This window comes from Candidatus Palauibacter australiensis (assembly GCA_026705295.1).
Classification (GTDB): Bacteria; Gemmatimonadota; Gemmatimonadetes; order Palauibacterales; family Palauibacteraceae; genus Palauibacter; species Palauibacter australiensis.
Genome location: JAPPBA010000117.1, coordinates 1 through 43,161, shown reverse-complemented (window position 1 = coordinate 43,161; position 43,161 = coordinate 1). Strand labels below are relative to the sequence as shown.

General features: G+C 69.7%; 39 protein-coding genes and 1 tRNA gene. 4 read left to right on the top strand and 36 right to left on the bottom strand.

Annotation, left to right across the window (positions count from 1 at the left end; all coding sequences use genetic code 11):
- The 20 genes from OXN85_09250 to murA all read right to left on the bottom strand — a co-directional run.
- The coding region (locus tag OXN85_09250) for an FtsW/RodA/SpoVE family cell cycle protein (protein MCY3600145.1) at positions 1-902 on the bottom strand (902 nt) is incomplete at its 3' end.
- Positions 899-2,737, bottom strand: coding sequence for a penicillin-binding protein 2 (gene mrdA / locus OXN85_09245; GenBank protein ID MCY3600144.1), 1,839 nt, complete (start codon positions 2,735-2,737; stop codon positions 899-901). The genes OXN85_09250 and mrdA, both read right to left, overlap by 4 nt.
- Before the next feature lie 10 nt (positions 2,738-2,747).
- The gene (gene mreD / locus OXN85_09240; GenBank protein MCY3600143.1) at positions 2,748-3,209 is read right to left on the bottom strand and encodes a rod shape-determining protein MreD; all 462 of its coding nucleotides are present in this window, start codon (positions 3,207-3,209) and stop codon (positions 2,748-2,750) included.
- Positions 3,206-4,099 (bottom strand): hypothetical protein, encoded by an 894-nt coding sequence (locus tag OXN85_09235; GenBank protein ID MCY3600142.1) that lies wholly within the window; start codon positions 4,097-4,099, stop codon positions 3,206-3,208. The genes mreD and OXN85_09235 overlap by 4 nt, the downstream gene beginning before the upstream one ends.
- 27 nt (positions 4,100-4,126) lie before the next feature.
- Positions 4,127-5,161: a rod shape-determining protein gene (locus tag OXN85_09230; GenBank protein ID MCY3600141.1), complete on the bottom strand. Its 1,035-nt coding sequence runs from the start codon at positions 5,159-5,161 to the stop codon at positions 4,127-4,129.
- Positions 5,162-5,343: 182 nt separating this feature from the next.
- On the bottom strand, positions 5,344-6,459 hold the full coding sequence (gene ald / locus OXN85_09225; protein MCY3600140.1) for an alanine dehydrogenase: 1,116 nt from the start codon (positions 6,457-6,459) through the stop codon (positions 5,344-5,346).
- A gap of 23 nt (positions 6,460-6,482) precedes the next feature.
- Complete coding sequence (locus OXN85_09220; GenBank protein MCY3600139.1) at positions 6,483-7,733, bottom strand: pitrilysin family protein; 1,251 nt, start codon at positions 7,731-7,733, stop codon at positions 6,483-6,485.
- A 92-nt stretch (positions 7,734-7,825) separates the two neighbouring features.
- On the bottom strand, positions 7,826-9,916 hold the full coding sequence (locus tag OXN85_09215) for a polyribonucleotide nucleotidyltransferase (protein ID MCY3600138.1): 2,091 nt from the start codon (positions 9,914-9,916) through the stop codon (positions 7,826-7,828).
- A gap of 228 nt (positions 9,917-10,144) precedes the next feature.
- On the bottom strand, positions 10,145-10,408 hold the full coding sequence (rpsO, locus tag OXN85_09210) for a 30S ribosomal protein S15 (protein MCY3600137.1): 264 nt from the start codon (positions 10,406-10,408) through the stop codon (positions 10,145-10,147).
- A 163-nt stretch (positions 10,409-10,571) separates the two neighbouring features.
- The gene (locus tag OXN85_09205; GenBank protein MCY3600136.1) at positions 10,572-11,696 is read right to left on the bottom strand and encodes an ATP-binding cassette domain-containing protein; all 1,125 of its coding nucleotides are present in this window, start codon (positions 11,694-11,696) and stop codon (positions 10,572-10,574) included.
- A 17-nt stretch (positions 11,697-11,713) separates the two neighbouring features.
- Positions 11,714-12,835: a hypothetical protein gene (locus OXN85_09200; protein MCY3600135.1), complete on the bottom strand. Its 1,122-nt coding sequence runs from the start codon at positions 12,833-12,835 to the stop codon at positions 11,714-11,716.
- Positions 12,832-13,752 (bottom strand): bifunctional riboflavin kinase/FAD synthetase, encoded by a 921-nt coding sequence (locus tag OXN85_09195; GenBank protein MCY3600134.1) that lies wholly within the window; start codon positions 13,750-13,752, stop codon positions 12,832-12,834. Before OXN85_09195 ends, OXN85_09200 begins: the two co-directional genes overlap by 4 nt.
- A complete protein-coding gene (truB, locus tag OXN85_09190) occupies positions 13,749-14,663 on the bottom strand; it encodes a tRNA pseudouridine(55) synthase TruB (GenBank protein ID MCY3600133.1) in 915 nt (304 codons plus the stop codon). Before truB ends, OXN85_09195 begins: the two co-directional genes overlap by 4 nt.
- Positions 14,653-15,009, bottom strand: coding sequence for a 30S ribosome-binding factor RbfA (gene rbfA / locus OXN85_09185; protein MCY3600132.1), 357 nt, complete (start codon positions 15,007-15,009; stop codon positions 14,653-14,655). Before rbfA ends, truB begins: the two co-directional genes overlap by 11 nt.
- 28 nt (positions 15,010-15,037) lie before the next feature.
- Positions 15,038-15,322 (bottom strand): DUF503 domain-containing protein, encoded by a 285-nt coding sequence (locus OXN85_09180; protein MCY3600131.1) that lies wholly within the window; start codon positions 15,320-15,322, stop codon positions 15,038-15,040.
- A gap of 15 nt (positions 15,323-15,337) precedes the next feature.
- Positions 15,338-18,058, bottom strand: coding sequence for a translation initiation factor IF-2 (gene infB / locus OXN85_09175; protein ID MCY3600130.1), 2,721 nt, complete (start codon positions 18,056-18,058; stop codon positions 15,338-15,340).
- Between the two features lie 376 nt (positions 18,059-18,434).
- Entirely contained in the window at positions 18,435-19,865 is a 1,431-nt protein-coding gene (nusA, locus tag OXN85_09170; protein MCY3600129.1) for a transcription termination factor NusA, read from the bottom strand.
- 9 nt (positions 19,866-19,874) lie between these two features.
- The gene (locus tag OXN85_09165; protein MCY3600128.1) at positions 19,875-20,366 is read right to left on the bottom strand and encodes a ribosome maturation factor RimP; all 492 of its coding nucleotides are present in this window, start codon (positions 20,364-20,366) and stop codon (positions 19,875-19,877) included.
- 185 nt (positions 20,367-20,551) lie between these two features.
- Positions 20,552-21,313 (bottom strand): laccase domain-containing protein, encoded by a 762-nt coding sequence (locus OXN85_09160; GenBank protein MCY3600127.1) that lies wholly within the window; start codon positions 21,311-21,313, stop codon positions 20,552-20,554.
- Positions 21,310-22,599 carry a UDP-N-acetylglucosamine 1-carboxyvinyltransferase gene (gene murA, locus OXN85_09155; GenBank protein MCY3600126.1) on the bottom strand — a complete coding sequence of 430 codons (1,290 nt, stop codon included), beginning with the start codon at positions 22,597-22,599 and terminating at the stop codon, positions 21,310-21,312. The genes OXN85_09160 and murA overlap by 4 nt, the downstream gene beginning before the upstream one ends.
- A 220-nt stretch (positions 22,600-22,819) precedes the next feature.
- On the opposite strand from murA, the gene OXN85_09150 reads away from it, so the two are divergent.
- Positions 22,820-23,287 (top strand): hypothetical protein, encoded by a 468-nt coding sequence (locus OXN85_09150; GenBank protein ID MCY3600125.1) that lies wholly within the window; start codon positions 22,820-22,822, stop codon positions 23,285-23,287.
- A 34-nt stretch (positions 23,288-23,321) separates the two neighbouring features.
- Here OXN85_09150 and OXN85_09145 read toward each other — a convergent pair whose 3' ends face one another.
- From OXN85_09145 to OXN85_09130, 4 genes are read right to left on the bottom strand one after another with little or no spacing between them, the layout of a single operon-like run.
- Positions 23,322-25,631 carry a UvrD-helicase domain-containing protein gene (locus OXN85_09145; protein ID MCY3600124.1) on the bottom strand — a complete coding sequence of 770 codons (2,310 nt, stop codon included), beginning with the start codon at positions 25,629-25,631 and terminating at the stop codon, positions 23,322-23,324.
- Complete coding sequence (locus OXN85_09140; protein ID MCY3600123.1) at positions 25,628-26,857, bottom strand: HAMP domain-containing sensor histidine kinase; 1,230 nt, start codon at positions 26,855-26,857, stop codon at positions 25,628-25,630. The genes OXN85_09145 and OXN85_09140 overlap by 4 nt, the downstream gene beginning before the upstream one ends.
- Positions 26,854-28,176, bottom strand: coding sequence for a serine--tRNA ligase (gene serS / locus OXN85_09135; protein ID MCY3600122.1), 1,323 nt, complete (start codon positions 28,174-28,176; stop codon positions 26,854-26,856). The genes OXN85_09140 and serS overlap by 4 nt, the downstream gene beginning before the upstream one ends.
- A gap of 33 nt (positions 28,177-28,209) precedes the next feature.
- Positions 28,210-28,782 carry a hypothetical protein gene (locus OXN85_09130; protein MCY3600121.1) on the bottom strand — a complete coding sequence of 191 codons (573 nt, stop codon included), beginning with the start codon at positions 28,780-28,782 and terminating at the stop codon, positions 28,210-28,212.
- Positions 28,783-28,892: 110 nt separating this feature from the next.
- On the opposite strand from OXN85_09130, the gene OXN85_09125 reads away from it, so the two are divergent.
- From OXN85_09125 to OXN85_09115, 3 genes are read left to right on the top strand one after another with little or no spacing between them, the layout of a single operon-like run.
- Positions 28,893-30,023, top strand: a complete 1,131-nt coding sequence (locus OXN85_09125) for a sugar phosphate nucleotidyltransferase (GenBank protein MCY3600120.1) — start codon at positions 28,893-28,895, stop codon at positions 30,021-30,023.
- A complete protein-coding gene (locus OXN85_09120; GenBank protein MCY3600119.1) occupies positions 30,020-31,216 on the top strand; it encodes a putative sugar nucleotidyl transferase in 1,197 nt (398 codons plus the stop codon). Before OXN85_09125 ends, OXN85_09120 begins: the two co-directional genes overlap by 4 nt.
- On the top strand, positions 31,213-32,043 hold the full coding sequence (locus OXN85_09115; protein MCY3600118.1) for an MBL fold metallo-hydrolase: 831 nt from the start codon (positions 31,213-31,215) through the stop codon (positions 32,041-32,043). Before OXN85_09120 ends, OXN85_09115 begins: the two co-directional genes overlap by 4 nt.
- A 19-nt stretch (positions 32,044-32,062) precedes the next feature.
- On the opposite strand, the gene rseP is transcribed toward OXN85_09115, so the two are convergent.
- The 12 genes from rseP to OXN85_09055 form a co-directional block, all read right to left on the bottom strand.
- Positions 32,063-33,166 (bottom strand): RIP metalloprotease RseP, encoded by a 1,104-nt coding sequence (gene rseP, locus OXN85_09110; GenBank protein ID MCY3600117.1) that lies wholly within the window; start codon positions 33,164-33,166, stop codon positions 32,063-32,065.
- Positions 33,163-34,329 carry a 1-deoxy-D-xylulose-5-phosphate reductoisomerase gene (gene dxr, locus OXN85_09105; GenBank protein ID MCY3600116.1) on the bottom strand — a complete coding sequence of 389 codons (1,167 nt, stop codon included), beginning with the start codon at positions 34,327-34,329 and terminating at the stop codon, positions 33,163-33,165. Before dxr ends, rseP begins: the two co-directional genes overlap by 4 nt.
- A 40-nt stretch (positions 34,330-34,369) precedes the next feature.
- Positions 34,370-35,224: a phosphatidate cytidylyltransferase gene (locus OXN85_09100; GenBank protein MCY3600115.1), complete on the bottom strand. Its 855-nt coding sequence runs from the start codon at positions 35,222-35,224 to the stop codon at positions 34,370-34,372.
- Between the two features lie 16 nt (positions 35,225-35,240).
- On the bottom strand, positions 35,241-35,996 hold the full coding sequence (gene uppS / locus OXN85_09095; protein MCY3600114.1) for a polyprenyl diphosphate synthase: 756 nt from the start codon (positions 35,994-35,996) through the stop codon (positions 35,241-35,243).
- 49 nt (positions 35,997-36,045) lie between these two features.
- A complete protein-coding gene (gene thiI, locus OXN85_09090; protein MCY3600113.1) occupies positions 36,046-37,500 on the bottom strand; it encodes a tRNA 4-thiouridine(8) synthase ThiI in 1,455 nt (484 codons plus the stop codon).
- A gap of 39 nt (positions 37,501-37,539) precedes the next feature.
- Positions 37,540-37,613, bottom strand: a tRNA-Met gene (locus OXN85_09085).
- Between the two features lie 117 nt (positions 37,614-37,730).
- Complete coding sequence (locus tag OXN85_09080) at positions 37,731-38,078, bottom strand: septum formation initiator family protein (GenBank protein MCY3600112.1); 348 nt, start codon at positions 38,076-38,078, stop codon at positions 37,731-37,733.
- On the bottom strand, positions 38,075-39,364 hold the full coding sequence (gene eno / locus OXN85_09075) for a phosphopyruvate hydratase (GenBank protein MCY3600111.1): 1,290 nt from the start codon (positions 39,362-39,364) through the stop codon (positions 38,075-38,077). Before eno ends, OXN85_09080 begins: the two co-directional genes overlap by 4 nt.
- Positions 39,365-39,535: 171 nt before the next feature.
- Complete coding sequence (locus OXN85_09070) at positions 39,536-40,267, bottom strand: lysophospholipid acyltransferase family protein (GenBank protein MCY3600110.1); 732 nt, start codon at positions 40,265-40,267, stop codon at positions 39,536-39,538.
- Positions 40,264-41,277 (bottom strand): thiamine-phosphate kinase, encoded by a 1,014-nt coding sequence (thiL, locus tag OXN85_09065; GenBank protein ID MCY3600109.1) that lies wholly within the window; start codon positions 41,275-41,277, stop codon positions 40,264-40,266. Before thiL ends, OXN85_09070 begins: the two co-directional genes overlap by 4 nt.
- Positions 41,274-42,878, bottom strand: coding sequence for an NAD(P)H-hydrate dehydratase (locus OXN85_09060; protein ID MCY3600108.1), 1,605 nt, complete (start codon positions 42,876-42,878; stop codon positions 41,274-41,276). Before OXN85_09060 ends, thiL begins: the two co-directional genes overlap by 4 nt.
- Before the next feature lie 40 nt (positions 42,879-42,918).
- Positions 42,919-43,116: a hypothetical protein gene (locus OXN85_09055; GenBank protein MCY3600107.1), complete on the bottom strand. Its 198-nt coding sequence runs from the start codon at positions 43,114-43,116 to the stop codon at positions 42,919-42,921.
- Between the last annotated feature and the right edge of the window lie 45 nt (positions 43,117-43,161).

Sequence of the window (43,161 nt, the reverse complement as noted above, 5' to 3'; positions counted from 1 at the left end):
TGCTGCTCGGGGAGGAAGGCGAGCCGCTTCTGCGGCCCGTTGGCGAAGCCGGCGCCGATGAGTCCGCCGGAGCCGATGGCGACCTTCGACTGGATGAGGTGCCAGCCGGCGCCGAGGGGATCGATCTCGGGATCCAGGAAGACGAGGAGCCGGTTCCGCTGATAGTCGGCGAGCGAATCCCATATGCGGAGCGTGAGCGCGCCCGCGAAGACGTTTGCGAGGAGCACGCCCACCGCCTCGAGGATGAAGAGGCGGTGTACGTACAGGCAGGCCGCGACGACGAGGAACCCGAGGCCCCACGCGATCCAGTTGAAGCCGAGCAGGAGACTGAGGCCCGGCGACGCGAGCAGGAAAATCTTGGGCAACGGGACGCCGCTCCAGAACAGCGCGGCGAGGAAGAGCGCCCCGAAGATCATGGCGCTCCCGAGGTCCGGCTGCAGCAGCACGAGGACGAACGGGACGAGCGTGATGACGCCGGGTCTCCAGAGCTCCAGCAGCCGGTCGTACGGTCCGCGCGTGCCTCCCATCGCGCGCGCCAGCATGAGGATCGTCCCCAGCTTCGCGACTTCGGCCGGCTGCAGTCGCCCCGGGCCGAGTTCGAGCCAGCTCCCGTTCGGGCCCGTCCCGACGAAGAACACGAGGACGAGGAGGAGGACCGTGATCCCGTACACCCACGGCGCGAGCCACTCAAGGAAACGCAGCGAGAAGCGGGAGGTCACGGCCAGCGCGACCATCGCCACGCCGAACCAGTAGAGCTGGCGAACCCAGGTCCCGGTGGCCAGCGACTGCACGTCGACCTGCCCGGCCGAGTAGATCATCGCGATCCCGAGCCCGGTCATGAACAGCACCAGCCCGAGCAGCACGGGATCTCCCACTCCGGGGATCCGCAGGCGGTCGATCATCCGCCCGCCGGCACCGGAAGCGCTTCCAGCGGACGGACGCCGGGCGTTTCCTCCGGCGGCATACCGAGCGTTTCGAGGTGGCGGTCCACAATCCCGGACGCGAGAGGCACCGCCAGCGACGGGGCCCCGTCCGGGTGCCCGTGCTCCACGATCGCCGCGATCACGATGCGGGGGTCGTAGGCGGGCGCGAACCCCACGAACCAGGAATGGGGCTCGCCGTGCGGATTCTGGGCCGTGCCGGTCTTGCCGGCCAGCGTCCAGCGGGCCAGGCGGCTGCCGTACGCGGTGCCCCCGGGCTCATTCACGACACGCGCCAGTGCGTCGACGAGTTGGCGCCGCTGCACTTCGGGGAGATCGAACGCCCAGTCCGCGCGCTGCTGTGCCAGCGTCTCATCCCGCACGAGGTGAGGTTTGACGGGCGCCCTGCCCGTCGCCAGCGCCGCGTAGAACTGGGCCATCGCCAGCAACGTCTGCGCGTTTTCCCCCTGCCCGATCGAGAGGTTCCACACGACGGCTTCGGTCCATCCTCCGGGCCCAAACCGCTCGTCGTACCACTGTCGGGAGTCGGGGAAGAGGCCCGGTCTCTCGGACGGGAGGTCGATCCCCGTCGTGCGACCGAAGCCGAACTCGCCGACCCCCGCGAGGAGCGGGTCGAGACCGATCCGCTGCCCCGCCTGGTAGAACCAGACGTTGCACGAATGCTTGATCGCCTCGGAGAGGTTCAGGCGCCCGTGTCCCCGCGACAGCCAGCAGTGGAAGTAGCGCGTGTGGTACGCGAGCCTGCCGGTGCATGCGTGCGTGTGGTAGGTATCGATCGTGAGGTCGGCCGTCTTCATCCCGATGGAGGACATGACGAGCTTCCACGTCGATCCCGGCGGGTAGGAAGCGTTGGAAACCCGGTCCAGCAGCGGCTGGTCCGGATGTTCGCGAAGGGAATTCCACCGATCCAGGGGGATGCCGCCGATGAATGCGTTGGGGTCGAATGTGGGGTGGCTGTAGAGCAGGAGCACCTCTCCGGTCACCGGGTCCAGCGCCACGACGCCGCCCCGCATCCCTTCCGGAAACACCGAGTCCGCATACACCTGCAGGTCGAGATCAATGCCGAGATGCAGGTCGTCTCCGGGCACCGGAGCCTGCGCCTGCGCCACCCCGAGATCCCGCACGATCGTGCCCAGGGCGTTCACTTCCGTGTAGCGGATCCCGTGCCGCCCGGCGAGCCTGTGCTCGTACTGCTGCTCCAGCCCCGTCTTCCCGATCGACTGTCCGGATTCGTAGTCCGCATACTCGGATCGAGCGAGTTCCTCCGGGCTGATCTCCCCCACGTATCCGATCATGTGCGCGACGGCGGGTCCCGCCGGGTAGCGCCGGCGCGGCCTCTGATCCACGACGACGCGCCGAAACCGGGGCCGACGCTCCTCGATGAACGCGACCTGCTCGAAGTTCGCGTTCTCGCGCACGACCAGAGCCTCGCCGGGACGTTCGCGGTTGCGCGACAGCAGTGCGGCTCGGCGCTCGGGCGACAGGTCCAGCCGCTCCGCGAGGCGGTCGAGGCCAGCCGAGATGGAGTCGCGGGGCCCGGGAAGCATCGACACGTCGTACCCCGGCACGTTGTCCGCGATGGCCCGTCCATACCGGTCGTAGATGGTCCCGCGCGGGGCCGGCACGGTGATGGTCCTCAGCCGGTTCTCGCTCGAAAGGAACGTGTACAGCTCGGTGCTGAAGATCTGGAGATTGATGAACCCGGCGGCGACGATCGAGAGGCAGAAGAAGATCGCACCCGCCGCCCAGCGGCCTCGCTGTCTCCGGATCGAGCGGTGTTCGTTGTCGCCCTTCACATCCTCCCCTTCACCTCGTGGCTGCCGAAACCAGCCTCGCCGCCACCCAGCACACCGCCGTGGTCAAGGCGGCCGATCCGGCGCCGTGGACGAGCAGGGCGCCTGCCGACGAATCTCCGACGACGAAGACCGTGACCGCAAACCGCAGCACCCACGTCCCGAAAAAGACGAAGACCGGCGTCGCGTTGTCCGAGTCCGAATAGATCAGGCCTCGCACCCAGCCGACGAGCGCCCCCGTCAGTGAGAAGAGTAACATCGTGAGGCCCATCGGTCCCAGCGAGATCGACGCTTCCAGGAGACCGATCACGCACCCGAAGCCGGCGGCCCTTCCCCAGCGGAGCTGCAGCGAGCTCAGGATCAACCCGCCAGCCACGAGGTCGGGCGCGATCGGCCATCGGCTCCAAAGTGGATGCAGGGCAAAGTGCAGGACCAGCAGGAGTGCGGCGACGAACCACCTCCCCGCCGGACTCATCGAGGGACCGAAGCCGTATCCGCCGCCGCAGGCGCGGGTTCCACCGGCGCGGACGCCGTGTCCGCCTCGACGTTTGCCGGCAACGCCGGCCGATTCCACACGAAAACGTCCCTGACCTCCTCCGGCCGCACGGCGGGCTCGACAACGTAGCGCTTCATCCAGCCCGCCTCCGGCTCGTCGGGCTCGCGGATGCGCCCCACTGGCACGCCCGGCGGATAGACGCCGGCGATCCCCGTCGTAACCAGCAGAGTCCCGACCGGTATGTCCGCCTGGAAGGGCGCGCCCTCAAGGAGGAGCACGGGTTGCCCTCCGTCCGCGCGCAGCGGCCGCACGAACCCTGACACGCCTTCCCCGTCGGCAAGAACGCTGACCCTGAAGTCGGGATGGCTCCAGAATTCGCCCCTTCCCCCTCGCCCGTGAGGGGCTCTCACGACACCGACCAGGCCGATGCCGGTGAAGACACCGACCGGAAACTCGCGGCCCCGAAAATCGGGTCCCGACAACACGAACAGGTCCGGATTGCCGACGTTGGGGCGTCCGGGATAAACGACCGCCGGCTCGGCCGAGCCGGCCGGTAGCCCCTCGAGATCCCGCGCGGGCGACGTGTCCTCGACCGGCGCCGTGCGGTCCCGGTAGCGCAGCAGGAGTTCCGTGAGCGAATCCCGCTCCGCCAGCAGAACCTCGACGCGGCTCTCGATCTGTCCCCGCTCGGCAGCGAGGCGATGGAGCAACAGGAACGGGTAGAGCGCGCTGGCGCGGACCGCGGACTCGACCTGGCTCTGATGTGCGCTGGGCAGACCCGCGGCGACGCCGCTGAGGATGAGGGCGAGGGAAAAGACGATGACATCGAGCGGCCCGCGACCCGGCGGCCGGACGCCCTGATAACTCACGGGCGGCGATTCAGCGGAGGTTCGGCGTCAACTCGTGAGAACTCCACGATACCGTCCGAATTCCTCAAGGATCTTCCCGCAGCCCCGAACGACACAGGTAAGCGGTTCCGCATCGACGTGGATCGGGAGCCCCGTTTCCTCGCCCAGCAGCGTATCCAGCCCTCGCACGAGGGCGCCGCCGCCCGTCATCACGACGCCCCGGTCCACGATATCGGAGGCAAGTTCCGGCGGTGTGATCTCGAGCGCCCTCCGTACCGCGGCGACGATCTGCTGGATCGGCTCCTGAAGACACTCGCGAACCTCGGCCGAATGGACCCGCAAGGTCTTCGGAATGCCGGAGACGAGGTCCCGCCCCTTGACCAGCATCTCCTTGTCGTCGTCCGTGGGATACGCCGACCCGATCTGGATCTTGACGGCTTCCGCCGTCGGCTCACCGATGAGGAGGTTGTAGTTCTTGCGGAGGAAGGCGACGATCGTGGAGTCCAGTTCGTCGCCGCCGACGCGGATCGACGTGTCCGCGACCGATCCCGAAAGCGCGATCACCGCGATCTCGCTCGTCCCGCCCCCGACGTCGATGATCATGTTGCCCGTCGGCGTCTCCACCGGAAGTCCGACGCCGACGGCCGCCGCCATCGGTTCCGCCACCATGTAGACTTCCTTGGCGCCGGCGGCGTGCGCGCTGGACCGGACGGCCCGGCGTTCGAGTTCCGTGATGCCGGACGGCACGCCGACCACGACGAGAGGTCGGATCTTGAAGAGCCGCGTAGTCATCACTTCCTTGAGGAAGTAGCGGATCATCATCTCGGTGATGTCCACGTCGGCGATCACCCCGTCCTTCAGCGGCCGAACCGCTTCGATCCCGCTCGGCGTGCGGCCGAGCATGCGCTTGGCCGCGAGCCCGATCCCTTCGATGCGGCCGGTTTCCTTTCGGACCGCGACGACGGACGGTTCGTTGAGGACGATGCCCTCGCCTTCGACATGTACGAGGGTGTTCGCCGTCCCCAGGTCCACTCCGATCTTGCTGATCGGCAGGAAGTTACCCCGCAGCGACCACTTTCCCATCTAGCAGGCCGCCCTTCCGGGCCGGCGCGGGATCCGTGGGCTGAAGGACACGGGCGGGACACCTCCAAGGCGGCGAATCGTACCGGAAACTGCCACTCCGGGTGAAGGACGCCGAAATGTAAACGTACTGTCGGACGCAGGAAAGTCGCTTCGCGGCTCGCCTCCCTCCCGGCTGCCCGGACTCACGCGGAGAGCGCCCCGAGAGGCGTGTACTCCAGATCGAACGCCTCCGCGACGGCCTCGTACGTGACCCGTCCTCCCGCGATGTTGACCCCCAGGGCGAGGTCCGGACCCTCGTCGCATGCCGCTTTCCACCCGCGATTCGCCAGGTGCAGGACGTAGGGAAACGTCGCGTTCGTCAGGGCCAGAGTGGACGTTCGCGGGACGGCCCCCGGCATGTTCGCCACGCAGTAGTGGATGACCCCGTGAACGGTGTAGGTGGGGTCGTTGTGCGTGGTCGGGCGCGCGGATTCCACGCAGCCGCCCTGATCCACGGCCACGTCGACGATCACCGCACCGTCCTTCATCCGCCGCAGGTCGTCGTGCCGCACGAGCTTCGGCGCCTTCCCGCCGGGTACGAGCACGGCACCGATTACGACGTCCGCGCGTTCGATCTGCTCGAGGATCGAGTGTCGGTTCGAGTAGAGCGTATCCACGTTGGCCGGCATGACCTCCGCGAGATACCGGAGACGCGGGAGATTAACGTCGAGGACCGTCACGTGGGCGCCGAAACCCGCCGCGATCGTCGCCGCATTCGCGCCGACGACCCCTCCCCCGAGGATGACGACTTCGGCCGGGAGCACTCCCGGCACGCCCCCGAGCAGGATCCCGTACCCGCCCGCAATGCGCTCCAGGTTCTTGGCTGCTTGCTGGATCGCCATCCGCCCCGCCACCTCGGACATCGGCGTCAGAAGCGGGAGTTCGCCCGTTGGAAGCTGGACCGTCTCGTAGGCGATCGCGACGCACCCGCTCTCCAGCGTACGGTGCGTGAGACGTTCGTCGGCCGCGAAGTGGAAGTAGGTGAAGATGACCTGGTCGGCCCGCATTCGGGCGTATTCGGCTTCGATCGGCTCCTTCACCTTGACGATGAGTTCGGCCCGGTCCCAGACCCGGTCTGCCGAATCCACTACCTCCGCTCCCGCGGCGACGTACATGTCATCCGGAAAGCCGCTGCGCAGGCCCGCGTTGCGTTCCACACACACGGCGTGTCCGGCCGCGACGAGCGCGGTCGCTCCGGCCGGGACGAGGGCCACTCGACTTTCGTCCGCCTTTATCTCCTTCGGTACGCCGACGATCATTTCGTTCCCTCCCAGGGGGACGCTCAGGTCGCGTCCGGTGCGGTACGCCCCGGGGCGTTGCCGGGCGCCAGCTCGAGGGTCGCGAGCCGTTCGGGTGCGAAGTATGCGGCAGCTTCGAAACACTGCGCACGGTCGACCGCGTCGATTCTCGCCGCCACCTCGTCAAGGGTGCGATACTCGTGGCCGTACAGGGCGACGCCGGCCAGCCGGTTCATGCGGCTCGCGGGCGATTCGAGCGAGATCAGAAACTGCCCCTTCAGCTGGCTCCGAGTGTCGTCCAGCTCCTCGCGCGTCAGTCCTTCGCGCGCCAGCACGGCGAGTTCCCTCTCCACCGCCTCGCGCGCCTCATCCGCGGTTTCGGGGCGGGTCCCGACGTAGGCGCCGACGTGGCCCGCTTGCGCGTGGAACCCGTCGAAACTGTACACCGCGTAGGCGAGCCCGAGCGTTTCGCGGATTCTCTGGAAAAGCCGCGAACTCATGCCGCCCCCGAGGGCCGTCGCCGTGACATGGATCGCGTAGCGAAGGGGATCGCGGTACGGAACGGTGAGTCCTCCAGTCACGATGTGCGTCTGACGGCCGCCCTCGCGTCGCATGCGCCGGAAGCCAGATTCGCCGATCGGCGGCGGCGGGTCCGCGGGGGCGGGGACGGCGGGCCGGCGGGGGAGCCAGCGCGCCAGCCCCTCCACGAGGTCCTCATGCTCCACCGCTCCCGCCGCGGCCACGACCACGTTGCCCGGCCGGTACGCCCGATCGTGCACTTCCGCCAGCGCGGACACGGAAAGCGCCCGCACCGACGCGCGGGTGCCGAGGATCGGTTCGCCGTAGGGATGCCCGCCGTAGAGCGCGCGCGCGTGCTCTTCGAAGGCGATGTCCTCCGGGACTTCCGCCGCGGCAGCGATCTCTTCCAGCACGACCTCGCGTTCCACCTCCAGGTCCTGTCCGGAGAGCCGCGGAAAAAAGGCAAGGTCGCACAGCACGTCGAGCGCGACGCCGAGCGCCCCCGCCGGCACGCGCGCCTGGAAGGCGGTGAACTCGTGCGTCGTATACGCGTCCAGCGCGCCCCCGAGCCGCTCCACCTCCCAGGCGAGATCGCGGGCAGAGCGCCGGTGCGTCCCCTTGAAGACCATGTGCTCGAGCAGATGGGACGCGCCGCCGTGCTCGGCATCCTCGTGCACGCGGCCCTGTCTCACCCAGAGGCCGATGGCGACGGAGCGCACGGAATCCATGCGCTCGCTGAGCACAATGGGGCCATCCGGGAGACAGGTTCGGTACACCTCCCGATCGAGCCGGCCTCCCACGCCGGAAGTCGGCCGCAGTTCCCGGGCCGGCCCGCGCGCAGGCGGGCCGGGACGCGACGCGGTCAGGCCTACTCGGCCGGGGCGAGGGCCGCGCGCCGCGAGAGCTTGAGGCGGCCGCGGTCATCCACGGCGAGCAGCTTTACCTTCACCTCGTCGCCCGGGCTGACGACGTCCTCCGTCTTGGCGGTGCGGCCCTCCTCGAGTTCCGAGATGTGGCACAGGCCCTCGACTCCGGGAATGATCTCCACGAAGGCGCCAAAGTCCGTCGTGTTCTTTACGACACCGCGGTAGATCCGTCCGACCTCCGGCTCCTGAACGATGCCTTCCACCATCTCGCGCGCATGCTGCGCGCCCGCGCCCGAAGGCGCTGCGATGGTGACGGTGCCCGAGTCGTCGATGTTGACCTCGGTGCCCGTCTCCTCCTGGATCATCCGGATCGTCTTCCCCTTCGGCCCGATGACCTCGCCGATCTTCTGCGGGTTGATCTGCAGCGTGACGATCCGCGGCGCGTGCGGCGACATTTCCTCGCGGGCCGCTTCGAGCGTCTCGTTCATCGCCGCGAGGATCCGCAGCCGGGCATCGCGCGCCCGGGCCAGGGCCTCGCGCAGCGTGTCGACCGAGAGACCGTCGGCCTTGATGTCCATCTGGACGGCCGTGATCCCGCGCTCGGTCCCCGCGACCTTGAAGTCCATGTCGCCGAGGGCATCCTCCACGCCGAGGATGTCGGTGAGGATTTCAACCCGGTCGTCCTCCTTGATGAGCCCCATCGCGATCCCCGCGCACGGGGCCCGCATCGGCACTCCGGCATCCATGAGGGAGAGCGATCCGCCACAGACCGAAGCCATCGAACTCGACCCGTTCGATTCGAGAATATCGGAGACGACGCGGACCGTGTACGGGAAGTCCTCGTACGCCGGGAGGAGGGCCTGAAGCGCGCGCTCAGCCAGCATCCCGTGTCCCGTCTCGCGGCGGCTCGTACCCCGGAACATCCGCACTTCGCCCGTCGAAAAGCCGGGGAAGTTGTAGTGGAGCATGAAGGACTTCGAGGTTTCTTCGCGTACGTCGACGGAGTCGATTCGCTGCTCGTCCCTCACCGTCCCGAGCGTGGTCACGGCGAGCGCCTGCGTCTGCCCCCGGGTGAAGAGCGCCGAACCGTGGGTGCGCGGCAGCAAACCGACGTCGCACGTGATGTCGCGGACGTCGTTCATGCCGCGGCCATCGATGCGCTCCCCGTCCTCGAGGATGCGTCGGCGCATCGTCTCCTTCTCCAGCTTTCGGAGAGCGGCGCCGACATCTCCCGAGCAATCCGGGTGGTCGGCTTCGAGCCGAGCCGCGAGCTCCTCGCGCAGGGCGGACAGGGCGCGTCCGCGCTCCTCCTTGTCCGCGATCCTCAACGCTTCGCCCACCTGAGCGGCCGCCAGTTCCGTGACCTTCGCCACGACGTCCGGGTCGGGTCCGACGGGCTCGTACTCGAAGGTTTCCGGGGCTCCAGCCTTCCGGACCAACTCGCGCTGGAGCGCGATCAGATCGGCGATGGCCTTCTGTCCGACCTGCATCGCCTCGAGGAATTCATCCTCGGTGGCTTCGAGACAGGCGCCCTCGACCATCACGATCGATTCCTCGGATCCGGCGACGACGATCTCGAGGTCGCACAGTTCGAGGTCATCGAAAGTCGGGTTGACGAGCCACTCGCCCTCGCGGCGGGCGACCCGGACGCCGGCGATCGGCCCGTTCCACGGGATCGGGGACAGGAGGAGGGCCGTCGACGCCCCGAGCATGCCGATGACGTCCGCGTCGTTCTCCTGGTCCGCGGAGATGATGAAACAGACGACCTGGGTGTCGTTCCGGTAGTCCGCGGGGAAGAGCGGCCGGAGGGGCCGGTCGATCTGCCGCGCCGAGACCGTCTCCTTCTCGCCGGGCCGGGTTTCCCGCTTGATGAACCCGCCGGGGAACTTGCCGGCGGCGTAGGTCTTCTCGCGGTACTCGACCGTGAGAGGAAAGAAGGGGAGATGCGTGGGCTTGCGGTCCGCCGTGGCGGTGACGAGCACTGCGGTCTCCCCGTACTGCACATAGACGGCGCCGTCGGCCTGCCGGGCCATTCTGCCCGTCTCCAGGATCAGGGGCCGTCCGTGGAATTCCGTTTCGATTCGGTGTGTCATTCTTTTTTTCTCTTCTTCTTTCGAGGTGTGGCGCTGCGGGATTCCGCGCGCCGCGCCGGCCTCTCACCGGGCCGGACGCTCATGTTGTCTTTTCAACCCTGCATCAGCTTCTTCGATTCAGCACCCCGGTCGGGGGGATCCGGCGCGGTACAAGGGAAGGAAAGTCGGGGGCCCGACGATGCGGGCCGGCGGAAGCGGAGGCGGAAGTCTGCGGAGCGGGGCGGCGCCTCAATGGCGTAGCCCAAGCTCCTCAATGACCGTGCGGTAGCGGTCGAGATCCGTCCGGCGGAGGTAGTTCAACAGTCGGCGGCGACGGCCAACCATCTTCAGGAGTCCGCGACGGCTGTGATGATCCTTTGGATGATCCCGGAAATGCCCGGTCAACTCTTCGATGCGGGCCGTGAGCAGCGCGATCTGCACCGGAGCCGACCCCTGGTCGTTCTCGCGTCGCGAGAACTTCTCTATGATTCCCTGCTTCTCTGTCTTTTCCACGTCTCTCTGTTATCCCTCGATCCGCCGCCCCGCTTCGACCCGCGGAGCGACCGGCAAGACGGCGAAGCCCGCCGTGCCGCTTCAGATACAGCCAACAAAACTAGAATCCGCAAGCGTCTCTGTAAAGGTGCGTCGCCATTCAGTCCCCGAATTGTCCGCCCGTTCACAGGGCAGCGAGAAGCGCCAAGGTCGCTATCTCCAAGCCCAGACACGTCGCGGTCCAGACGATGAACGCGCGGCGGCGGCCGACACCGAGGGCGGACAGGAAGGCGCCCTCGCCCCGCCGGCGATGGTCGATCCACGAGAGAAGGACGCATACTCCGACGACGGGCATCGTGACGCCCGCGGCCCACGGGACAAACGTGCCGTCACCCGCTCGCGGGAGCGTTCCCGTCGCCGCCCCGAACACGGCCAGCGCGAGCCGGACCGTGATCCAGATTCCCGCCGCGGCACCGGCCACCGGTAGCCAGATGCGGCGCATCCGGCTCGATCGCCGCGTTGCGGGCACCGCGGGGTCGGCGTCTCCGCCCCGACGCCGGTCCGGGTCCCCCGAATGGGGATTCGAGCCCGTTCGCAGCTCGGTTGGGCCGCGGCGGCCGAGGTAGTCCCAGCCAAACTCGGGATGCCTCCAGGCCTGTTCCGGAGTCCCCATGACGCGCGTCCCTCCCGCCGTGATCCATACCACTTCATCTGCGGCCTGCATGAGCAGTTCGACCTCGTGTCCCGTGATCAGCACCGCCGCGCCACGTCCGGCCGCGTCCCGCAGTGCCCGGACCGCGCGCTGCTGGTCGACCGGAGCCAAACCGGTCAGTGGCTCGTCGGCGATCAGGCACAGAGGGTTGCGCAGAAGTCCGAAGGTGAGTTCCAGGCGGCGCCGCTCGCCGCCCGAGAGTTCGCGCACCCGACTCTCGAGGAATGGGGACACGTCGAGTGGATCGAGATCGGTCAGTCGACGGGCCTCCGGAAATGCCGCGGCCAGCGTGGCCAGATGGGTGTGAACGCGCCGACTCGGAACGGCCAGCCCCGCATCGGGCACGAAGCACAGACCCTCCCGAGCCAGGCGGGCGACCCGCGGGCGTAGCGTCGCGCGACCACGCCACCTCACGGAGCCGGTTTCCGCGCCGAGAAGCCCGAGGGCGCAGCGCAGGAGCGTGCTCTTTCCGGATCCGTTCCGCCCCAGGAGGAGCGTCACACGCCCCGGCCACGCCTGGACCGAAGCCGCTCTGAGCACTTCCGCGGCACCGAATCGCTTGGCGAACCCCTCCGCCGCGAAGATTGGCTCGCCCACCTGAGAAGAGGCTGTGCTCACAGCCCCGGCGAGCTGGAGGCAGGACAGCCGGGGCCGGCGAGGACGGGCTCGAAGATGACGGCGCGGGCGATTCCGCCGTCCTCCCGAACGCCGAACAGGAGGGCGTCGTCCCCGGTCCCCCGCAGCGCTTCGTCCCGGCGGGTGCGCGCGATGAGTGCCCCGCTGGCGGGATCGATCACATCGAGCATGGTGTCGAGGAGACGGTCGAGTTCGAGCGGCGACGGCGTCGCGACGGCGCCCGCCTCCCGGCTCTCGTCGGCGACCCACGTGCCCGCCCACAACAGGCCGCGGTCGACACGAAGACTGATGACGATGGAGGGAGCCGGCGCCGAAACGGGCGCCCCGGGCTGCGGCGGTCCCGGATCGAACCAGTCGGGCTCTCCGGTCAGGTGCGCGATCGGCTCGCTCCCGCCCCCCGGATCCCACGCCTCGAACCCGTATTCCCCCGCCCGGGTCGTCCACACCCGGCCCTGTCCGTCCAGCGCGACGGGGGCGCGGAAGAAGTTCACGAGCCACGAGGCGACGGGCACGGCACCGAGGCTCGCGAGCCGGACTCCATCGCTACCGATGACTTCCGTCGTCGCACTCAGTCCATCGTCCGTCTGGCCGAACCCCGAGACGGCGTGGCGTTCCCCGGCGCCGAGGGTCGCGAAGTCGAGCCCGTGGAGGCTTCGGATATCCGTCGTTTCAAGCAGTCCTCCATCCGGGGACACATGCGTGATGCGGCGGTTGACGAGGTCGAGGATCCGCAGGCTGCCATCGGATCCGGGGCGCACGCGTCCCGGGACGCGATACTCGCCGGGCCCGTCTCCGTTCCCTCCCAGGACCTCCAGGAAGGCGCCGCCCGAATCGAATACGAGCAGTTGTCCGCGGTTCTCCCCGCTCGCCACGATGTAGTCGCCCCGGGCGGTGCGCGTGATCTCCGGACGGCTGCCGATCGTTCCGGGATCGCCGGGGTCGCCGAGACGAAGAATTTCCCGGAGTTGCACGGCACATTCCCCCGCTTCGTCGGCGATCGCGAGGAGCGGCTGGGCCGCGGACGGTCGCGGGATGCCCGCGCAGACGATCAGGGCGATGAACCACGGATGCCTCGTCGATACCGTCAGTTTGCCGGTCATCTGCCCGTTTCCCTGAAGTATTCGAGGCCGTCCGCGAGATCCCGGCGCATCTGCGCGACGAGATCGTCTCCCGACTCGAACGCCCGCACCTCGCGCAGCCTGTGGAGGACATCGACGATCACGCGCTCTCCGTAGATGTCACGCTTGAAATCGATGAGGAAGAGTTCGATGGCCGGCGGCGAGCCCGCAAAGGTCGGCCGGGGCCCGAGGTGCAGCAGCCCCTCGGTTCGTTCGGAGCCGAGCGTCGCGCGCACGGCGTAGATGCCTTCGGCCGGAAGGAGTTTGTCGGGAGGAGGAGGCGTGAGGTTGGCGGTCGGAAAGCCGAGCGCCCTGCCCCGTCCCAGTCCCCGGATCACCGTCCCGCGGAACGAGTACGGACGACCGAGGCCCGCGGTGGCACCCTCCATGTCGCCCGCCGACACGGCCTGCCGGACCCGGGTGGATGAGACGGGCGATCCGTCCGCTTCGACGCCTCCGACGACGGAGACCTCGAACCCGTGGATTCCGCCCAGCCGCTCGAGCACGGCAACGTCCCCGGCGCGTCCGCGCCCGAACCCGTGGTCGTACCCGATCACGACCTCCGCGGGGCGGAAGCACGGGACGATGAGGTGCTCCACGAACTGCTCGGGGGAGTAACGGGAGAACTCCAGCGTGAAGGAGACGAACGCGGCGTAGTCGAGCCCGAGTTGGGCGAGCATCTCCTTCTTCTCGTCCGGCAGCGTGAGGAGGGCGGGGGCAGCTTCGGGGCGCACGACGCTCAGGGGGTGAGGGTCGAAGGTGAGCAGCACGGCATGGCCGTGCCGGGCGCGCGCTCGGCGCCCGACGTCGCGCAGGATCGCCTGGTGCCCGAGGTGGACTCCATCGAAGGTCCCCATGGTGACGACGGTGCCCCGGACGTGCGGGGGGAGCCCGCTCACGCGGCAAACACCTTCTTCGGGTAGAGGCGGCCATCGCGCTCCTGGGCGATGGCGAAGAGCTCATCGGAGGCGTACAGCGCGACCGGGTTCGTGGAGCCCCCCCGCGAATCGGGCGCGCTCCCGGACGGCGGCAGCACGTCCCCACGCTCGACCGGCCTTCCGTACCGGATCTCGTCCCGCTCTCCATCGTTCAGTTCGCGCCGCCACACCCACGGCAGCGCGGCCATCCCGGGGCGCCAGGCGGTGGACGCCTCGGCCACGGCTTCCGCCACCGCGTCGGGAGCGGTTGCCTCGTCTACCCCGAACGGGCCGATCGCGCTGCGGCGCAGCGCCGTAAGGTGCGCCCCGGGTCCGAGGTCCCGCCCGATGTCGCGGGCCAGCGCACGTACGTAGGTGCCGGTGGAGACGCTCGCGCGGAAGCGGATCCGAGGGAGATCGATGTCCGTGACCGCGATCTCGTGGATGGTCACCTCGCGTGCCTGCAGTTCGGGGCGCTCCCCGCGGCGGGCCAGCGCATAGGCGCGCTCGCCGCCGGTGCGGCGCGCCGAGTAGGAGGAGGGCACCTGGCGTCCGACGCCCTCGCGGGCTGCGAAGGAGGCCCGGATCGCCTCGCCGTCCAGCTCCCGCCAACCGGCATCCTCCGATACGGTCTTCCCCGTGAGGTCGTCCGTGTCCGTCTCCCGCCCCAGCGCCAGCGTCGCATCGTAGGATTTCGGGAGTCCGTGGTAGAGGTCGGCGAGCCGGGTGAACGACCCGACGAGCGACAGCAGGAGCCCCGTCGCGAAGGGGTCGAGCGTGCCCGTGTGGCCGATCCGGCGCACCCCCAGCTTTCGCCGTATCCGAAGGACGATGTCGTGCGACGTCGCTCCGGCCGGCTTGTCGACGAGGAGCAGACCGGCTTCAGTCGTCACGCGGCCCCGCGTCCTCGCGAGCCCGGCGCAGCAGTTCCTCGATCCGGCTCGCGTGCTCGGGCGTTTCATCCGGCAGGAAGCGGAACTCCGGGATCTTCCGCAGCCGGAGCGACCGGCCCAGTTCCCGTCTTATGAACCCCACCGCGTGTTCCAGCCCCTCGATTCCCTCCGACACATCCTCGTCCGAGCGAATGTAGACGGTCGCGAAGGAGAGATCCCGGGTGGCCCGCACGTCGGTCACCGTCACTCCGTCGAGACGCGGATCCTTGAGCGATCCGAGAAGGAGGCGCGTGAGTTCGCGCCGGAACAGTTCGCCCAACCGTTCGCTCCGGTGACGATGGGTCACGCGCTCCCCCGCGCCGGGCCGCCGGCCTTCACAGGAACTCGGTCTCCGACTCGATGACGTGCGCCCTCGGGTCGGATCTCAGGAAGAGGTCGACGCGTCCGAGGACCGATTCGGCATGCCGACGTTGGCCCGATACGACGCAGGCCGTGATCTCGGCCATCGAGGCCCGGTCGCGGAGGCCGGTCTCGGAGGCGGAGACCCGGAACTTCAGGATGGTGCGCTCGCGCAGGCCGCGGACCACCGACCGCTTCGCCTTGAGCGACCGGCAGCCCGGGAGGTGAAACACCCAGCGGCCTACCCCGATGACGGCCATGATGCCCGCCGAAGGTCAGCCTGCCGGTGCTCCGGAGAGGGTGCGCGCAACCTCCACCACCTCGTAGCACTCGATCACATCGCCAATCTTGATATCGTTGTAGTTCTCGACCGAGATGCCGCACTCGTACCCGTCTCTCACCTGGCGCACATCCTCCTTGAACCGCCGCAGGCTGTCGATCCGACCCTGGTAGATCTGGATCTGGTCGCGCAGGAGGCGGATTGGAAGGTTCCGCCGCATGGTGCCGGTCTGGACGTAGCAGCCTGCGATCGTCCCGGCCTTCGGGACGCGGAAAAGCTCGCGGATCTCGGCCATGCCGACCGTGACCTCACGCTGCTCGGGCGCGAGCAGGCCTTCGAGCGCGAGACGGATCTCCTCTACCGCTTCGTAGATCACGTTGTAGATCCGGATCTCGATTGATTCGCGTTCCGCGGCGGCCGCCGCGCCGGCGTCGGGTCGGACGTGGAAACCGACGATGATCGCCTGTGAAGTCGAGGCGAGAAGGATATCGGACTCGTTGATGCCGCCCACCGCCCGGTGGATGACCTCCACCGAAACCTCGTCGGTCGACAGCCGCTCGATGCTGTCGGAGAGCGCCTGGACCGAGCCGTCCGTATCGCCCTTGATGACGACGTTCAGACGCGCGCCCTCGCCCGCCTTGACCGCGGCGAAGACATCCTCGAGTCGCGTTCCGGTCGCCCGGCGACGGATGTCCTTCTCGCGCTCCAGCTGCTGGCGCCGCGAGACGATCTCGCGCACCCGCGCGGCAGAGAGGACCACGAGGGAGTCGCCCGCCTGCGGCACCCCTTCGATCCCGAGCACCCGCACGGGGATCCCCGGACCGGCGCTCGTGACTTTTCGGCCCCGCTCATCGAGGAGTGCGCGAACCCGACCGCCATGGAGTCCGCAGACGAAATCGGCACCCACCTCCAGCGTACCCCGCTCCACGAGCACGGTCGCCACCGGACCCATGCCGCGGTCCAGCTGCGCCTCGACGACCGTCCCCCGGGCCTCTCGCTCCGGGTTCGCCTTCAGCTCGAGAATCTCGGCCTGGAGAAGGACCTTTTCGAGGAGGTCGTCCAACCCTTCCCCCGTCTTCGCCGAGACATCCGCGCCGAGGATCTCGCCGCCGAAGTCCTCCAGAACCACCTCGCGCGCGAGGAGCTCCGTCTTGACCCGATTCACATCCGCCGCGGGGAGATCGACCTTGTTCACCGCGACGACGATCGGCACCGACGCGTTCCGGGCGTGGCTGATCGCCTCGATCGTCTGCGGCATCACGGAGTCGTCGGCCGCCACGACGAGGATCACGATGTCCGTAACTTCCGCGCCGCGCGCACGCATGGCCGTGAACGCCTCGTGGCCGGGCGTGTCGAGGAAGGTGATCGTTCGGCCCTCCGAGAGAACCACGTGATAGGCGCCGATATGCTGCGTGATCCCGCCGGCCTCTCCCGCGATCACGTTCGTGCTCCGGATACGGTCGAGCAGCGAGGTCTTTCCATGGTCGACGTGGCCCATCACCGTCACGATGGGCGGCCGGGGCACCAACTGGCTCTCGTCCTCGGGCATATCTTCGTCGTCGCTGGCGAGGTCCGCTTCGAACCCCTCCTCGCGGATCGCCGTGAAGCCGGCTTCCTCGCAGATGAGTTCGATCTGGCCGAAGTCGAGCCGCTGATTGATCGTCACCATGAGGCCGAGGTTCTTGAACGCCGACGTGATGATGGCCTGCGGCGGGACCTCGATCAGGTCGGCGAGCTCCGACACGGTGAGGAACTCGTTGACCCGAACCGTCGCCTTCTCCGTGCGCTGTTCGAGTTCGCGCTGCTCGCGCTCCGCCTCGCGCTGCTGCTGCTGCGTCTCGCGACGCCGCTTCCGCGGCGAGGACTGCCCCATCGCGGCCAGCGTCTTGCGGAAATTCTGCTGGACGGCGTTCCGGTCCACGCGACGCCGCTTTTTTCCATCTCCGCCGCGAGACTTCTTGCGACCATCGACCGTGTAACCTTCCGCCGAGATTCGCACCTTGCCGCCGGGGCCCGCCGAGGCCCTGGGGCCCGAGGGCGCCGACGGGGAGGCGGGCGACGGCATGTCCCGACGGACCGGCTTCGGCCGACGCGCGGGACGAGGCGGATCGGACGGCGCCTCCACCTCCCCGTCCGCCGCCGGTTCCACAGGTTCCGTTTCGGTCTCGGCGAATTCCGGCGCCGTCGGCTCCGCTACCTCGACACTCGCTTCCGGCTCCGCCGCCTCGGCCTCCTCGGGGGCGGTCTCGGGAGCCTCGGAGGGCTCCGGAGCGACCTCGACCTCAGGCTCGAATTCGGTCTCCGCCCGCGGGGCCTCGGTGTCGGTTTCAGCTTCGGGCTCGACCTCGGGCTCGACCTCGATCCCGGCCTCGACCGGAGATTCGGCATCGGGCGCCTCGGCGGCTGCGGTCTCGGCCTCTTCCATCGCCTCGGGCGATGGCCCGGGCCCTTCTTCGATTTCGACGTCCGGCGTCGCGGCGGTGAGCGACGCGGGAGCGGCCCTCCGCCGGCGACGGCGTCGCCGCACGGGGGCCGCGGTTCCGGTGACCGCCTCACCCCTCCGTTCGCGTTCGAGCCGTGCGTGCAGACGCGCCACACTCGCCGAATCCACGCTCGACATGTGGCTCCGCACGGGCACCTCCATCTCCCGCAGCAGCTGGATGAGGTGACTCGTGTCGAGTCTCAGTTCCTCCGCGACCTCGAAGACACGCTTCATTGTCCAGGCACCTGCCCTTCCGGATCTCCCCGCGACCCGGAGCTTTCGTCACGCCACGAAGGCGTGCGCTCCCCCTCGAGAATCCGCTGCGCCAGCGCCGAATCCGTGACGCCGACGACGGCTACATTGTTCCGTCCCAGCGCCCGTCCTAGCGCCCTGCGACTCGTCACTGTTACACGCGACGCCCGCCGCGCCTGTGGCGTGAGGCGGGTCAGTGCATGCCGCGATGCGTCGCTCGCGACCACGAGGAGGGCGAGCCTTCCCCTGCGCGCCGCGATGTCCACGGCGCGGGTCCCGAGCGCGACCCGGCCCGCGCGCTTCGCGATCCCGAGCAGGCTCAGCGTCCCCCCCGCCCGTCCCCGGGCTCCGCCGCGCTTCAGGCGGTCCCCTCGCCCGAGGCCGCGGTACTCAACGCATCGGCCGCCTCCCCGGATGCCGGCTCCGGCGGCGCATCCGCGGCCGCCGCGTCCGCGGGCGCCTCGACAGCCGTCTCCGCGGCCCCGGCGCCCTCCGTCTGTGCCTCGTCCACGACGGTCAATTCGTCGATGAGCGCCTCCAGGGTATCCGCCTCGTCCGCCCCGATCCCTGGAACCTGAAGGAAATCGCTCCGATCCATGTCGAGGAGTCCGTAAAAGCTGCCGATCCCGGCCGCCTCGAGCGCCGCGAGGGTTGCCGGGGCGATCCCCTCGAGCTCGGAGAGCGGGAAGTCGGACATCTCGTATTCGTCATCGCCTCCGAACAGGCCAGCCTCTCCGCCGCGCTCCATCCAGTCACGGCTGGAATAGAGGTCGATCTGCCAGCCGATGAGCTGCGACGCCAACCGCACGTTCTGTCCGTTTCGCCCGATCGCCAGCGACAGCTGGTCCTCGTCCACAATCGCCGTAATGACGTGCCGTTCCTGATCCGAGATCACCTTCGCGACCCGGGCCGGAGCCAGGGCTCGGCGGGCGAAGATCTCCGGGTCCGGGTGCCACGGGACGATGTCGATCCGTTCGCCGCTCAACTCCGACACGACAGCCTGGACGCGCGACCCCTTCAGGCCGACGCAGGCCCCGACCGGGTCGACGGACTCATCCCGGGACGCGACGGCCACCTTGGTGCGCCCGCCCGCTTCACGGACGATCTCCTTGATGTCCACGATATCCTGGTAGATCTCCGGCACCTCGAGCGCGAAGAGCGAAGCGACGAACTGGGGGTCCGCCCGCGAAAGGATGAGTCGCGGTCCGCGCGGCGTCTCCTCCAGCAGCTTCAGCACGGCGCGGATCGGCTCGCCCTGGCGGAAGCGTTCCCGGGGATTCTGCTCCCGCCACGGGATGATCGCCTCGGCTTCGCGAGACCGGTTCAGCATGACGACGAGTTTGCCGCGCTCGCTCGCCTGCACCTCGCCTGACACGAGGTCCCCTACCCGGTCGTTGAACTCCATCCGGATGCGGTCGCGTTCTCCCTCGCGGATACGCTGGATGATCCTCTGCTTGGCGGCCATCACCGCGCTGCGGCCGAAGTCCCTGAAGTCGACCGGGATCTCCATGAGGTCGCCGACCTGGAAGTCGGGGTCATCCCAGCGAGCCTGCTCAAGCGTTACTTCCTGCGCCGGATCCTCGACCTCGTCAACGACTTCCTTGAGGACGACGATCGAGATGTCGCCGCCATCGGTGACGTCGATTTCCGCCTCGACCGGACCGCCGAAACGACGGGCGAGAGCCGCATGGATCCCTTCGCGGATGAGATCATGCAGCTCCAGTTCCGTCAGCGACTTGTTCGCCGCCATCATGCGGAACGCTTCAACGATCGGGATCTGATCGCTCATTGCCTCTCTCTATCTCCCATCCACGCCTCCGGCCGCGTCCCAGTCGTAGACCAGGCGGGCGGAGGCCACGAGCTCCAGCGGGATCTCCACACGATCCCCTTCGATCTCCAGCGCGAACGTGCCGGGAAGGCCGTCCACCATCCCGAGCAGCATGCCGTCCACCCTCCGGCCTCGATCGGCCAGCGGACCGTAGCCCCGAACGCAAATCCGCGACCCGGCGAAGCGCTCGTAGTCCGCGGCCTTCACCAGCGGCCGGTCCACTCCCGGCGACGACACTTCGAGCACCCAGTCCTCAGTCGCCCCATCTTCAAGTGCGACACGCAGTTTCCTCGTCACGGCGACGCAGTCGTCGACGGTCACGCCCGATCGGGCCGCCGACGCGCCCGGCCGATCGATCCGGAGCCGGAGCAGCGGCCGGCGGCGGCCTCCGCCGCGCTCCATCTGCACGACCTCGAAGCCAAGGCCTTCGACCGCGCGTTCGATGTCCGCCGGGTCCAGCATGACCGACCCCTTCGGCGAATCCGGTTCGCCCTACTGCAAAAAAAAGTGGGGCCCGTACAGCTTCCCCACTTCGAGTAACGCCATCGTCCGCCGACCCGCGCGGACGTATGTGAACATGCGACTCCGAACATACGGCGGGGTCCGACCCGCTGCAACAGCCCGTTCCGCCTGTCGGTGCCCCCGGTTCAGCCGCTTCGCAGCCCCAGGAAGGCGGCCATCCGTCCCGCCGTGCCGCCGCTCGCGCGGTGCGAATGAAGGTCGCCGGGGCCGCATGACGTGCAGAAACGGGAGCTCGAAAGGGCGTCGGGTGCGATGCCGGCCGTCGCTGCCTGGGCGGCGAGGATGCCCCTCAAGTCGAGTTGTGCGCGCGTGCCGCCGAGGCCGAAGGCGGAAAGCACGGGTGTGTCGACCTCGTAACAGTCCCCGCAGATCGCGGGCCCCAGATGGACTCGGAGGTCCGCGACGGTGCGGGGGGATCCGCCGTCGAGACCGCGGGCGAGCCGGGAGATCGCGCGCGGAAGGATGCCCGCCGCCGCCCCACGCCAACCCGCGTGGATCAGCCCGATGTGCCCGAGTTCACGGGACCAGAGGTAGACCGGAACGCAATCCGCGGCGGTCGCGGCCAGGAGCCAACCGGGCCCGACCGCGAGCTGGCCGTCCACGCGACCCGCCCGGTGGACGGTACACCCCCCCGAGTCCGGGGCGGATCCGGCCCTGATCTCCCGCAGATCCGTGCCGTGGACCTGAGTCGGCACCGATACCCGGCGGAAGCCAAGTTCCCGTGCCAGATCCGCGTAGACCGCAGTCACGTGTGCCGGGGAGGCCTCCGCGACCGCGAGGTCCCCGCGTTCCGCCGTGGTGATCCCGCAGACCACACTCGGATCGAGCGACTCCCACTGCGACAACCGCAGCATGCCGTCCTTCCGGATCTCCGCGACCTCCGTCATGAGCCGTCCGGCTCCACCCGCTCGATGCGGGCTCCCACCGACGCGAGGCGTTCATGGATGCGCTCGTAGCCGCGCTCGATCTGCCCGATGTTGTACACGCGACTCGCGCCTTCCGCCGCAAGCGCCGCGATAAGGAGCGCCATGCCGGCCCGGATGTCGGGGCTCTCGAGGGTCGCTCCGCGTAGCGGCGAAGGTCCCACGACGACGGCCCGGTGCGGATCGCAGAGGACGATGCGGGCGCCCATGGCGATCACCTTGTCGACGAAGAACATCCGCGACTCGAACATCTTCTCGTGAATGAGGACGGTGCCGCGGCACTGGGTCGCGGCCACGAGCGCGATGCTGATCAGATCCGCGGGGAACGCCGGCCAGGGCCCGTCGTCGATCTTCGGAATCTGGCCGCCGAGATCGGGCTGGATCTCGAGCTCTCCCGCGCCGCGCACGAGGAGCTGGTCGTCGCGCCACGCGAATTCGAGGCCGAGGCGTCGGAAGCCCACGCGAAGCGGGTCGAAGTGGGCCGGATCCACTCCGGCGATCCGAAGGGTCGAGCCCGTCGCCGCCGCCAACCCGATCACGCTCCCGACTTCAATGTGATCCGGCCCGATCCGGAACGTCCCTCCTCCCAGCGTCTCCACGCCCTCGATGACGAGCCGCGAGGTTCCGATGCCCTCGATGCGGGCGCCAAGCGTGATGAGAAAGCGGCACAGGTCCTGTACGTGGGGTTCCGTTGCGGCGTTACGAAGTTCCGTCGTGCCCGTCGCCGTGGCCGCCGCGAGCACCGCGTTCTCCGTCCCCGTAACGGACGGCTCATCGAGGAAGACGGAGGCGCCGCGGAGACCGGGAGCGCTCAGGACGTAGCGGTCTCCAACGTCGACCGCCGCTCCGAGCGCCTGCAGCGCAAGCATGTGGGTGTCCAGACGGCGGCGCCCGATGAAATCTCCGCCGGGGTGCGGGAGCTGGCACGACCCTATCCGGGCGAGCATCGGGCCCGCGAGCAGCACCGATCCGCGGATCCGGCCGGCCAGGTCCTCATCCGGGATCGCCCGCGGATTCACCCCGGCGGCGTTGAGTTCGAGAACGCCGGGCGCCGTCCAGCCACCCTCGACTCCGAGCCTGCGGAGGAGGTCGAGCAGCGTCTCCACGTCGGTGATGCGCGGGACGTTCTCGATTCGCACCGGCTCGTGCGTGAGGAGCGTGGCGGCGAGGATGGGGAGGGCGGCGTTCTTGTTGCCGGCCGGCGTGAACACGCCGCTCAGCTCGTGGCCACCCTCGATCCGATAGTACATCGCGCCTCCTCCCGCCCGTTCCCACATCCGGCCTGGCGGTCCGTGGTAGAGCCCCGCTGCATTCGAGCCGCAAGTGCTCGCAGGGGCCTGCAACGGACGGCTTGCCGGCGCCGCGCGCCAAAGTAGCCGGCGGACGGATGGCGGCCTATACTCTCCTCCCTTGGCAGTGCGTGGCGAAATTCCGCGTCAGTGCTTCCGACTGTCCTCCGGGGGAGCCGCAGTGACCACATACGAGATCGCGGTCGTGGCCGGGATGGCGGTTTGGCTCGTCGTCGCGCTGGCGATTCTCATCGTCCTCTTGCACGCAGTCCGCCTGCTGCGCGAGACCCGCGAGCCGCTGAGACGGATCTCGGGCACGGTCAACGACCTCAGCGACCGCCTCAAGCCGGTGCTGCACAACGTCGAACAGGCAAGCGACCAGGCGCGGCGCATTGCGGGCCGACTCCGGGACGACGCCGACGGCGTGGGACAGGCGCTCAAGAGCGCGAGCGAATCCACCGGCCGCATGGTGGACCTGGTCGAGGAGCGGGTGGTCGAGGTCGCGGCGCTGCTCGCTGTCGTTCAGGAGGAGGCCGAGGAGACGTTCCTTACGACGGCCTCCCTGCTGCGCGGACTTCGGCGCGGCAAGGACAACGTCTCGACGGCAAAGCGGGTGGCCCGGGCCCTGGGGGAACGCGGGGGCGAGTGACCGGGGCGGCCGGGCCAGGCGGCGGCTACGGCTGCTAAGCCGGGCGCAACCCCGCGTACGCGACGACGACCTTCTTCCGGCCGACCTCCTCGAACGCGATGTCGGCCTTGGCCTCCCTCCCGAAGCCGTACACCTGCAGCACCTCGCCGGCCCCGAAGCGCGGGTGCACCACGCGTACGCCCGGGGTGAGCGAGAGCGGCACCTGCGAGTCTTCGTAGTCGTACTCGAGCTCGCCCGGAGGTCCCGACCTTTCGTCCCCGCCGGAACCGGTGGCACGGCCCGATGCGCGATCCGGACCCCTCTGCCAGGCGAAGGAGCGGCCGCCCCGCGCCCCTCCTCCCGGCGGGCGGCGGCCGAACCCCCGGGCGTCGCGGGGGCGCCGCCGCCCCCAGCGCGGCTCCGCAAGCCGCGGATGCACGTGTTCCTCCGGGAGTTCATCAATGAAGCTCGACGGGGCCGAGCGACTGGCCATCCCGGCCCGCCAGCGGTGGTCCGCATACGTAAGGCTCAGCCGGTCCATCGCGCGCGTGACCCCCACGTAGAAGAGGCGCCGTTCCTCTTCCAGCCCGCCCGGCGCCTCCACCGCCCTCGAGAGAGGAAAGAGTCCCTCCTCCAGCCCGCCCAGGAAGACCACCGGAAACTCGAGTCCCTTCGCATTGTGCAGCGTGATCATCGTCACCGCTTCACCGTCGAAGTCGGCCTCATCGAGGTCGGAACGCAGCGAAACGGACTGCAGGAACAATTCGAGATCCGTGGCTTCGTCGTCGGGGTCCTCCACGTCGTCGCGCTCGAACACCTCGGCCGCCGCGAACAGTTCGCTCACGTTCTCCAGGCGGTCCGCGCCGTCCTCCTCCTCCGCGAGCGCCGTGGCCAGGCCGAAGGTTGCGACGCACGCCTCGAGCGCTTCCCGGGCACCGCTGCCGGGTAGCGAAGCCCGCAGGTCGGCGAGCCCGTCGGCGAACCGCCTCAGGCCGCGCGCCGCCGCCCTCGGGATGCCGTCTTCGTGCCGCGCCCGCGCCGCAACCGCCGCGAGCGGCTCCACGGCTTCGCCTGCTCCGGCGCCCGCGCGGGCGAGTGCCTCCAGCCTTTCGAGGCTCTTCGCCCCGACCCCGCGCCTCGGCCACCCCACGGCGCGCAGGAACGCGGCGTCGTCCGCCGGGTTCACGAGAAGGCGCAGATAGGCCATGACGTCCTTCACCTCGCGACGTTCGTAGAACGGGACGCCGCCCACGATCCGGTACGGGATGCCGGACCGCCGGAACGCCTCCTCGAAGGCCCGCGACTGGGCGTTCGTGCGGTAAAGCACCGCAAACTCGTTCAAGCCCCGGGCGCCGCGGCCCGCCTCGATCCGCGACGAGACCCACGCCGCTTCCGCCCGCTCGTCATCGCAGCGGACGACCTCGATCGGATCGCCGGCCTCCCGCTCCGTATGCAGCCGCTTCGGCTTCCTCGCGAGGTTCCGCGAGATGACGGCGTTCGCGACCTCGAGAATCGACCCCGTCGAGCGATAGTTGCGCTCCAGCCGCACGACGTGCGCGCCGTGGAAATCGGCCTCGAAGTCGAGGATGTTCCGGATGTCCGCTCCACGCCATCCGTACACCGCCTGATCGTCGTCCCCCACGACGCACAGGTTGCCGTGCTTCGAGGCCAGCGCCTTCACCATCCGGTACTGGGCGTGGTTCGTGTCCTGGTACTCGTCCACGAGCACGTGAGCGAAGCGCGCGGCGTAGCGGTCCTGCACGCCGTCCGCCGTCTCCAGCAGGCGGACCGTCTCGAAGAGGAGGTCGTCGAAATCGTAGGCGTTGCGCCGAGCCAGTTCGCGCTGGTACGCGGGATAGACCTTCGCCACGACCTCGGCCAGAAGGTCGAAGGCCTCGGATTCGTACTCGGCGGGACCCATGAGCGCGTTCTTCGCGCTGGAGATCCGGCCGCGCAACGCGCGGGGCGCCCAGCGCCTGGGATCGTAGCCCTCCGACTCCATCACATCCCTGAGCGTGCGGATGGCGTCATCCTCGTCGTAGATCGTGAAGGCGCGCGTACGGGATGTGTGCGGAGCCTCGATGCGAAGGAGGCGCGCGGCGACCGAGTGGAACGTGCCGATCCACAGGCCCCGCGTGGAACGACCGATGAGTCCCTCGATTCGTTCCCGCATCTCCCCGGCGGCCTTGTTCGTGAAGGTGACGGCGAGGAGGCGCGTGGGCTCCAGCCCCTCGTCGATGAGGCGGGCGGCCCGCGCCGTGAGCACGCGCGTCTTGCCGGAGCCCGCGCCGGCGAGGACCAGCAGCGGCCCTTCGCCGTGTTCGACCGCGTCCCGCTGCTCCGGGTTAAGGCGAAGTCCCCTCACGTCCCCCGTTTCCCGGGCCGGTGACGCGGGAGTTCGATGCGGAAGCTCGCGCCCCGCCCCGTGTCCTCGAGGCGGATCGAGCCATCGTGCATGTCTTCGATGATGCGCCGCGCGAGAGACAGGCCGACGCCCCAGCCGTGCTTCTTCGTCGTGACGCCGATGTTGAAGATCTTGTCCCGGAGCGCGGGGGGGATCCCCGGCCCGGTGTCCAGCACCCGGAACACGGACCGCTTGCCGCTCGGGCCGAGGTGGGAGATCACGATCCGGCCGCCATCGGGGGCCAGCGCGTCGATCGCGTTCCTGATCAGGTTCTCGAACGCCCACTCCAGGAGCGTCGGGTTGCCCAGCACGTCCGGCGACTCGGGCTCCATCTCCACCGCGATTTCGATCTTGCCGGTGCGGGAGAGCGTGGGGAGGCGCGCCTCGAAGTACTGTCGAAGCTGGATGGCGGTGGCGCGCACGGACATGGGCTCGAGCTTGGGCTTGTGGCCGATGAGTTCGAAGCGGCGCGACACCTTCTGCAGGCGCGTCACATCCGCCGCCATCTCGTCGATGAGGTCCGGTTGCCCGACCTCCGATCCCCGGGGGCGCGGCCGGTCTTCGAGCACCTCCAGCCAGCCGACGAGCGAACTCAGCGGGGTCCCCATCTGGTGCGCCGATTCCCTGGCCATGGCAGACCAGATACGCTCCCGCTCGCTCCGGAAGGAGAGGAAGAGGAGCCAGCCGCCACTGCCGAGGATGACGAGGAGCGACGCCGCCTGCAGCCACGGGACCAGGCGAAGACTGCTCGTGAACTCGGGGTCGCCGAAGTGGACCTGGAGGCCGGGCGCCTCGAAGGGCGGCCGCAGGGCGTCGAGTTCCGCCACGAATTCGCGTAGCGCCTGGTCGTCCGGTTCGCCGGTCGGGTCGAGCGGGAAGTCATCGGGCAGGTGCGCGGAACTGCTCGGGTTGCCCAGCGTGTCGGTGATCACGATGGGGATGCGGAGACGCCGGACCTGGGCGCCCACCTGCTGCGAGGCCTGGTTCCAGAGTTCGTTCTGTTCCTCGACCGTGAGGTTGCCCGACGCGGCCGCGATGCTGATCGCCGTCAACTGCCCGAGGACCGCGGCGTCGAGCCGGCGTTCCTCCGCCTGTTGACGCGAGAAGATGGCGGACCAGACGAGGACGCTCGTGGACAGAATCGCAAGCAGAAGCGCGCCGCCGCGCCGGTTCCAGAGCCGGATCACCGGCAGAGCTCGAGCCGCTCGAACCCGAGATAGGGGTGGAGAATCTCCGGGAGCAGGATCCCCTCACCCTCGCGGAAGCCCGTCTCGAGCAACACCACGATGAGCCGGGCGAGAGCCAGCGCCGAGCCGTTGAGCGTGTGCACGTGCAGGGGGCGTCCTCCGCCCTCGGGCCGGAAGCGGATATCGGAGCGCCGCGCCTGGAAGTCCCCGTACGAAGAACAGCTGGACACCTCGAGCCATGCCTCGACGCCCGGAGCCCAGATCTCCAGGTCGTACGTGATCGCGTTCGCGAATCCGAGATCTCCCAGCGGGAGCAGAACCCGGCGGTAGGGGACTTCAAGAAGCTCGAGCACCCGCTCCGCGTGGCGGGTCAGGAGCTCCAGTTGCGCCTCCGATTCTTCGGGCCGGCAGATGCGGACGATCTCCACCTTGTCGAACTGGTGCACCCGCAGGAGCCCTCGCGTGTCGCGGCCCGCGGCGCCGGCCTCCCGCCGGAAGCAGGGCGTGTGCGCGACGTACGCCAGGGGAAGGTCGTCCGCGGACAGGATCTCTCCCCGGTGCATATTCGTGAGGGGCACCTCGGCCGTGGGCACGAGGAAGAGGTCGTCGGGATCCGTCCGGTAGGCGTCGTCCTCGAACTTGGGGATGTGACCGGTCCCCGTCATCGAATCCCGCGAGACGACGAGGGGAGGCAGGATCTCGAGGTATCCGTGCTCGCGGACGTGGAGGTCGAGCATGAACTGAATGAGCGCGCGGCTGAGGCGGGCGCCGCCCCCGACCAGGAGCGGAAAACCGGAGCCCGCGATCTTCGCCCCGCGCTCGATATCCAGCGACGGCGTCCGTCCCCCCGGCAGCGCGCCGGCGGCGGGGTCCGTATGGCCGTGCGTTGCACCGAGCACCCAGTGCGGCGGTACTTCGCCCTTCCGCGGGGCGCCCCACTCCGCGACCGTCGGCCCTTCCCCTTCCTCGCCGGGCGGGACGCGGGGGTCCGGGATATTCGGGATCTGCAGGAGCCAATCACGCATTTCCGCCTCGGTCCGGGCGAGGTCCGCGTCGAGGGCCCGGATCCGCGCGGCCACGCGGCGCATGGCCTCGATCTCCGCCGATGCGTCCTCTCCCCTGCCCTTCGCCGCGCCGATCGCCTTCGACGCCGTGTTCCGCTCGGCCTTGAGGACTTCCACCTCCCGGATCAGGCGGCGGCGGACCTCATCCGCCCGCAGCGTCTCCTCCACGAGTCCCGCGGCGTGCTCGTCGCCGCGTCTCCGCATGGCATCGCGGACGCGTTCGGGATCGTCGCGGAGGGTTCTGAGGTCAAGCATCTCGCTGGGGGGCGGGATCGGCCGGACAGGGCGTCACAGCGAACCGTGCGTGCCCGGTTCGAGGACGATGTCTCCGCAGTTCGGGTTCACCAGGTGGCGGAAGACGATCGTGCCCGCATCGGGGTCGATGGAGAGAACCTGCAGCTTCGCGTAGCGGCTGCAGGCGAGAAAGTTGTTCGGATCGACTCGACTGCGGGCGATGAGCACGTCCCCCGGCTGCACCGCGATGGGTGCGTTCAGGGTATAGCCCTCCTCCGGAGCTTCGAGCACGGCGTCGAAGCGTTCGCCGGTGATCTGGAGCCCCGCGTCCGTGACGCTGTCCGCAACCGCCGAGAAGGGGACGAGTTCCGGCGTCCCGGCCTGGATCCGAAAGAGGAAATCCCAGTTCAGCGTCTGGTCCACGCGGGCCGGAATCGCGAGTACGATGTCGAACGCCGGGGGATCTTCGAGGCGACCCGTCACGTAGTCATACAGCGTAACTTCCGTCGGCGTGAGTGGGACATCGCCGAGGAAGGCATCGAACGGATCGTCGCAAGCCGTCGCCGCGAGCGCGAGGATCAGCGCTCCGAGCCGGACGGACGGGCAGGTTCGGTATCGGGGGAGCATGGCGCGAAAACTGTCGCCCGGTCGGGACTCGGGCAAGAAAAAACGCGCAGACGAAGCAGGATTGGCGGGCCCGGTCGGCAACGTGGCGCGGCACCTGCGGCGCCCGTAGCTTGGCCGCGTCGCGGCCGGCCCGCGGCGGGACGATCCCGGCGCACGCGAAGGGCGGTTCGGAGGACGGGAGGGAGGCTCTGTCGGTGCACCTCGAGGCGTACTGCGCGGTCCTCGCGGGCGGGCTCGGCCGCCGGTTCTGGCCCGCGTCGACCCCGGCCCGTCCAAAGCAGCTCCTGCCCCTCGCCGGCCCCGAACCGCTCATCGACGACACGCTCGCCCGTGCCGTCGCGCTGGTGGGCGCTCCACGCGTCCGCGTCGTCGCGGCCGAACGCCTCGTGAAACTCATGCGCCCGAACTTGGACGCGGCGGGCGTCGCTGCGCTCGTCGAACCGAAGGCGCGGGGAACCGGGCCAGCCCTCGTCTGGGCCGCCGCCGAAATCGAGCGGATACAACCGGGCGCCCTGCTGATCTCCATGCACGCGGACCACCGCATCGAGCCCCCGGAAGCGCTCGCCGAGACGCTCCGGCCCGCCCTCCACGCGGCCCGGGCCGGATACCTGTGCTGCGTCGGCGTGCGGCCGGACCGCCCGGAGACCGGGTTCGGGTACCTGGAGACCGGGCGGGAGACCGCGTCCGGCGCACGGGAGGTGCGGCGCTTCGTGGAGAAGCCGGACCCCGCCACGGCCCGGGAATACCTGAAGTCGGGACGCTTCCTGTGGAACTCCGGCATCTTCGTTTGGCGGGCCGCCGACCTGCTGGAGGTTGCCCGGCGCCGCGCGCGCGAACTGGCGGGCGCGTGGCCGGCGCTCGAGCGCGGCGATACGGAGGGTTTCTTCGCGCGTGCCGAGCCGGTCGCGATCGACGTCTGCGTGATGGAGCGAGCCGAGCGCGTGGCGGTCGTCGAGGCCCGCTTCGCCTGGGACGACCTCGGCGTGTGGAGCGCGCTCCTGCGCTCCCGGGAGGTGGACGATGCGGGGAACGCCTCGGTCGGCTCCAGTCGTCTCATCGACGCAGCGGACAACGTCGTGTGGACCGAGTCCTGCCGAGCCACCGTCATCGGAGTGTCGGGTCTCGTCATCGTGGAGGCGAACGGCGAACTCCTCGTGATGCCGCGCGAGGAGGCCGCGGGACTCGACGCTCGTCTGGGACGGATCGATCCGGATTCCCCTTCGTCCGAAGCGCGGCGTTGACGACGCTGGTCATGTTCGACGATGAGCGGGCGGACGGCTGGGCCCCTTTTGCGCTCACCCGGCCGTGCGGCGAACTCGTCTTCGGCCGCTGGACGTTGCGCGAGCGGCTGGAACGGGTCGCGCGGACGCGCCTGGCCGGTCACGTGACCCGCCCGTGGCTGCGCCGGTACGCGGAGCCCGGAGCGCCGCGCTGCCTGGATGCGGACGGGCTGGCCACGCCCTGTACCGTATGGAACGCCCGCGCGGTTCCGTCTCTCGACGCGGCGTGGACCGACGCGCCCGCCAACCTGTGGGTCGCCGACCGGCTGGCGGGCATCCGCCTGGGCGCCGACGCCGAGCCGCCGCGGGCAGACTGGTTCGCCCAGCCCCACCCCCGGCCCGGGCTGCCCGACCGCAACGTACCCGGCGCCTGGCTCCGACACTCGTGGGACCTCGTGTCCGCCGGAACCGAACGGCTGGCCGCGGACCTGGCGGCCGGGCCGGGCCCGGAGGCGACGGAGCTGCCGGACGGATGCTGGCGCCTCGGCGACGCCCCCATCCGCTTGGGTGAGGGAGCGCGCGTGGAACCCGGCGTGCTCTTCGATGCGCGCGAAGGCCCGATTGAACTCGGTGCCGAAGTCCAGGTCCGCGCCGGCACCCGCCTCGGCGGGCCTCTCCACGCGGGTGCCGGATCGCAACTCCTCGGCGGCCACATCTCACGCTTTTCGGGGGGACCCCGCTCCCTGGTGCGCGGCGAGGTCGACGGCGTCACGACGCTGGGCTATTCGAACAAGGCGCACGACGGGTTTCTCGGGCATGCCTATCTCGGCCGCTGGGTCAACCTCGGCGCGGCCACGGTGACCAGCGATCTCAAACATACCTATGGCTCGATTCGGGTGGGGCCGCCCGGCGCGCGGCGGGACACCGGACTCCTCAAGTTCGGCTGCCTGCTCGGCGATCACGTGAAGACCGGCGTCGGCACCCGGATCGAGACCGGCACGGTCGTCGGCGCCGGCTCCAGCCTGTTCGGCGCCGAGCCGCCACCTCAGTGGGTGGAGCCCTTCTCATGGGGAGGGGGCCGGAGCCCGGAGCCGCACCGTCGCGGCGATTTCCTCTCCACCGCCGTCCGCGTCGTCGAGCGCCGGGGCGTCAAGGGGACCGCGGAGTTCCGCGACTGGCTGGGCGACGTCTGGGACGAGGCCCGCGGCTCGTGAGCCTGACCGTCGCGTCGCTGGGGTCGGGCAGCCGCGGCAACGCGTTTCTCGTCGAGGGCGACCGCGCCCGTGTGCTCGTCGATGCGGGGTTCTCCGGGGTTCAACTCGCCCGCCGGCTCGCGAAACTCGATGTCGAGCCCGAAGCCATCGACCTCGTCGTGCTCACGCACGAGCACCGGGATCACGCCGCGGGCATCGGCATCGGAGCGCGGCGCTGGGGCTGGCGACTCGCGATGAATTCTCCGACGCGACGCGCCTGCGCCCCGCTCCTGCGCGGGCAGGAGCGATGCGCGGACCTGCCGCTCACGGGACTCGAAATCGGCGACCTCGCGATCGCGGCCGCCCCTACCGCGCACGATGCCGCGAAGCCCGTCGCCGTCACGGTCCTGCACCGGCCCACGGGTCTGCGAGTGGGGATCGCGACGGACCTCGGGAGACCGACGACGCCTGTCCGCGTGGCGCTCCGGGAGTGCGCCTTTCTCGTCATGGAAGCGAACCACGACGAACACCGTCTCCGCGCTGCTTCCTATCCCTGGAGGGTCAAGCAGCGGATCGGGGGCAGCCGCGGACACCTCTCCAACCGCCACGCGGCCGAGTTCGCGCGCGAACTCGCGCACCCCGGACTCGGCGGGATCCTGCTCGCCCACCTGAGCCAGGAGTGCAACGACCGGGAACTCGCCCTGGACAGGGTCGCCGAGGGCCTGGCGCCGGCGGGATACGATGGACTACTGGACGTCGCCGTCCAGGAGGAACCCAGCCCCCGCTACGACGTGGCCGCGCTCGCGAGGGCCCGGGCCGGCACCGAACAATTGTCCCTCCCGATCTGACTTCGACCCTGCGGGCGGCCTAGCGGAGAAGCACCCTCAGCACGTCGTTCCCCACGGCCCACACCATGAGTGCGAGGACGAAGACCATGCCCACCGTCGTGAACCGTACGCGCGCCTGGACGCTGAGCGCCCGGCCGCGGATCGCCTCGATGGCCAGGAAGAGCAGGTGTCCTCCGTCGAGGACGGGAATGGGCAACAGATTGAAGATGGCCAGATTGACGCTGATGATCGCCATGAAGCTCAGGAGTTCCCAGAATCCCGCGCGCGCGGCGCGGCCGGAAATTTCCCCGATCAGGATGGGGCCGCCGACCTCGCGCGCCGAACTTCGCCCGGTGACGAGGTCTCCGAGGAACTGGAGGATCGCACCGCCCCAGTAGGTTGTGTCCGACCACCCGCGCCCCAGCGCCGCGATCGGGCCGGCTCGACCTCCGTCGGCGCCGATCGAGATCCCGACGCGCCCGACCGTCCTCGATTCTCCGGTGAGATCCGAGTATTGCTCGACCGCCTCGGGCGTCGCGACGAAGGTGAGTCGCTCCCCGCCCCGCTCCACGACGATCTCGATGGATTCCCCCGCGCGTCGCTCGATCCGCATAGTCGCCTGGGCGGGGTCGTGCACCGCGACACCATCCACGCGCCGGATCAGATCGTCGCTCCGAAGTCCCGCCTCCGCCGCAGGCGATCCGGGCGCAACCTCGACGATCCGCGGCTCGAACACGCCACGCCCCATCGCGAGCGCGGCGAAGGCAACGACCGCGAACAACCAGTTCATGATGACGCCGGCCGAGATGGCGAAAACGCGGGCCCAGAGCGGCTTCCCGTCAAAATCTCCGGGCCCCGGGCCCGCTTTGCGCCGTGCCGTCTCTTCCGGCGCGCCTCCGCCCTCGAGCGTCGATGTCACTTCCTCGTCCGCCATCCCCGCCATCTTGACGTAGCCGCCGAGCGGGATCCATGAGAGGACGTACTCCGTTCCACCGCGCCGGAATCCCACCATCTTCGGTCCCAGACCGATCGAAAACCGCGGCACGTCGATCCCAACGCTCTTCGCAGCGGCGAAATGCCCCAGCTCGTGCACGAAAATGAGCACGCCCAGGACAAGGATGGTTACCAGAATCGTTACGATCACTCAGCGTCTCCCGACTTGGACTCCCCATGTGGGTCGCGGGCGATGGCGCGCGCGCGGGCGTCGACGCGTCGCGCATCCTCCACCGATTCGATGGCGCGCGACGAGAACCGTTCCAGCGTACGAAGCACGACATCGGCGAGTTCCCTGAAGCCGACGTCCCCGGAGAGGAACCGCTCGACCGCAACCTCGTTGGCCGCGTTGAAGGCCACCGGAAACTCGCCTCCCGCCTCTCCCGCCGCGACCCCCGCGCGGAAGAGCGGGAAATCCTCCTCCCGCACCGGTTCAAACTCCAGTGGACCATCCCGTACGGGGTCGAACCCCGTCTCCCGGCGTGCGTCGTCCAGCCGGTCGGGGTAGCCGAGGGCCCAGAGGATCGGAACCTCCATCGAGGGCCGGCCCAGCTGCGCAAGCGAGGAACCGTCCCTGAACTCGACGACGGAGTGGACGATCGACGTGGGGTGGACGACAACCTCGATACGCTCGTAGGGGAGACCGAACAACGCGTGTGCTTCGATGACCTCGAGCGCCTTGTTCGCCAGCGTGGCGGAGTCGATCGTGATCTTGGCGCCCATCGACCATGTGGGGTGACGGAGGGCATCGGCCGGAGTGACGGTGGCGAGTCGCCGCGCCGGCCACTCGCGGAAGGGACCGCCAGAAGCCGTGAGGGTGACCCGCGCGACCTCCGACACGGGGCGCCCGGCCAGGCACTGGTGGACCGCGGAGTGTTCGCTGTCCACGGGAAGGAGTTCACCGCCTCCGCGGCGCTGCGCCCGCATCACGAGGTCTCCTCCCGCTACGAGCGACTCCTTGTTGGCGAGCGCCAGCCGCTTCCCCGCTCCGAGCGCCGTCAGCGTCGCGTCGAGCCCGGCAAACCCTACGATCGCATTGAGCACGATGTCGATCCCGGAGGATCCGGCGGCCTCCGCGAGCGCGTCGGGGCCGAACCGCCATTCTCCGGCCCAGCGCGGCGCGAAGTCGTCCGGCGGCGGAGTCCCGAGCACGACGAAATCGGGGTCCCGGTCGAGCGCGAGCGCGTCCAGCGCCTCCCAGCGTCGGTTCGCCGTGAGGACGGCGGCGCGAAACCGCGTTGGGTGGCGGCGGATCACGTCGAGCGTGCCCCCACCAACGGATCCCGTGGCGCCGAGAACGGCGACGTGCTTCAAGCCCCGACCTCCGGGAAACCCGGTCCGTCTTCGGCGGCCGTCACCCGAAGAGGAAGAGGAAGAGGAACGCGGCCGGGACCGCCCACAGGATGGAATCGAGCCGGTCCAACATCCCCCCGTGCCCGGGCAGCAGACCCGACGAGTCCTTCACCCCGCATTCGCGCTTGAGCGCGGATTCCGCGAGATCACCGACGATCGCCATCCCCGTCACGACCAGCCCGAAAGCCAGCGTCGGCACCACATCCAGTGCCCAGAGTTCCGGCAGGAGGAATCTCGGATAGAGAGCCGCGGTAGCGACGCCCGCCAGCAGCGCGCACACGGCTCCCGCAACCGTCTTGTTGGGGCTCACACGCGGCGCGAGCGGGCGTTTCCCGAGCGCTCGTCCGCCGAGGTACGCCGCCGTGTCGGCGAGCCACGTGATGACGACCGGAAGGAAGAAGAGCAGCGTACCGGCCATCCGCCCGGCACCCGGATCGCCGGTGGCCGCGAGCGGGAGTCCACCTTCGCGCAGGGGGAGGCCCAGCGCGAGCAGTCCGCCGACGTAGAAGACCCCGAAGGTCGTGCAGGCCGCGGCCCGGATCGGCCGCTCCGACAGGCTCACCGTCGCGAGGGCGAGCGCGGGGAGCGCGAGCATCAGACCCGCCGCATAGAAGCCGCCGCCCTCAAGACCGCCCGCGAAGACGGCGACCGGAAACAAGAACGCAGCCACCGCTCCCGGCAGCGCGAGGACCCGCGTTCCCGTCCCGCGCATCATCGATGCGAATTCCCGGTAACCGAGCGCGGCCGCCGCGCCCAGCCCCGTGACGAAGACGACCCCGCCGGCGTAGGTAACGAGCGCGCAGAGGGGGACGCCGACACCTGCGACCGCGAGTCTCTTGCGGAGGTTGGGACTCATGCCGGACCCGGAGGCCTCACGTCTTCACCAGCCCGAATCTCCGCTCGCGGCGCCGGTAGTCGACCAGCGCGCCGAAGAGGTGCTCGCGGGTGAAGTCGGGCCACAGGACATCCGTCACGAAGAGTTCCGCGTACGCGAGTTGCCAGAGAAGGAAGTTGGAGATGCGCTGCTCTCCCGATGTGCGGATCAGGAGGTCCGGGTCCGGCCAGTCCCTCGTCAGGAGTTCGGCCCCGAAGCGTTCGGCGTCGATCTCCTCCGGGGCCAGCTCGCCCTCCAGGCATCGCTGCGCAAGCGTTCGCGCCACCCCCGCGAGTTCCGCCCGCGATCCGTAGCTGATCGCGAGGTGCACTTCCAGGGCCGTCCCACCCTCCGTCGACGCCTCGAGGTCCGCGATCGCCTGCCGGACCTCCTCCGGAAGCCGCACCCGATCACCGAACACGGTGACCCGGATTCCGTGCTTGACGAGAGCTTCGCGCTGGCTCCTCACGTACTCCTGGAGGAGCGTCATCAGCGCCTCCACCTCCATGGAAGGCCGGAACCAGTTCTCATCCGAGAAGGCGTACAGGGTGAGGTGGGCCACGCCGGCCTCCACCGACCCCTCGATGATCTCGCGCACCGCCGTCATGCCCGCGCGGTGCCCTTCCCATCTCGGCAGGCCACGCTGTCTCGCCCAGCGGCCGTTTCCGTCCATGATGACGGCGACGTGCGTCGGCACCTCCCCCCGTCGCACGGCTTCCAGGGCCGCCGTCATGCCGCTCTTGTTCCCGCTCATGCGGCCCAAGCTCGCCCCGCGTGGGCGGGGGTGTCAAAACAGGCCGCGATCAGTCGATCCCCGACCGGCCTTGCGCGATGCGCCGCATGCGGGGTGCGCCGCCCAGGAAGGAGTAGGCCTCGTACCCCGCCCGTTGCATGACCTCGGCCAGGTAGGCCGTTCGCACGCCCTCCGTGCAGCATAGCACGTACGTCGCGTCGCGATCGAGTTCGCCGAAGTCCCGCTCGAGTTGCGGGAGATCGCGGAGGGTCGCCCCCGGCCAGTGCCAGGCCTCGAATGCGTCGCGGGCGCGGGTGTCGAGGATGACCGCTCCGTCGGGCACCTCGGCCACGTACAGGGACGCTCCGACCATGGATTCCGGACGCAGGGCGCGCACATCGTGCATGGCCGCGCCGGCAACCGCCTCGTCGAGTTCCTCGAGGCCCACGGCCGACTCCTGCGCCGCGGCGGCCTCGGGCGACGACGCGGTGACCGGCCGTTGCGGCACGAGGTCGCAGTACTCGCGCACCCGGGCCGACAGGTCGTAGGTGCCGATCTCCCGCGCCCGATCAAGGATCTCCTCCTTGTGGAATCCGAGCAGGGGTCGAAGCACCGGGAGCGAGGAGGCGTTCTCAATCGCGCGGAGATTGCGGAGCGTCTGCGACGAGACCTGCCCGACCGATTCGCCCGTGACGATCGCCTCGGCGCCGATCCGTTCCCCGATCGTCGCGGCCGCCCGATACATCATCCGCTTGAGGACGACCTGCAGGTACGCGGGCTTGGCGCGGGCCCGCATCGCCTCGACGACCGGGCCGAAATCGAGGACGTGCAGCCGGGGCCGCGTCCCGTAGCTCCAGCGATCCGCCAGGATCTTCGTGACCTCGACGACCAACCGCTCGTAGGCGCTCCCGCCGAGGTTGCAGAAGGCGTAGTCGAGGCGAATCCCCCGGCGCAGCGCCATCCAGGCGGCGACCGCCGAGTCGAAACCGCCGGAGATGAGGGCGAGGGCGTGCCCCTGCACTCCGAGCGGCAGGCCGGACGGTCCCCGGATCCTGTCCTCGTGAAAGAAGACCCGTTCGTCACGGACCTCGACGAACACGGTGATGTCCGGATTCCCGAGGTTCACGGTGGCGCCGGGGTTGAGGGCCGCCCCGAGACGCTGCTGGATGTCGGAGGAGGAAAAGCGGTGCGAACCGGAGCGGCGGGCCCGCACCGCGTAGCTCCGGCCCCGCACGGATTCGGCAAAGAGGGTCGTGCCCGTGGCGATGATCGTGTCCAGGTCCGCCTCGCACTCGCCGGCCAGCACGGAGCAACTGGACACGCCGAAGGTGCGCAGGAGAGGATCGAGAAAGGCCGCGTCCGGGCTCTCGACATGGAAGCGGCTCCAGCCGGACTCGAGCGCGGCGTCGATCCCTTCGGCTTCGAACGCATCGCGCAGATTGGTCGCGAGCCGGTTCTGGAAGCGCGACCGCGTCCGGCGCGCCTTGGTCGAGAGCTCGCCGGAGAACCGCACGAGGGCCCGCACGGGCCCGGCTCCGAGTTCCTGTTGCGCCGCCATAACGAGTGGCAGGGGGGGGATTTGAACCCCCGACCCAGGGCTTATGAGTCCCTTGCTCTACCAGGCTGAGCTACCCTGCCGTCCTGTGGGTCCGCTATCCTACACGTCGTGGCGCGCGGGGCAAGCCGCGGGCGCCGGGGAAGCCGCTCCCGCCGCTGGCGCAGGATTCCGCCACGAACCGCCAGGGCGTTCGCGGCTCACGGAGGTGTGTTCACTCGCGGAGGCGGCGAAGGAGGATCACTTCCGTCTCCCAGCTCGACGAACCGCACCAGGATCTCGTCGGGACGGACGAATCCGTACCGTTCCCGCGCCACGCGCTCGATCGCCCAGGAGTTCGACACGAGACTGTCGGCCCAGGCCCGGATCGACGCGAGCTCATCTTCGCGGGCCGTACCCTCCGCTCTCCGCGATTCGATCTCCCGCTCGAGTCGATCCAGTCCGGCCCTCGTGTATTCTCCACCCACCATCCAGTAATAGCCCGCGCCGATCAGGGCGATGAAGGTGATGGCCCGCGTGAGCCGACGGTTGGCCGCCTCCGCCATCATCGACCTCCGTACACGGCGGACCCCGGATAGGTCGCCCTCGGGCCGAGCCGTTCTTCAATCCGCAGCAGCTGGTTGTACTTCGCGACGCGCTCCGAACGGCACGCGCTTCCCGTTTTGATCTGTCCGGCGTTCGTCGCCACGGCGAGGTCCGCGATGAACGTGTCGGCCGTTTCCCCCGAGCGGTGCGAGATCACGACGCCGAAGTTCGCTCCCGCGGCCAGGCGGATCGCATCCAGCGTCTCGCTCACGGTCCCGATCTGATTGAGCTTGATGAGGATCGCGTTCCCGACCCCGGTCTCGATCCCGCGGGCCAGACGATCCACGTTGGTCACGAAGAGATCGTCCCCCACGAGCTGAACGCGGTCCCCGACCCGGGACGTGAGCGTCGCCCATCCCTCCCAGTCGTTTTCGTGGAGACCGTCTTCGATCGAGACGATGGGATACGCTGCCAGCCAGTCCTCGTAGAGCGACACGAGAGCCCGTGCGTCGAGTTCTCCTGCTTCGCCGGCGCTCTCAAGCCGGTACGTTCCGGCCTTCGCGTCGTAGAACTCCGACGCGGCACAATCGAGAGAGAGTGCGACCTCCGCGCCGGGCTCGTAGCCCGCGTCGACGATCGCCGCCATGATGAGGTCCAGGGCCTCGCGGTTCGAAGTCAGATCCGGCGCCACCCCGCCCTCGTCCCCGACGGCGGTCGAATATCCCGCATCCGACAGTCGGCGCCTCAGCGCGTGGAACACCTCCACGCCGACCCGAAGACCTTCGGAGAAGCGCTGAACGCCGACGGGAAGAATCATGAACTCCTGTATGTCGACGGCGTTGTTCGCGTGCGCGCCCCCGTTGAGGATATTCAGCATCGGGACCGGAAGGACGTGCGGATCCCCGCCGAGGTGCCGGAACAGGGGCGCCCCCGCCGAAGCCGCGGCCGCGCGCGCCGCCGCCATGGACACGGCGAGGATTGCGTTCGCGCCGAGACGGCCCTTGTTCGGGGTACCGTCCAGCGTGATGAGCGCGGTGTCGAGCCCGCGCTGGTCCGAGGCGTCCCACCCTCGCACGGCGGCGGCGATCTCACCATTGACGTGCGCGACCGCGCGTCGCACGCCCTTGCCGCCGTAGCGCGCGGGGTCGCGGTCGCGCAGCTCGACCGACTCGTGCTCGCCGGTCGATGCGCCGCTCGGTACGGCGGCGCGGCCGATCGCGCCGTTCTCGAGGTGCACGTCGGCCTCGACCGTCGGGTTGCCGCGCGAATCGACGATCTCGCGGCCGGCGACCCGGACGATGGCCGTCACAGAACGCTTCGGCTGCGGTGCTGTATGGGGCGGTTCATGCAGGCGTGTCCCCTCCCCCCGGCGATCCCGACGATCGCATCTTCCTCCACCCGTGCCGGAAGATAGGGCCCTGCGGCCCCGGAACAAAGTCGCGCGGGGACCATCCTGGTGTCGTATTCGGCAAGACCACGGCTACCCTGACGCGCCGCCGCCCGAGCCGCCGTCCGGGAGCATCCCTTCGATGGCGGCACGGGTCTCGCGCATCAACGTCCCCCGGTCCGCCGGCTCCGCTCCCTCCAGCCGGATCGCCGGCCCCAGCCGCACCGTGACCATGCCGGGGCTCACCCGCTTCGCACCGGGCGGATAGACGCGCTGGCCTCCATCGACCGCCGCGGGAACCAGGGGCGCCCGCGTCTCCAGCGCGAGGGCGAAGGCACCTCGCCGGAAACGCCCCAGTCGGCCGTCCCGCGACCGCGTCCCTTCGGGAAACAGCACGAGCGTCAGTTGCTCGGCATGCATCCGGTCGCTCGCCCGCCGAAGCGTTTCTCTGGCGCTCCGGGGCCGGTCGCGGTCGATGAGCACATGCCCCGCCGAGCGCATCCCCACCGAGAGCATCGGAATGTTCCCCAACTCCCGCTTCGCGATGAAGCGTATGGACGCGGGAAGCCCGGCGATGAGCGCCCAGATGTCGAAGTACGACTGGTGATTCGCGGCGATGATCTGGACCCCCGACGGGTGGAGGTGCTCGAGGCCGTGGACCGTGACGCGCACTCCCGCAGCCCACAGCACGGAGCGAGCCCACCCCCGGTTGGCGCGGTCCATCCATGCCCGGCCGCCTCGGACGAGAGCAACCGTCGCCGCCAAGGCCCCGAAGAAGATCGTTGAAAGCACGAGGGCGACGTAGAAGACCGCCGTCCTGATCAACGCCCGACCTCGAAATGGTCGAATCCCTCGGGAAGCTCCGGATTCAAACGCCCGCTCACGGTCAGCCCCTCGCCTTCGCGCACGCTCCCGATGCGCGTGAGCGGGAGATCGAACGCGACGGCGAATGCCCGCTCCGTCCCCTGCATGGCTCCGGCGGGCACGGCAAGGAGCAGTTCGTAGTCCTCACCGCCGGCGAGGAGGAGGCGTTCCCCGGCCGGCGCATGACGAAAGCCCTCGAGCGCGGGGGCGGCCGGGAGGCGATCCGCCTCGACTTCCAGAGCGACCCGGGAAGCCGCCGCGAGATGGCGCGCATCCCGCATCACACCGTCGGAAAGGTCGATCGCGGCGTGGATCCGCACTCGTTCCCGGAGCCACAGCATCTCCTCGATCCGGGGGCGTGGTCGGTCGAAGGCACGGCGGGCCCCCGGGTCCGGCTCCAGTCCCCGCTCCAGGTCGCGCAGCGCGGTCGCGGCCGCGCCGAGTTCTCCGGTCACCCACAGCTCATCGCCCGGGCGCGCCCCGCTCCGCGTCGTCGGAGCCGCCGCATGACCGAGGACGGTGACGTCGAGGAACGCCGGCCCCGGCGACGCGACCAGATCGCCGCCGAGGACCTCCGCGCCAACCCGGCCGGCGATCCCTCCCACGCCCCGCCCGAGGGCCGCGGCGATCTCGACGTCCAACTCGGGGGGCAGCGCCGCCGCCACGACGAGGCCGACGGGAGTCGCGGCCATGGCCGCGAGGTCGCTCAGCGCCGACGCAGCCGCGCGGTACCCGATCGTCTCCCACGTCATCCATTCGCGGCGAAAGTGGACGCCCTCCACGCTCGCGTCGCAGCTCACCACGACCTGCGCGCCATCCGGAGGACGGAAGGCCGCGGCATCGTCTCCGACCGGCAGCGTGACGGTGACCGCCGGGTCGGTGCGGCTGCCGTCCGCACCGGCTCCGTCCAGGAGCGCCCGAATGCGCGCCGTTTCGGGCCCCTCCGCGAGCGCCGGACCGGTGATGTTCATCCGACCCGGTCCCCGGTGGCGGCGGGCGGCACGGCGGGAAGGGCGAGGTTGACCCCCGGCCAGACGCCGGATCGCACCGTGCCCAACGCCCGGCGCGCGGCCGGCAGTGCGTCCGGCACGTCCGCCGCGGATCCGCCGATCTCGTCCACGTCGTGCAGAATCGCGAGAGCCGTGAGCGTCAGAGCGGCGGACGCCGCGTCGGCGGGGCCGAGGCCGGACGCCAGACAGGCACCGCACACGCCGGTCAGCACGTCGCCCATGCCGCCGCTCGCGAACGCCGGACTCACGAGCGTGGTCGCGCGCAGTTCGCCCCCCGGCCGCGCGACCCAGGTCGGCGCGCCCTTGAGCAGCACGGTCGCCCCCGTCGCACCGGCCAGCCGCCGGGCCGCGGTCGGGGCATCTCCGCGGACTTCACCCACGGACGTGCCGAGCAACCGCGCCATCTCGCCGGGATGCGGAGTCAGGAGGACGGAACGGCGCGGTGCGAGCGGACCAAGCGGGACCCCGGCCTCCGCCGCCTCCGCCGAAAGCACGTTCAGCGCGTCCGCATCGAGGACGAGCGGGACGGACCCATCCTCCAGCACGCGCCGCATCAACTCGGCTCGCTTCGGCCCCGTTCCCAGACCCGGTCCGACGGCGACCGCGCCGGCCCAGTTCAGCGTCGACCGGACCGCCTCGGACGAGGACCAGTCGACGAATACGGCCTCGGGGACGCCGGTCTGCACGATCTTCCGGTTCTCCGCGGCGCTCACGACGCGCACGATGCCGGCCCCCGCCCGGATCGCGGCGCGGGCGGCAAGCACCACGGCGCCGGCCATGCCACGCTCTCCGCCAAGGATCGCGAGGTAGCCCGCGTCGCCCTTGTGGCCGTCGGCGGCCCGCTCTCCGAGGAGGCCGGCCACCCATGCCGCCGTCACGGCCCGGGCGGACGGAGGCGGCTCCGGCGGCGGAAAGCCGATCTCGACCGAAATCAGATCGCCGATGCGCTCGCGCGCCGGGAAACTCAGCAGGCCGGTCTTCGGCCACCCGAAGGTGACGGTCAGGTCGGCCCGAATTGCGGCCCCCGGCACGCGACCCGTCGTAAAGTCCACGCCGCTGGGACCATCGGCCGCGACCACGGCGGCCCGGGCTGCGTTCACGCGTTCGATGATCTTCGCCTGGGGCGGGCGGGGCGCCGTCGTCAGGCCCGTCCCCAGAATGCCGTCGATGACGACATCGGCCGCGGCGAGTTCCCGGTCCAGCGCTTCCGGCGGGTCGAGAGTCAGGCTCCAGCCCGCGAGGACATCCGGATCCGGGGTTCGGCTTCCGCATCGGAGGAACCCGACGGATCGTCCCCAGGCGGAGAGGGTCCGTCCCGCCACGAGGGCGTCGGCGCCGTTGTGACCGCTTCCCGCGAGCACCGCTACGCGGCCGGCCGGGAACCGTTCGTGCACATGGCGCGCCAACGCTCGACCCGCGTTCTCGATCAGCGCGCGTTCCGGTATCGCTCCCGATTCGATGGCGGCGCGGTCGATCCCCGCCATCTCGGCCGCGGTGGGCAGCCACACTTCGCGGGCGGCACAGCGCCACCAGTCCGATGGCGGGAAGGCGGGAACCCGCATGGAGGGGCTCCGCGTGGCGGCGGAGTCTCCGCCGGGGAGGTTACTTGTAGGACTGCTGGACGTTACGTCCGAAGCTGATCTCACCGTTGTCGATGCGGATGTTAAACCCGCACTTGGGGTCCGAGCAGACCCATGCCTTGTACCGGATCGGTGCCCCGTCGCGTCCGTAGTCCGAAAGCGGGAGCAGGACCCCCTTCGTGCAACTCAAGCACTCCGTGAACGACTCCGAATCGGCCACGCGTTCACCCCTCCCCTTCCAGTTCCTCCCCTACGCGCTCCAGGG

Excerpts from the sequence above, each read along its gene's own strand:
- OXN85_09215 (MCY3600138.1), bottom strand. The coding sequence starts at position 9,916 with ATGACACACCGAATCGAAACGGAATTCCACGGACGGCCCCTGATCCTG.
- OXN85_09060 (MCY3600108.1), bottom strand. The coding sequence starts at position 42,878 with ATGCGGGTTCCCGCCTTCCCGCCATCGGACTGGTGGCGCTGTGCCGCC.
- thiL (MCY3600109.1), bottom strand. The coding sequence starts at position 41,277 with ATGAACATCACCGGTCCGGCGCTCGCGGAGGGGCCCGAAACGGCGCGC.
- OXN85_09080 (MCY3600112.1), bottom strand. The coding sequence starts at position 38,078 with ATGATGGCGGAGGCGGCCAACCGTCGGCTCACGCGGGCCATCACCTTC.
- murA (MCY3600126.1), bottom strand. The coding sequence starts at position 22,599 with ATGTACTATCGGATCGAGGGTGGCCACGAGCTGAGCGGCGTGTTCACG.
- OXN85_09230 (MCY3600141.1), bottom strand. The coding sequence starts at position 5,161 with ATGGGAAAGTGGTCGCTGCGGGGTAACTTCCTGCCGATCAGCAAGATC.
- OXN85_09160 (MCY3600127.1), bottom strand. The coding sequence starts at position 21,313 with ATGACGGAGGTCGCGGAGATCCGGAAGGACGGCATGCTGCGGTTGTCG.
- OXN85_09180 (MCY3600131.1), bottom strand. The coding sequence starts at position 15,322 with ATGGCCGTCATCGGGGTAGGCCGCTGGGTGTTTCACCTCCCGGGCTGC.
- ald (MCY3600140.1), bottom strand. The coding sequence starts at position 6,459 with ATGATCGTCGGCGTACCGAAGGAGATAAAGGCGGACGAAAGTCGAGTG.
- OXN85_09100 (MCY3600115.1), bottom strand. The coding sequence starts at position 35,224 with ATGAGTCCCAACCTCCGCAAGAGACTCGCGGTCGCAGGTGTCGGCGTC.
- serS (MCY3600122.1), bottom strand. The coding sequence starts at position 28,176 with ATGCTTGACCTCAGAACCCTCCGCGACGATCCCGAACGCGTCCGCGAT.
- mreD (MCY3600143.1), bottom strand. The coding sequence starts at position 3,209 with ATGAGTCCGGCGGGGAGGTGGTTCGTCGCCGCACTCCTGCTGGTCCTG.
- nusA (MCY3600129.1), bottom strand. The coding sequence starts at position 19,865 with ATGAGCGATCAGATCCCGATCGTTGAAGCGTTCCGCATGATGGCGGCG.
- OXN85_09130 (MCY3600121.1), bottom strand. The coding sequence starts at position 28,782 with ATGCTCCCCCGATACCGAACCTGCCCGTCCGTCCGGCTCGGAGCGCTG.
- uppS (MCY3600114.1), bottom strand. The coding sequence starts at position 35,996 with ATGAGCGGGAACAAGAGCGGCATGACGGCGGCCCTGGAAGCCGTGCGA.
- infB (MCY3600130.1), bottom strand. The coding sequence starts at position 18,058 with ATGAAGCGTGTCTTCGAGGTCGCGGAGGAACTGAGACTCGACACGAGT.
- OXN85_09200 (MCY3600135.1), bottom strand. The coding sequence starts at position 12,835 with ATGACCGGCAAACTGACGGTATCGACGAGGCATCCGTGGTTCATCGCC.
- OXN85_09165 (MCY3600128.1), bottom strand. The coding sequence starts at position 20,366 with ATGCTGGACCCGGCGGACATCGAACGCGCGGTCGAAGGCCTTGGCTTC.